This is a genomic window from Actinopolyspora sabaoui, from assembly GCF_051225635.1.
GTDB lineage: Bacteria > Actinomycetota > Actinomycetes > Mycobacteriales > Pseudonocardiaceae > Actinopolyspora.
In genome coordinates, this window is record NZ_JBMIHH010000015.1 from 1 (window position 1) to 57,671 (window position 57,671).

Here is a 57,671-nt window from a genome sequence, read left to right on the forward strand (position 1 = left end):
CCCCGAGGCGGCGCGTGTGGCGTACTCCGTCACACGCGCCGCTCGACTCGGTGCCCCCGGACCGAAGGCGCATGCGCGATCCTGGTGACCGACGAATCGAGCGAACCACACACCCGCTGCCCCGAACACACGACGAGAGCCAATGACCAGCGAAGACCACGACCATCGGCCCGCCCCCACCGAACTGGTGCTGCTCGACGTGGGCGGGCCGATCTACGACGACGCGATCTACCGCGACGCGCTGCTGCGGGCCACCCGCGAACTCGCCGGATCCGAGATCGACCGCGAGACGTTCCAACGGGTCTACGACGAACAGCGACAACGCCAGGCGGGTTCGCTGCGCACCGCGATCGCGGAACACTTCCTCACCCCGGACGACCGGAAACGACTGTCCGAGCTGGCCGAGAGCTACTGGGAATACCCTCCGAGTGCCCTCTACCCGGAAGTGCTGCCCACCGTGCGCACCCTCGCCGCCACGTACCGACTGGCCATAGTGGCCAATCAACGAGAACTGGTGGTGGAAGCACTGCGCCGCGACGGGATAGCCGAGCACATCGACGTCTGGGCGATCTCGGAGACGGTGGGCGCAGAGAAGCCGGACCCGGCGATCTTCCGGTACGCCATGGATCACGCCGGTGTCTCCGCCGCCGAGGCCGTACACGTCGGCAATCGACTGGACACCGACGTGCGCGGCGCGAAACGGGTGGGGCTGCGCAGCGTCTGGATCACACGCGGTGAGGCCCCTCCCCACCCGACCTCGGAGCAGCTGGCCGAACCGGACGCCGTGATCCGCTCACTCGACGAGCTGCCCGCGGCACTGGAACGGCTGTGAAGGACACGACCTTGAGCACCGAAACGGCAGTGCGCCACACCGGAGTCACCGAACCGCTGGTCGCGGGCGTGGACATCGCCACGGCCGAGGTGCGCGTCGAGATACGCGACGGCGGGGGCGAACTCGCGGCGACAGCCGCCACCGCCCTGCCACGGCCGGTGCACGGTGCCGACGGTTCCTCCGAACAGGACGCCCGGAGGTGGTGGCCCGCCGTGCGCGACACGCTGGCACGCTGCACCGCCGAACTCGGCGACCGGAGCCGCGCGATCACGGCCCTGGCCGTCTGCGCCACCTCGGGCACAGTCACGGCCGTGAACAGCGCGGCGGAACCTGTGACACCGGCGATCATGTATGACGACCGCCGCGGCGCCGAGCACGCCGCGCGGGCCCGGCGCGCCGGAGCCGGACGCTGGGACGACATCGGAATCACCCCGTCGGCCACCTCGGGACTCGCACACCTGGCGCTGCTGGCGGAACGCACCGAGGACACCGGGGCCAGGCTGCTGCACACCCCGGACCTGATAGCCGAACGGCTGGTGGGGCACCCGGTGGCCACCGACAGCAGCCACGCGCTCAAGAGCGGCTACGACCCGCTGCGCCGACAGTGGGTGCACGAGGCACTGGACTCGGTCGGCGTTGCGGCCGCGCGGCTGCCCGAGGTGGTGGCACCGGCCCGTCCACTGGGCGAGGTGTCCCGGCGAGCCGCCGCCGAAACCGGCCTACCGGCGGGTTGCGAGGTGCGCTCGGGGATGACGGACGGTTGTGCCGGGCAACTCGCCGCCGGGGCGGTGGACACCGGGCGGGTGGTCACCGTCCTCGGAACCACCCTGGTACTCAAGGCTGTCTCGGCGGAACTGGTGCACGACCCGACCGGCGTGGTCTACAGCCACCGGCACCCCGAGGGCGGCTGGCTGCCAGGAGGGGCGTCGAACACCGGAGGTGAGGCCCTGGCCGAGGTGACCGACGAGCTGGCCGAACTGGACCGCGCGGCCGCGGCACGCGGCCCGGCGGGCGTGCTGTGCTACCCGCTGCGCAGGCAGGGGGAGCGTTTCCCGTTCTCCGACGAGCGGGCACGGGGTTTCCTGTCGGGCGAGCCCGGCGACAGCGTGGAGCTGCACCGCGCGCGGCTGGAGGGGGTGGCGTTCTGCGAGAAACTGGCGCTGCGGCGGCTCGACTCGCTCGGCGCGCCCGTGACCGGACCGATCCGCACGGCCGGGGGTGGCGCCCGCAGCCTCACCTGGTGCCGGATCCGCGCCTCGGTGCTCGGCGAACCGGTGCTGCGGGTTCCCCGGGCCGGTACGCCGCTGGGAGCGGCGCTGCTCGCGGCCTCCGGAACGATCCACCCGAATCTGGGGAGCGCCGCCGCGGCCATGACCCCGGACGCGGAGTCGGTGGAACCGGTGCCGGGCGAGGTGACGCGGCTCGCCGAGAGTTACGAGGCGTTCCACGCCGAGCTGCGCGGCAGGGGATGGCTATCGTGACGACTTCCGCCCGGGGCCGCCCGGGCGGTGAATTCCTCGTGCGAGACTCGGGGCCGCTTCGCTTTCGGCGACACGGGTCACTTCGCTGAGGTTAACCTCAATTCGCCGAGCCTAACCTTTTCGAGGAAAGCCAAACTTTTCTGAGGCTGGCCGAACTTTTCTGAGGGCAGGCGAACTTTTTTGAGGAAACCCTGATAAAAACACCGCGAACCAAAAGGCGTACATTCGTGGTATGACTTTGAAGGCAGCCAAACCGGAAGAACACGAATCCAAGTTCCACGAACTGCTGCAGAAGCAGGTGCGCAGCGAGTTCAATGCCTCGCAACAGTACATCGCACTCGCGGTGTGGTTCGACAAAACCGATCTTCCCCGCCTCGCCGCGCACTTCTACAAGCAAGCACTGGAAGAGCGCAATCACGGCATGATGATCGTGCGGTTCCTGATGGACAACGACATTTCCGTGCACATTCCCGCGGTCGACGAGGTACGCAACGAGTTCAACGAGGCACGTGAACTCGTCGCTCTGGCGCTGGAACAGGAGCGCGAGGTCACTCGGGAGATCGAGCTGCTGGCCCGGACCGCGCGTGCCGAGGACGACTACATCGGCGAGCAGTTCATGCAGTGGTTCCTCAAGGAGCAGGTCGAGGAGGTCTCGCAGATGTCCACCCTGCTGACCGTGGTCGACCGCGCGAACGGCAACCTCTTCGAGGTGGAGAACTTCCTCGCCCGGGAACAGGTGGGCGACGACGGTGCGGACTCATCCGCGCCCGAGGCCGCCGGCGGCGCCCTCTGAGATCCCGCGAAGCATTGTGTCGGCTCGGTCGCCGTAGCTGGTCGTGTGGCGGAACCTCTCGCGGGCTCTCGCTGCTTCGCTGTAGCGGTCGCTTCCCGACGGCGGTCTCAGGGGTGTCGATTTCGCGCGAAATTGACACCCCCGAGCAGCGGGAAGGCCCGGACTCCGTCAATTTCCCGCGAAATCGCCGCGCCCTCGGCACGGTGTCGAGCTCCCACCACGCCCCGGGCCGAAGTCCCGACCGGACCGAAAAAACCGAGTTACGCCAAGCGGCGCCAGTCGCTTACGGTCGCCCTCGCCACCGGCACCGCTGCGGGTTCTCGCGTGCGGCTCTCGCGAGGAAGGCCCGACGTGGCGTAGGTGCCTACTCGATGTCGGGCCTCCCCGCAGCGAGAGCCGTGCGTGAGGTTCCGCCAAGCGACCACCCGAGCAAACCGGGCCACCCCGGCGGCACTAACGAATGGTGATCTGCCGCCCGCGAAGTCCGTCCCGTGCACGCCGCTCGGCCGCGTCCAAGCCCTGCTCCTCCAGCGAGGCCAGCGCTTCGTCCAACCGCTGCCCCAGCGCGGCCGCGGGTTCCTCCCACTCCCGGTGGTGCTTCTCGCGGTCCAGGTCCCACACCGGCACCAACAGGCCGTGTGCCCGGAACGAGCCCGCGTAGCGGCTGTCCTCGTCCAGCGCCAGCTCACCGCGCGCCGACAGCCGGGCCATCGCCGAGATCAGTTTCTCCTCGGGCTCGGGACGCACCCAGCGCAGATGGGCACGGTCGGTCGCGTCCACCCAGTAGGCGGCGTGCACGCCCTCGGTCTCCAACTCGCGGGTGGGCATGATCGCGGCGTTGGCCCGCTCCAGCGACATGGCGACCTCGCCCGAAGCCTCCACGCCTTCCGGCATCCACCACGAGAAGTCCTCGTGTATCCGCACGTCCAGCTGCGCCTCGGTGTCCATCAGGTCCTGCAGCCGGTTGGGAATCGTGCCCTCCGGTGCGTCCTCCGGCCCGATCGCGGACAGCGAGTTGCCGGGCTCGGCGGTCTCCGCCCACTCCACTGCCCGGGCCAGGTCCCTGCTGATGTCACCGGACTTGGTCTGCACCTGCAGCCCGACGAACGCCTTGCCGTCGGTACGCACCAGGGCGGCCGCGGCCATCGGCAACACCGTGGCCAGTTCGATCTCGCGCTCGCCGGAGGTGCGGGGCAGCACCGCCGTCGCCGAGGGCACGAACTCGCGCAGCGCGACCAGTTCACACTCGGCCGCGAGCCCCTCGAACGGCCTGGTGACCTTGATCTTGCTCTGTCCGCCGGACGCGCCGTGGCACGCCTTGTAGCGCTTGCCGGAACCGCACGGACACGGCTGCCTGCGACCGACCACCGGTATCTCGGCATCGGGACGTTGTTGTGCTTCGGTGCGTTCGCTCAAGTCTGTCTCCCGGTAGTGCTTGTCTGGACTTGCTGTGCTCGGGTACGCACTGTTTCACACTCCGATTCCCGCGCCACCGCACCGACACGTCCCGGCACCGCCGCGCGGGCCCGGAGGACGCGGCAGCAGGACCACCGAGTCACTCAGCGCACCGCGTGCGGGGGTCGGGGAGCGCGTGGGGGTTCCGGGGCGCCGGTCACCCGCCCCACCCGCATGGGCCGGGAGGTCGTCGGGTCCGGCGGCAGCAACAGCCGGTTGAACCGCTTGATCACCAGTATCGACAGCACCACCACTCCGGTCAGCGCCAGGTCGGATCCGGCGTGCAGCAGCACCCCGTCGGCCAGCGCCTGCGCGCTGTCCCGCAGCCCCCAGAGCAGGGTGGTCCAGCCCAGCAGCAGACTCAGGCACCAACCGCCCCACCACAGCTTCACCATCCGCGACGGAGCGGGACGCACCCGCCCGTCCGCCTCGCCGATGCCGCGCAGCGTGGCATGCTCCAGTTCGGCCAGCACCGATCCGGGCACGAACAGGTTGAGCCCGGGCACGAGGAAACCGGCCACCACCTGCCAGTCCGGTCGCGCAGGGCGCAGTGCGGCACGCCGATGCGCGTATTCCCGGGCCCGCAGTGCCCACAGCACCCCGAAGACCCCGCCAAGCACCCCGAACAACCAGGTCATGATCCCCGCGGTCGCCACGAGCGCATCCGAGACCGCCAGCACCGTCCCGTTCAGCGCACCGCTCGCGCTGCGCAGCAGCAGCACGTACCGCCAGAGCTCGGCGGCTGCCGCGGCGCTGCCCAGCACCGCCGTGATCCAGAGCGTGGCGACCGCGGTGACCGACAGCGAGGCGACCCGTTCGGCCGGATCGGCCCGCCCGTTCGTGGGAAGTGCCAGCGGCCAGCGCCACGCCAGCGGCGGGAAGCCCCAACGCGGCGGGGCCGGGTAGGACGGCGGGCCGGTGTAGGGCCGCCTGCGGTGCGGTCGGCGCGGCTGCCGGGGGCCGCCCGGTGGGGTGGCCGTCCATTCCATCGGTGGGCCGGATGCCGGTGGGTAGCTCCTCACAGCACGTATGGTTCCGTATTCGGCTCCTCGGACACCAGCGGGCGGCCGAGAGCGGACCAGCCGTTCATTCCCCGCTGGACGTTGACCGCGTCCCAGCCGCCTGCGTTCAGGTAGGCGGTGACCTTGGAGGAGCGCCCGCCCGAGCGGCAGATCACGTAGAGCTGGTCGGCCTCGGGAATCTCGTCCAGCCGCTGCGGGATCTCGTTCATCGGAATGTGCACCGCGTCCGGGGCGTGCCCGGCGGACCACTCGTCGTTCTCCCGCACATCCAGCAGCGCACCCTCGGGCAGCTGTGTCGGCAGTTCCTCGGGGGCCACCTCGGGGACGCGGCCGTGCATCGGTGTAGTCACACCCCGATACTGCCAGCTTTCCGGCCTCGTCGATAACGGGCCGGGCCTCACCAGGGCAATGGACCTTCGGCATCGAAGTAGCCGCCGGTCGGCCCGTCAGCACCGATCCGCGCCATGCGGACGATGATCTCGGCGCCCTGTTCGACGGTCAGGGTCCCCGTGTTGTGGTTCAGCTCGGTCGCGGTGTAACCGGGGTCGACCGCGTTGATCCGCATCTCCGGCAACTGCTTCGCGTACTGCACGGTGATCATGTTGACGGCGGTCTTCGAGGCGGGATAGGCGATGCCCGGATACGCGTGGGCCGGTGTGTCAGGGTTGGTCATCCGCTCCAAGGAGGCCAGCCCACTGCTGAGGTTGACCACCACGGGGGCGCCGGAACGGCGCAGCAACGGCAGGAACGCGTTGGTCACCCGCACGATGCCGAACACGTTGGTCTCGAACAGACCGCGCATCATCTCGGCGGTGACCTCCGCCGCGGGGATCACGTTCCCCTCCGGAGTGCGCCCCTCGACACCGGCGTTATTGATCAGCACGTCCAGCCCGCCGCCTGCCGCGACGGTCTTCGCCGCCGCCGCGACGGACTCGTCGTCGGTGACGTCGAGGACGAGTGGCCTGGCGCCCAGCCGCTCGGCGGCCGTCCGACCGCGCTCCGGATCCCTGCTGCCGAGGTAGACGGTGTGCCCGGCTTCCACCATCCGACGGGCGGTCTCGAACCCCAGCCCCTTGTTCGCTCCGGTGATCAGTGTCGTCATGGGGCCAGCTTGCCCACCGCGGGGAGAATCCGGCCAGGTTCCATCTGGTTGCCTGCCCCAGCGGAGCCTCGCGCTCAACGGCGACGACGCCTGCCGCGCCTGAGGCGGTGCCGACCGTTGGATCGGTTCGGGACGGTCGCTGGGCTGTGCTGCTCGGCGGCGTGGTGGTCAGCCGAGCGGTCCCGCGTGAAGCCGAGCCGGTCCGGGGTGTGCATGCGCAGCATGACGCGACCGGTGTTCTCGGGAACTCTTCGAGCGGTCAGCTTGCTCACCAGCACCGTAACCGCGAAGGCCAGCGGAACGGTGAACGCGGCGGGCTGCAGCAGCACAGCGGACCACCATCCGTAGCCGTCGCCCAGGAACGCACCGATGAGCACCGCCAGCAGCACGAGACCACCCCCCACGACCAGACCGCTCATCGCTCCGACCGCGGTGAGCCCGCGCCACCAGATACCGAGCACCAACAGCGGGAAGAACGTGGAAGCGGCCATGGCGAAAGCCAACCCGACACTCTGCGAGATGTCGCGGCCGATGGCGATCACGGCCAGCGCGGCGGGCAGAATGCACGAGCCCAGTGCCACGAGCCTGAAGTTGGAGAGCTTGCCCGGCAGCAGGTCGGTGAACAACACCCCGGACACACTCATCACCAGCCCGGAGGAAGTGGACAGGAAAGCCGCGAAGGCGCCCGCCGCGGTGATGGCTCCCACCAGCTCCCCCGGCCATCCCTGCAGCATCGCCGTCGGGAGCAACAGCACAGCGGCATCGGTCTCCCCGGTCACCAGCAGTTGCGGCACGTAGAACCGGGAAAGCACGCCCAGCACGGTCGGGAACAGGTAGAACAACCCCAGCAGGCCCAGCACCACCAGCGCGGTGCGCCGGGCGCTGTGCCCCGTGGGATTGGTGTAGAACCGCACCAGCACGTGGGGCAGGCCCATCGTCCCCAGGAAGGTCGACAGGATCAGCGAATAGGTCTCGAAGAGCTCGTAGGAGTCACCGTCCTGCGGCGACAGCCAGGCGCGGTTGTTCGGCTCCGCGTCGGCGACCACCGGAACCGCGCTGCCCGCGGGGAAACGCAGCTCGGAATCCGCGTTCACCGAGTGCATCCCGGGGGTGAGGTACACCGTCCCGCCACTCGGCTCGTCCTGCCGCACCGGCCCGCTGAGTCGTTCCGGGCCGGGACCGGAGAGCACCTTCACCCACACCGCACTGGTGACGCGCAACCGCACGTCCGTTTCGATGTGGACGGTGGTGGGCCGCTCGAACACCGGCGGAGTCGGTTCGTCCAACCCACGTCGGTGCTGCGCGTCGTCCCCGAGAAACACGAAGAACAGCACGAAGACGGGCACCGCTATCGCGAAGAGCTTGACGCCGTACTGGAACGCCTGCACCAGGGTCACCACGTGCATCCCGCCACTGAGGACCCCGGCGAGCACCACGATCGCCACCAACACGATGCCGCCCGCATAGGAGATACCGGTGACCGTGGACAGGGTCACGCCCGCCGCCTGCAGCTGCGGCACCAGGTACAGCCAACCGATGAGCACCACCAACACGGTGGCGAGGGTGCGCACCCGAGCTGAGTCCAACCTGACCTGCGCGAAGTCCGGCAAGGTGTAGGCACCGGAACGACGCAGCGGTGCGGCCACGAACAGGATCAGCAGCAGGAAGCCCGCCGTGTAGCCGATGGGGTACCAGAGCGCCTCGATGCCGTCCTTGAGCAGCAGCCCGGCGATTCCCAGGAACGACGCGGCGGAGAGATACTCACCCGCGATCGCGGCGGCGTTGCGCTCCACACCGACCATGCGTCTGGCCAGCAGGAAGTCCGAGGTGGTGCGGGCACCGCGCGAGCCCCATACCGCCAGTCCGAACGTGCCGACGGCGATCAGCACGACACCGCCGAGAGCCCATGGATTCACCGCTGCACCAACTCGGCGAACTCGCGTTCGTGCCGCTCCGCCGCACGAGTGGCCGTGTAACCGATCAGCAGGATGAACGGGAAGGGCAGCACCCCGAGGACGAGCCACGGCAGCGGGATGTTCCACAACCGGATCTCCGAGAGAACGGGAACCCAGCGCAACAGCACCGGAAGTCCACCGAGCACCAGCACGCTGATGCCGGCCAGCAGCAGCGAGGTACGCAGCTGGGCCCGCACCAACCCACGCACCATCGCCTCGCCCATGCTGCTCTGGTCCTCCAGATCGATGATCGTGCGGGGGACCCGGCGTTCGCCGCGCCGGTCCGCGAGCACGACCCGCTTACGACGTGGGGGACGCTGCTGCGAGGCGGATGTTCTGCTGGAAGTCACGTTCGTCGACCCTCTTCGAAGTGATGGCCCGCTGGGTCATTCCCGGGGTGGGCGGGGTGACCGCACCAGCCGGTCCTTGAGCTCCCTGGTGTGCCTGCGACTGACCGGCAGTTCACGAGTCTCGCGGTACTGACCTCCCGCGATCAACACCGAATATCCCGAGGAGGACATGCGCAGCTCGTTTATGAGGTTCAACGAGACCAGATAGGACCGGTGGATACGGACGAAGCCGGCGTCCGCCCACTTCTCCTCCAACTGCGCGAGCGGAATCCGCACCAGGTGGGAGCCCTCTTCGGTGTGCAGCCGCGCGTAGTCCCCCTGGGCCTCCACCCAGCGCACCTGGGAACGCTGCACCAGGCGAGTGGTACCGCCGAGCTCCACCGGGATAACCGAGTGGTCGTCCTGCCCGCCCGATTCGAGCGCCGCACCGGTCGATCCGGCGTTCAACGCCGCACGATCGCCGGAGGCCCCCTCCACGGGGGTGCTGATCCGCTGCACCTTGCGCAGCGCCCGTTCCATCCGTTCCGGGCTGGCCGGTTTCATGACGTAGTCGATAGCTCCCAGGTCGAACGCCTCCAGCGCGTTCTCCCCGTGGGCGGTTATGAACACCAGGGCGGGGGCGTTCTCGAACGAGAAGAGCACCCTGGCGAGGTCCATTCCGGTCAGTCCCGGCATCGCGACGTCGATGAAAACGGCGTCGACCAGCGGCGCGTCGGAGGGGCGATCGGCGAGATCCGGGTTGTCCTGCCGCAGCAGCCGCAGCGCCTCGGCGGCGTCGAAGGCGGTCAGCACCTTGCCGACCCGTGAATTGCCGTTGAGCATGTCACGGGTCGTAGTGATTCCCGGCTCCTCGTCGTCGACGACGAGCACGACGAGCCCACCGGCGTCCGAACCGCCGGTACCGGAACCGGCGCGTTCGACGCGACCACGGGAACCGTTGATGCGATATGGGGTACTCACGGCAACGCCCAATCCTCCCGAGCACACCGGGCACTGTCCACGGCCGACTCCAGTGAAGGTCGTGGAGTCCGCCCGCGGAACCGTCCGGAACGAACCGACCGCGGGTGAGTGTGCACACTCACCGCATTCAACCTAAGCCCCCGCATTCACATTTCGCCGGGTGGGTATGGCCGCATTCGCACGATCGTTGCAACACTTCGCCAATTTTCCCTCGTCAGAGGGAAACCACCGCGCGTGCCGCAACGGTCCGGTGCGTGCGTCGGAGCCTGGTTCGGGCGGTGTCAATTTCTCGCGAAATCGCCGCGCCGCTACGCCGCAGTGCCGAACTCCGATCACCCTCGCAGGGCGAGCCCCGACCACCCTCGCAGTCGGCACCGCCGCGGGTTCTCCCGTGCGGCTCTCGCGAGGACGGCCCCGACGTTGTGTAGGTCGCTACCCGAGGTCGGGGCACCCGTAACTGGTCCGAACCGGCACCGGCCCGGTATCGCAACCATGAGAAGCGCAGCGTCGTGTCCCCGGTGCGTGAGTCGGATGCATTGCAAGGCCGGGCCGCTCGCCGCGTAGGTCGCTACTCAAGAGCCGGCCCAACGCCGCAAGGCGCCGACTCACGTGCCGGCTAACCGGCCAGGCACGCAAGTACCGATGCACTGCCTCACAACCCGAAGCGGGACCACAGGGTCCTGTTCTCGGCGGTCTCGAACAACGCCTGCGCCATCCCGGCTGCCAACCCCTGCGTCCCACCGGCGGGCCCGGTCATTCCCAACCGTGCCAGCAGCGGTTTGCGCGGTTCCACGGACACCAGGTGCGCCTCGGGGAACCGCTGGGACACCACGTCACGCAGGTTGCCGAGTCCGTCCACCAAGCCCAGTTCCTTGGCTCGCCTTCCGGTCCAGACCTCCCCGGAGAACAGGTCCTCGGTGGACTCGTCCAACGAGTTCCCGCGACGCTGCCGCACCCAGTCCGCGAACTGGATGTGCAGTTCCTGCTGCATCCCCTGTAGCCACTGCACGTCCTCGGCGTTCTCGGGGCGGAACGGGTCGAGGCGAGTCTTGTGCTGGCCCGCGGCGTGCACCCGGCGTTCGACCCCGACCCGCCTGATGAGTTCCTCCAGCCCGAAGCCGGCGCTGACCACGCCGATGGAGCCAACCATCGAACTCGCGTGGGCGTAGACCTCGTCCCCGGCGCAGGCGAGCCAGTACCCCCCGGATGCGGCCACGTCCTCGCAGAAGGTCAGCACCGGCACCTCCTTCTTGGCGGCCAGACTCCGGATGCGTTCGGCCACCAGGGCGGACTGCGTGGCGGCACCGCCCGGTGAGTTGATGACGAGCGCCACGCCGGACAGCCGATCGAAGGAGAACGCACGGGTGAGTGCGGATTCCACGGTGTGCAGCGATATGGAGGGGCGGCTCACCGGTGACGGCGTGGGCGTGATCGGGCCGTGCAGTTTGACCACTGGCACCACCGGCCCCCGTTCGGCGCGTTCGGCCAGTTTTCCGGGCAGTTTCTCCGAAATCTTGTCCGAAAGCGTGGCGGTGAATTTCTGGGAGGACTTGTCGTTCATGCCCCCACGTTACTGCCGGTGGACGCACTGTTGACGACTCGACCGCGCGACGGACCGCGAACCGGGTGGCGGCACTCGCCCGCGCACCCGTTCATCGGACGTGGCGAGCAGGCGGTAGGGCCGACCACGCACCCCGGCCCGGTGGAACTCCGAGTGCCGCGGGCCGCTCGCGCGGGTCCGACCGAGGGAATCCGAGGACGCGCGAATGCGTCTCAGCCCGCCGAGGAGGACTCCGAGGAGATCACTTCCCGGACGGGCTCCTCCGTTTCGAAGTCCCCCGTCCCGAGTTCCTCGGTAGCCACGTGGTCGGCTTCGGCCCGCTCGTCCTCCTGCCGTGACTCGGGGGTGGGGTCGGGAGGAACCTCGGGACAGTCCATCTCCTCGAACGGCTCACGTGCGAGAGGGCGGACTCCGGGCGCGAACTTCGGCACCCGCATTATGACCTTCATCCCCGCGTCGCGTTCGGTTTCCACAACCAGCCCGTAGTCGTTGCCGAACGTCGCGCGCATCCGGTCGTTGACGTTGCCCAGCCCGACGTGCGACCCCTCGGTGTGGCTGCCTTCCAGCTCCAGTTCCAGCTCCCGGGGGTCCATGCCGACTCCGTTGTCGTCGACGCTGATGAGTGCTTCGTTGCCGTTGTCCTCGGCGGCCACCGAGAGCCTCCCGCCACCCGGTTTTTTCGCCAGACCGTGTCGCACCGCGTTCTCCACCAGCGGCTGCAACGCCAGGAAGGGCAGCACCACGGGAAGCACCTCGGGGGCGATTTTGAGCTGCACGTTCAACCGTTCCGGGCCGAATCTGGCGGATTCCAGCGTCAGGTAGCGGTCGATGTTGCGCATCTCGTCGGCCAGGGTCGTATACATCTCGTTCGACCGGAAGGAGTATCTGGTGAAGTCGGCGAACTCCTGGATCAGCTCCCTGGCGTGGTCCGGATCGGTGCGGATCAGCGCGGAGATCGTGTTCAGCGAGTTGTAGACGAAATGTGGCGAGATCTGCGCCCGCAACGCCCTGACCTCGGCCTCGGCCAGTTTCTGTCGGGACACCTGCAGTTCCGACAGCCACAGCTGCGAGGTGACGTGTTCGGCCACCTCGGTGGCGGCACGGATCAACCTGCTCCGCTCCCCCGCGGTGATCAGTACCAGCGCCCCTCGGCTGAGTCCCTCGACTTCGAGCGGCACGATCACGACGTGCCGCATCAGGCAGGGACGCTCGTCGCAGACGATGTCGGAGTGGTCCACGTACTCGCTCTTGCCGGTGCGCAGGGCCCGCTCGATGCTCTCGGTGATGTCGCGGTAGTGCTGGTTGGCACCACCGTCCCAGGCGAGCAGCGTCCCCTCCGGATCGACGATCCCCACCGCGAGGCAGGACAGCAAGGAGCGCAGGTGGGGGGCGGTCTCTTCGGCGGACTCCTGATCGAGTCCACGGCGCAGGTGGGGCGCGGCGCTGGTCACGCTGTGCAATGCCGCCAGCGTCGCGTCCTCCTTGGACGTGCTGACTCGGCGTGAACGGCACAACATCACGAACATGCCGAGCACGGCCAGCGCGGCGATCACGGTGAGCACTGTCCGCTCAGTCAACAGCTCGAGCACACTTCATATATTCACGGTCATCACGCGCGGAATCAAGGAAATCACGACCAGTGAGCCCGTTTCGTCGGTGAGCGGTTCGGCGTTGGACGTGCTGCCCCACACGGCGGCCGATCACTCCACCGGTTGCAGCGCTCCGTTCATGTCCGGCTCGGCGTAGAGCTCGATGTTGCGCGCCACCCGCGCGCTTTCCTGCCGCGCCGTTAAGGCACCGCGTACGACGCCGACCCATCGCTCCGGTGGGTGCTCGTCGGTGTCGCCGGGTGTGTCCGCGATGACCGTCCACGGCCTGCGCACCAACCACCGGACCGGGAAGAACAGCACCAGCACGAGCAGCGCCAGAATCACCCAGATGGGGACGATCACACCGGCCGGGGTCCAGAGGAGGAACGCCGCGATCATCACGAACACGATCGTTCCCATCACGACCCCGGGGGAACGACCACCGCTGACATCGAGCTCCCACTCGTCGACCTGGAGCGGATCACTCCACTCGATGTTGGTCTTGAGGGTCCATCTCCGACCGTCGGAACCACGTACCGCGCGGTTCATTACCGCCTCCACGCACTGGTCGGGCACGATCCGGGCCAGGGACGGCCCGTACCGGCTTGATCGGCAACCGTGATCCCACCGTACCGCGTGAGTTCCGCGGATGCGCCGAACACGACCGCGGTTTTACTCTTCCGGAGGAATCGAGGTGGGGTTGCCCGTCGGGAGTGATGCCGAACACCCTCGAAACCCGTGGCGAAAGCCGCGGTGCGGGCGCACCGTCACGGGGCCACTTCCGGGAGCGCCGGACCGGCTCTCGGGCAGCGACGACCGGGAGGTTCGATGGATTTGGACCGGGCACGCGGAATCGTGCGTGAACAGCACCACGCCGTGTTGGCCACCCGACGCTCGGACGGTGAACCACAGCTGAGTCCGATACTGGCCACTGTGGATTCCGGCGGTCGAATCACCGTCAGCACCAAGGCGAACACCGCCAAGGTCGCCAACATCGGCAGGGACCGGCGGGTCTGGTTGTGCGTGCTGCCGGACGAGTTCTTCGGCAGATGGATCCAGGTCGACGGCACAGCCGAGATCGTGCGGCTGCCCGAGGCGATGCCGCTACTCGAGGAGTACTACCGCGACATATCGGGCGAGCACGAGGACTGGGAGCAGTACCGCGCGGCCATGCGGTCCGAACAGCGGGTAGTACTGCGCATCGAACCGACGCGTGCGGGCCCGTCCTGATCGAGTGTTTCCGCCCTGTGACGGGCACCGCGCGGAACTCCCGGCACGCGTGAGGACGCGTGAGGCCCATGTCGGACCCCCCTTTTCCGGGTCCGTCCGGCATGGGTTAGAGTAGTTGTCACAGCGGCCGACGGGTCGGTGTGAGAGTTAAATACGGATCGTGCGGATGTAGCGCAGCGGTAGCGCATCACCTTGCCAAGGTGAGGGTCGCGGGTTCGAATCCCGTCATCCGCTCCACCACGAAAAACCCGCCGGGGCCTACCCGGCGGGTTTTTCGTTTCCTCGGTCCCGTACGGCGACTCCGCGCGGCACCACGAGCGGCGGTGAGCTCCGATGTGCTCCGAGACTCGTGAGGACCTGGCGGGGCCCGGCTCGGGCGGCGTCGATTTCTCGCGAAATCGCCGGAGCTACCCGCGGCATGCGGGACGGGCGGTGACTCACTCGCGAATGGCATCGTCCGGTTTCCCGGTCGGAGGTATCGACGATCTCCGTGCCCCGAGGAACGTTCTCCCTCGTCTCCGCGTGCTCGGGGCAGTCCCCCGGCGGCGCAAGAGACGAGCACTTTCCCCACCTGACAGAGTGACGCGCTACGCCATTCGGCCTATAGGTCTAGACCAGAACCTGTTATGAGGTCTGGACCAAAGTGATGGTGATCATCCGCCTCGAATTACGCGAAACGGAGCTGACGACGGCCCCGAGCTCATCCGTAGCTTTTCCGGTTACAACGAGCAACGAAGGGAGTACCCATGCTCACCAAACGGATCAAGCGGGCGCTCGGCATCACGGCCTTCGCGGTCGTACCGCTGGCGCTTCCCATGGTCACCTCGGGTGCCGCGGTCGGCCACGGCTACACGCAGAACCCGATGAGCAGGCAGGCTTACTGCGCCGACGGCACGGTCAGCAACTGCGGGTCCATCCAGTGGGAGCCGCAGAGCGTGGAAGGGCCGGGTAACTTCCCCTCGGGCGGTCCTTCCGACGGCCAGCTCTGCAGCGGCGGCAACGGCCGCTTCTCCGAACTCGACGAGCCGCGCAACGGCAACTGGCCCGCCACCGACGTGAGCGCGGGGCAGAGCCTGCAGTTCCGCTGGGAGCTCACCGCGGCGCACTCCACCGAGTCGTTCCGCTACTTCATCACGAAGGACAGCTACAACCCGAGCGAGCGGCTGACCCGCAGCGACCTGGAGTTGCAGCCCTTCTTCACGGTGGACTACAACGGTGCACAGCCCGACTTCACCGTTACCCACACCGGTCAGCTGCCCAGCGACAAGAGTGGCAAGCACCTGATCTTCGGAGTTTGGGAGGTCGCGGACACCGCGAACGCCTTCTACACCTGCTCGGACGTCAACTTCAGCTGACGTCGACGCGGCGCCCCCGCCGCGAACGGCCGGGTCTCGGGAGCACGACGTGACGGGAGCCCGACCGTGACCACCGAGAATCCGTCCCGGCGCCACCGTTGCGGCGCCGGGACGGCTCACGTCCGGCCGGATGGGTACCCGGCTTTCGGGGAGCGTCAATTTCCCACGAAATCGCCGCGCCAGGGGGTGGCACGGACGGGTGCGGGAAATGCCGCCCCGCGTGGCTTCGGAGTCGGAACGCCGGGGACTCAGACGGCCAGCCCGGTGGGGCAGGCGACCCCGGTCCCACCTATCCCGCAGTAGCCGTTCGGGTTCTTACCCTCCGAGAGGTACTGCTGGTGGTAGCCCTCCGCGTAGTAGAACTCACCGAGCGGCGCGATCTCGGTGGTGATGCCGCCGTGCCCGGCGTCGGTCAGCGCTCGCTGGAACCGATCCCGACTGGCCTCGGCCACCTCGCGCTGGCGCTCGTCGACGGTCAGGACGGCCGAGCGGTACTGCGGACCGACGTCGTTGCCCTGCCGCAGGCCCTGGGTTGGGTCGTGATTCTCCCAGAAGACCTTGAGCACACCGGCGTAGTCGATCACCTTCGGATCGAACACCACGAGCACGGCCTCGGTGTGCCCGGTCATACCGCTGCACACTTCCTCGTAGGTCGGATTGGGGGTGTGGCCACCGGCGTAACCCACGGCGGTGGTCCAGACGCCCTCGGTTCGCCAGAAGGTCCGCTCCGCACCCCAGAAGCACCCCATGCCGAGCACCGCTCGTTCGGTCCCCTCCGGGAAGGGACCGACAATGGTGCGATCCGGATACACGGCGTGCCGCTCGGGGACGTTCAGCGGAGTTGAGCGTCCCGGGAGTGCCTCGGCGGGCTCGATCATGCGGGTCTTGTTGCCGAACAGTGCCATACCCCGAGGTTACAGCGGTGAGCCGCCCGGGGAACGGTTGTGCGGACGAACGGCAGGAGGCGTTGCCCGCTTGGGGAGTGCCCGATCAGGGGACCGCCGCCCAGGGATCGCCGGTTGGAGAAGCGGACTCGCCCACCGCTCATCCGTCTTTCACGGAGCTGTCGGGTGGTTCGGGAGCCCCGCTCTCGCTGTCGGAGTCGTCGATGGTCGGTACCCGAGGCAGGGCAGGCGCGGTTCGCTCCTCCGCGCCCTCCACCGGAACCATCGGCAGGGTGCCGATCGGTTCGGTCGGTGGGCCCTCGCCTGCCATGGTCGCGGAGCCCGCCTCCCGAGCATCCCGGTGATCGGTGGCGCCCACCAGCGCGGCGCCCGCCTCCCCGACGGGCCTGCCGTCGGTGGGAACGGTGCTCGGTGCACGACGCGGCGCGATGTAGTGCCGCAGCCGCATGGTGGGTTCCTCGACGAACTTCCACGACAGCGTGCCGACCCCATAGGCGATCGGGGCGGCGAGGGCGAGCAGCACCCATTGGTTCCCGACCCCGGCCAGCACCAGGGTCTGCTGGATCGGAAAGGCCCAGACATAGACGCCGTAACTGCCGTTGACCCACACTCCGGGAACGCGTGCCCGGGCAGGCCAGTGGTGCCCGAACACGATCACCGCGTAGCTGACCGAGAGGGTCATCCAGAACGCGGTGGCCTCGCTCATCGGCATGCTCGCCAACGCGAGCAGTCCCGCCGTCGCGGCCAGCGGTGAGCGGGGGATCGGGTAGAGCCGCAGCACGACCCCGATGGCGAAGGCGACCAGGAAGGACAGCAACGGCTCCACGGGTACGCTCAGCAGCGATCCCGCGGACTCCGGCCCCGGGGCGTGCGCCATTCTGCGGTCCACGACGACCAGCACCACCAGGGCCAGCACCGCCAACCAGCGGCTGCGGCGGCGCGCCGCCCCCACCAGCAACAGCAGCCACAGTCCACCGTAGGCGATCAGTTCCATGGGAAGCGTCCACAGCGAGCCGTTCACGGAGCCGTCCCACGGATTGTTCGCGAACACCCCGGGCAGGTGGTGCCGCAACGTCACCATCCCCGTGTTGCCGACGACGTAGCCCCAGCTCTCCCGCGTGGCGAAGTAGTCGGCCAACGGCAAGGTGGTGACCAGTGGACCGAGCACGAGCGCGACGAAGAGCGAGACACTCAGCATGGGCGGCCAGAGGCGCAGCACTCGTTTCGCCGCGAACCGGGCGGGGTGCGGATCACCCACCCAGCTGCCGGTGATCTGGAAACCGCTCATGGCGAAGAACCCCATGAGCAGCCCGTGATCGGGCTGGACCGGCCATTCGGGGGGAAACATGTCGTTACCGCTGACCAGCGGATAACTGTGGCCGTAGATGACGACAAGCGCGCCGATCATCCGCAGCCAGGCGAACCCGTGGCTCGGCGGGGCGAACCGTTCGGGGGGCGTGCGTTCGGCGCGTGGCACGCGTTCACCCATCCCCGAACCTCACCATACGACTGCGGCGGCGCGGAGTAGCTTAGCGGATGCCCGGACTCGAGTGATCCGGTTGAGCGATGCCGGGGCGGGAGCACCGCACAGAGCGATTCCCGGAGAACGGTATCGGCGCGACGGCCCGCTCACACGGATCGTTTTCGGGTAGTGACCACAAAACCCGCGACCGAGTGGGAGAATGGAAATGGCCGCGATCGGGGCGCGGTGGCGTAATCCGGAAAGGGCTCAGCGGTGACCTGGCAAGACGAGCTGCAACAACTGGACGCGGAACTCACGGCGGGACGGATCTCCGCCGATGAGTACCGACAACGGCGCGATGCCGTGTTGGGCCGTGCCCAAGCGGAACAATCGGACAGTCCGTCCGGTGGTTTCCCCGCACAGCAGCCCGATTCGGGCGAGCAGCACTCCTGGCCGCAGCGCTCCGTCGACCCCGGTCAGAGCTCGGGTGGCTACGGGGTACAACCGGGAGCCCAGCAGAATCCGTTCCCGCCCGCCTTCAGTTGGCAGCAGTACGGCGGAGACGTCGGCGGACAGTCCGACAGCACCCAGGTGGTACGAAACACCGGAGCACAGCCCCCGAGCGGGCCACAGGACCACCAGCAGCCACCCAGTCCACCACACGGTTGGCCCAGCCAGGGGCAGTACCAGCAGGCGCGCCCCAGCGAGCAGTTCCAGTGGGGCCAGTACTCCTGGGGCGGCGGCAACGGAGGAAGCGGCACCCCCTGGGGCAACTCGGACTTTCCTCCCGAGCACGGTGATCCGAGCTGGATGCGACAGGGCCCCGAGGTCTTCGAGACGGTGGGCAAATCCTCCAAAAAGGGCAGGACCGTGGGGTTGTCCGTCGGCGGAGTGCTGGTGGTCGGTGTCGCCGTCGCGGTGCTGTTCTACTTCCTGTCGGGAGGCACGCCCCAGGCGACTCCCCCACAGGCCACGAGCAGCTCGACGCCCACCTCGACGACTCCGCCGCTGCCGGAGCCACCGGCTGCCAAACCCGCGCCCGGCAACGCGGAGGAGGTGCTGATTCCGGCACCCGAGGGGAAACCCCATCCCTTCAACGGGCCGTTGGGCAGGACGGCACTGTCCGGACCGCAATCGGGCGCTCTGATCGAACCGGTGCGCGAGTTCGCGCTCAACAACGGCATTGTCAACGGTCGCTACTCCGGAACCGACGCCAACGGCGTTCCGGTGCGTACGACGATGATCGCCATCAAGATGCCCGACGAGGCGACCGCGGGGGAGCTCACCCGGAAGTATCTCCAACAGCAGGGGGCACTTACGGTCATCGATGAGCTGTCCTACCAGGGCGTCGAGGTCTACTCCTCGGGCGATACGCTGCGCACCGCATACACCAGTCACAGCTGGACCGTGATCCTGGACGTGCAGGCGGTCAACGCCCCGGCCGGCGACGCCCGCGCGCTGTTCGAGAAACTGCTGACCGACCAGCTGGCGAAGACCCCACCGACGATCCGCGAGTGACTCCGCTCGCGTGACGGTCCCGGGCCGGGCGAGGCGCCCAGCCCGGGGAGGATCAACGAACTTCCAGCAGTTCCCGCAGCGTTTCCCGGCACACCTCCGGTCCGAACTGCTCGGCCACCGCGTTGCCGCCCACTTCGGACAACCGGCGCCATTCGGCGTCGTCGGTGAGCACCCGCACGAGGCGGGAGGCCAACCCGGCCGCGTCGTCGGCGACCGGAACATCGCGCTCCGAGGTGAGCCGGATGCCCTCCAGTGCCAGGGGGGTGCCGACCACCGGCACCCCGGCGGCCAGACTCTCACCGACCTTGCCCTTCACGCCCGCGCCGAACCGCAGCGGGGCCAACGTCACCCTGGTGCGGTCGTAGATCCCGGCGAGGTCGTCGACCCAGCCGTGCACCTCGACTCCCCCACCCCGTAGTGCGGTGACCTCAGGAGGGGGGTTGCTACCGACGATGTGCAGTCTGGTTCGCGGGCAGTGGTGCCACACCAGCGGCATGATCTCGCGGACCGCCCATTCCACCGCGTCGATGTTCGGCGGATGGTCGAAACCCCCGACGAACAGCACGTCGGTGCGCCCCGCGGGATCGTCGACACCGCGTCGCACTTCGTGCACATTGGACAGGATTCGCACGTCGACGTCGTCGACCAGCTCCGACAACGTCCGTTGCTCGTCCCCCGAAACGACCAGCGTGACATCACAACTGCGCACCAGGCCGATCTCGGACTGCCGGGAGGCGAAGGACCTGCGACGCAGGGCCGCCGCATCCTGGTCACGCCCATCGGACGCGGCCAGCTCCGCCTGCCGCCGCAGCCGGACGAAGTGCAGGTCCACGGTGTCGTAGGCGATCACCGCGCTCGGGGCCTCGACCCGCAGCCGCTCGACCAGGCTCCAGGCGACCTGGGGGCGGGACAGCAACGCCAACGTGATCTCGGAACCCACCTCGGTCAGGAAGGCGTGCTGGTGTTCCGGCCGGGCGAGCACGGTGACACCCATGCGCCGCAGTTCCTCGGTGTAAGGCCGCAGCTCGGCCTGGTTGTCGGGGAAGAACACCACGCGTGCACCGAGGGCGGTGAGCTGCTCCAGAATCCGCCACATGCGCAACGACCCGGAGTCGTAGTCCGGCCGCGGCACCTGGTGGTCCTTGACCAGCACCAGCGGGCCGAAGTGTCCTTCCGTGCCGCGCTCGCGCGCCAGCCAGAGGTTGCGGGTTCCGGCCTCCGGGAGGTGCTGCTCACGGAGGGTGTCCTGCCACTTCTCGACGAACACCCCGCGGTTGAGTTCCTGGTGCCGTTTGATGCCGGAACCGACCTCGGTGCCGTTGGAGACCCCCTCGTGGTGCACCACGACAGCCCGCGGTTGCACCACGGTGCGGAAACCGGCGGCACGAACGCCGAACGCGAGATCGGTGTCCTCGTAGTAGGCGGGCGAGTACCTGGTGTCGAACCCACCCAACGATTCGAAGAGCTCACGGCGCACCAGCAGTGCCGCGCCGGAGCAGTAGTCGACGTCGCGCAGCGCGGCGTACTCGGGCGCGTCGGGCTCCCCTAGCCTGCCGAGATTCCATCCGGTCCCGTCGGACCACACGGCACTGCCACACTCCTGCATCCGCCCGTCCGGGTAGAGCAGTTTGGTGCCGACCAGACCGATTCGCTCGTCGGAGTCGGCCGTGGCGACCAGCTCGTCCAGCCAGGCCTCGGTGACCTCGGTGTCGTTGTTCAGGAAGAACAGATAACGACCGCGAGCGTGTTCGGCGCCGAGGTTGCAGGCGCCGACGAAACCGAGATTGCGTTCGGTGCGCACCAGCCGCACGCCCGGACAGCGCCGCAACAGTTCGGCACTGTCGTCCGGGGAAGTATCGTCGACCACTATGACTTCGAAGGGGATACTCACCCGGTGCCCGGCCAGGCTGCGCAGGCACTGCCTGGTGTAGTCCCACTTGCCGTGCACCGGCACGATCACGCTGACCTCGGGCTGCTCCTCGTACGGCACAGCGACCGGGTCCCGCTCGACCGCCCCCTGGGTGTGGGAGGGGCCGCGGCCCATCGCGACCTCGTAGACGTCACGCCTGGTGGTACCGCGCGGCGCGACGCGTTCGACCACCTTTCGGTACTTCGTCACCGCGCGCTGCACCAGGGCGGAGTTCTGCTCGGCGAGCTCGGCCGCCCGGCGACGCGTACTGTCCAGTTCGGACTCCAGCTCGGTGACGGTCTCGCGCAACCACTCGTTACGCGTCGTCTCGCGCTCCTCGTGCAGCCGGGCCTGGTGCAGCTCGGCGCGCAAACCGTCGCGTTCCCGCTCGGCATCGACGGCCCGGGCCTCGGCCGTGCTCCGCGCCGACTCCAGCTCACCGATGGTGCGTTTGAACTCCGCTGCTTCTGCCCGGTTGGCGCGACACAGTTCGTTCAACCGGGCGACGTCAGCCACCGCGGCGTCACGCTGCTCGACGATCTCGCGGTTGTCCTCCCCGGAATCACCGCGGACGAGTTTGAGATCCGCGTCCAGCAGCACCGCCGCGGCGGGAAGCTGCGGCAGCTGCCGATCGGAGGCCAGCCCGAACAGATAGGTGTGCCCCACGCCCTGCCGCACTTGCCAGTCACCCGATTCGAGCTGACGCAGCGTCTGCAGCCGCACCCCGTCGGCGGCCATGTCGGGGTCCCCGGGGTCGGCCGGGGTGAGCAGCGAGCCCACGGCGACGTTCTGCTTGAGCATCGCCACGTGCCGGAAGGAGTCACGCAGCAGCGCCTCGAACTGCGGGGCGGCGAGTTCCTTGACGTGGAACGGATTGTCGTTGCCGTGCTCGTGGTGGTACACGGCGGTGTCGGGAGTGCTGATCAGCAGCAGTCCGCCGGAGGTGAGCCTGGCCCGAACGAGCCGGAGCACGGCGTCGTGCTCGGCCACGTGCTCGATCGCCTCGAAACACACCACGACATCGAAGTTTCCCGCCTCGGCCAGTGTCGCGGGATCGGTGATCGAGCCGGTCTGGAACGTCAGGTTCGGGGCGGTGTAGTTGCTCGCCGCGTGGCGCACCGCCTCGCTGTCGATGTCGACCCCCACGACCTCGGCCGCCTGGGTCGCGAGCATGGCGGCACCGAAACCCTCACCGCTGGCCAGGTCGAGCACGCGCTTGCCACGCGCGAGGCGTGCCGCCACCGCGTAGCGGTGGTAGTGCTCGTAGATCACCTGTGCGTCGTCGGCCCACGGAACGCACCGCTCCCCGGTCCACTCGATCAACCGTTGCGGACGCTCCGTTACCGAATCACCGTTGTCGCCCATTCGGCCCCCCTTCGACGCACGAGACATCGGTCCGAGTCCGCCGCTCACCCGACCGGTGCGAGCGCGTCCACCGGCAACCGTGTAGCCAATTCTGCCCCCGCCCGGCAAGCGATCCGGAGCGGGTCGGTCACGGGACGAGAACCCGTTGGTTCGTTCCCCGTGCCGTCACTCGGCCGCTGGTTCCCGTTCCTCGGACTCGACGGGCAGCAAGCCGAGCACCGCGGGAACGGCTCCCGGCGCCGTGCCGAACAGCTCGTCGGGATCCTCGTCCTCGGTCACTCGCTCCGGAGGTTCCTGCTCGGTGTCCTCGTCACGGTCCTGCGCGCTCGAACCGGGGAAACCGGGAAAGCCGCGTCCGCTGATCCCTCCGCGCCCAGTCACCCGCTCACCGAGCACACCACCACCGAGTACCGCACCGCCACTGGCGGCCAGCCCCACCGCACCGACGGCAAGGTGGGCGCCGGAGACCTCTCCCCCGAAACCGACGGGGGTGTCGCTTCCCCTCGTGCGGGCAGAGTCCGATTCGGACGGCTCGGTCGGTGCGGGGCCCGCGCCCCACGCGGGTTCGGTATCCCAGGCGGCCCCCGGTTGCGCGGCGGCGGCAGTACCCCGTGCGGCTGCCGAGCCCCACGAGGATTCGGCGAGCCGAGTTACCCCCTGGGTGTTCTCGGTGGTTTGCACACCGTAATTCCGCAGGGCGGTCTGGTTCGCGAGCCGGTTCTCACCCATCGCCGCCGAGTCGTCGACGACAGCACCGGGATCACCCCGCTCCGCGGCGGCCCCCACCGCGGGTGAGTGGCCGTTCACCTCGACCACCCGCTTCTTGGCCTCGTTGAAGCCGAAACTCTGCGCCCGCAGCGCTTCACCCGCACGCTCCGCGAACCCCGCCGAGTCGTCGGCCGCGACACGGGCGCGCATGCCTCGGTCCCGCACCGCCTCGGCCGCGGTACCGCTCCAGACGGCTCCGATCCTGTCGATCGCGGCATCGATGCGTTCGGCCGCCTCGCCGTGTTCGGCCGCGACCCTGCTCCAGCTCTCGGCCGCACGATCCATGCTGTCGGTGCCGGGCGCGTGATGGAACCATTCGTGGATCCTGCCGGGTTCCACGCCCTCGGGGCGGAGTTCCGAGTCCGGCACGTCCTCGACGTCCGCACCGGAGCGGTCCGCCCGAGCTCCACCATCGACCGACGTGCCGTCCGCTCGCTGAGCCACGCCTCACCGCCTTTCGTTCTCGGACAGCCCCCTGCCCGTCACATCGCCTGGCCCGTCACACGTACGGCCCCTCACGACCGACGATGCGAGATCCCCGTCGCCGCGCAGTCTGCCAGAACAACGATCGCCGTTCGGGTGGTTTCGGACGATCCGATGCCTTCCGGCTCCCGGCAGGACTGGCCCCGGCAAGAGGCACCTCCGGGGGAATTCCTCCGGGGGAGTTCCTCCGGAGGTCACTCCGAGGCGGTGCGCAATGCGTGAGTCGCCTCGTCCTCGTTAGCGTCGTATCGTCGCATCGCGTCCTCGAGATCGGTGATCATCGCGCGCAGTTCACGCTGGTCCCGCTCGTTGCCAGCCAGGTAGTCCGTCACCAGTCTCGGCCCCATTTCGTGCGCCGCGCGCCGACTGTAGGGATCGTGACCGGGGGCGAGCAGTGTCGCGTTACCACGCGCCTCGTCGGCGGCCCGTTCCAGGGCGTGCAGGGCACGGCGCAACTCGGCGACGGCTTCCGGGATGCGGTCCCGGTCCACCGAGTAACCGGATCCGGGGTCCGTCGCGGGATCTCCCCCGGCGCGCACCGGGTCGACGACTCGCCCGTCCTCGCTCCTCGAACTCGAAGAGTTCACCAGCAACAGCCTCTCCGTTCGGCACCGGGACAGCACGCGGGCTCGCGGCGGAACACCGGTCCGCCCGCTTCCGCAGTCTCGCAGACCGGACGGGGGCCGTGGGCCGAAGAACCGAACAGGCGCGGCAGCGTGGGCGTCAATTTCCCACGAAATCGCCGCGCCATCGACGCAGGTCGAACTCCAACCACCCTCGTAGGGCGAACCCCGACCACTGCCACAGTCGGCACCGCCGCGGGTTCTCTCGTGGTGCTCTCGCGAGGAAGGCCCGACGTTGTGTAGTGACTACCCGATGTCGGGCCTCCCCGGAACGAGAGCCCGCGAGAGGTTCCGCCAAGCGACCACCCGCGCGGACCGGGACGCCGGGAACCTCCACTACCCCTTCACGCAAACCACCTGCCGCAACCTGGCCACCACTTCCACCAGCGCGCTCTGCGCCTCGATGACGGAGTCGATGTCCTTGTAGGCACCCGGAATCTCGTCGAGCACCCCGTCGTCCTTGCGGCACTCCACTCCCGAGGTCTGCTCGCGCAGGTCGCGCGAACCGAACGTCTTCTTGGCCTTGTTCCTGCTCATCCGGCGACCGGCCCCGTGCGCCGCGGACTGGAACGAGTCGTCCGATCCCAGGCCGCGGACCACGTAGGAACCGGTGCCCATCGAGCCGGGAATGAGCCCCATGTCGCCCTTCCCCGCCCGGATCGCGCCCTTGCGGGTGACCAGCATGGGCTGACCGTCGATGGTCTCCTCCGCCACGTAGTTGTGGTGGCAGGAGATCGGTTCGTCGAACTCGATCCGTCGTCCGGTGAAGCACTCGCGCAATGCCCGCATCGTCAGGGCGAGCATGATCCGCCGGTTGACGCGCGCGTACTCCTGCGCCCAGAACAGGTCGTGCCGGTAGGCCGCCATCTGCGGGGTGTGGGAGACGAACACCGCGAGGTCGCGGTCGGGCAGATCCTGGTTGTGCGGTAGTTCGCGGGCCGCCGCGATGTGCTGTTCGGCGAGACGGTTGCCGATGTGCCGGGAACCGCTGTGCAGCATGAGCCAGACGGTGTCGTTCTCGTCCAGGCACACCTCGATGAAGTGGTTGCCACCGCCGAGCGTGCCGAGTTGTTTACCCGCCTTGCTCTCCAGCGAGCTCACTCCGCCGTGCAGCTCGCCGAAACGTTTCCAGAGGTCCTGCCACTCGGAGGTGTCCAGCCCCAGCCGCGCGGGATCGACGGCCTCGTCGTGCGCGCGGAAACCCACCGGCACGGCACGTTCGATGCTCGTGCGGATACCGCCGAGATCGGCGGGCAGGTCGTCGGCGTGCAGCGAGGTCTTGACGCCTTCCATGCCGCAGCCGATGTCCACACCCACGGCAGCGGGGGAAACGGCGTCTCGCATGGCGATGACCGAACCGACCGTGGCGCCCTTGCCCAGGTGAACATCCGGCATGACACGCACCCCGTGCACCCACGGCAGGGCCGCGATGTTGCGCAGCTGGTCCAGCACGGCGGACTCGACCTCGTGCTCGGCGGCCCACATGAACGTGGGAGCGCGGGTACCGGACAGCAGTACGGGGTATTCCTCCACGACACTTCACCCTTGTACGGACATCGGACGCTCTCCGGTGGCGATTCCGTGCGACGGCGATTTCGCGCGAAATCGCCGCGCCGTCGCGAACTCGGCCGGGAGCGGAAATCTGAGAACGGGACACAAGAACCGTAAGCCCGGCAGGGAAACGACGTCCAATGATTTCGTGCCCTCCGACGACGCCGGAAGGAACCCCTGGATCCAGGAGTCCTCCGCGTCGCGGCGGAGCAACGATCACCACCGGTACCGCGTCGATTTCTCGCGAAATCGTCGCGAACCGAAGGAATCGGAAACGCCACTATCGCCCCACGGCGTAGCCCTGCGCGCCGCGCGCGTTGGCGGCGCCCCGCAGCATCCCGGTCTCGGGGTCCCTGCCCACGGCGGAGAGCCTGCCCAGCGCCCAGGGGCCCGCGTCGGTCACCTCGTGGCCGCGCTGCCGCAGCCGCTCGAAGGTCGCCTCGCCGAGTCGCGACTCGGCGAGCACCCGGCGCGGTTGCCAGCCGCGCGGGTAGAACGAGGCCGGAAACGCGGTGGTGTGCCAGGCGGGCGCGTCGATGGCCGCCTGCAGGTCCAGCCCACCGTGCACATGGGCCAGCCAGAAGCACAGCTGCCACTGGTCCTGCTGATCACCGCCCGGCGTGCCGAAGGCCAGCACGGGCTCGTCGCCCCTGGTGAACAGTGAAGGGCTGAGCGTGCTGCGCGGCCTGCGGCCGGGAACCAACGAATTCGGCAGCCCTTCGCGCAGCCAGCACATCTGAGCACGGGTCCCCAGGCAGAACCCCAGTTCCTCGATCACGGGGGAGGACTGCAACCAACCTCCGGAAGGGGTGGCCGAGACCATGTTCCCCCAGCGGTCGACCACGTCGAGGTGCACGGTGTCGCCCTTGCTGTCCCCGTTCGGCGAGACCGTCGGTTCCCCCAATCCCACCCCGCTGGGATCGGGTGGGAGTCCCGCCCCTCGTGCCTCGGAGACGTACTCGGGCAATCGTGGTGCGTGGCCGCCGGGACTTCCCGGCCGCAGCGTTTCGGCCGCGTGCTCCCCGATCAGTTCGCGACGCGCGGCGGTGTACCCCGCGCCGAACAGTTCCGGCAGCACCCCGGGATCGGCCGAGTCGCCGTAGTGCGCCTCCCGGTCGGCGAAGGCGAGTTTGGCCGCCTCCACGGCGTGGTGCACGGTTTCCGCGGTGGCGACCCCGTCCCGGTACTCCACCGGCAGCTGCTCCAGCAGTCGCAGCTGCTGCAGCAGCACGGGTCCCTGGCACCACGCGCCGAACTTGGCCAACCGCCCGTCGTCGGAGGTCCGCAGCGTCACGGGCTTTTCGTAGGTGGCGCTGTACTCGGCCATGTCCTGCCCGGTGAGCACCCCCGCGTGCGAGCGTCCCGAACTGTCGGCGACCGGGCCGCGCGCGAACCTGTCCACCGCTTCGGCGACGAAACCCTGCGCCCAGGCCCGGCGGGCCGCGTCGATGCGGTCGCAGCGGTCACCTCCCGCGGCGTCGGACTCCCGCAGCAGTCGCTGCCACGTCCGGGCCAACACCGGGTTGCGCAGTAGCGTTCCCGCGGCGGGCGCGGCACCGTCGCGCAACCACAACCGTGCGGAGGACGGCCAGCGCACGCGAAACATCTCGCGCACCGTTGCGATGGTCTCCGCCAGCCTCGGGACCACGGGAAACCCGTCGCGGGCGTACCCGATCGCGAACCGCAGGACCTCGTCGAGCGACTTGGTGCCGTAGTCGCGCAGCAGCAGCAACCAGCCGTCCCAGGCACCGGGCACGGTGGCGGGAAGCAACCCGGACCCCGGGATCAGTTCGAGCCCCAGTTCGTCCCGGAAGTGTTCGACCGTGGCACCGGCGGGCACCGGCCCCTGGCCGCAGAGCGCGCGAACGGGGCCGCCCGGTGTGGCGAACAGGGCGGGAAGTTCGCCCCCGGGACCGTTGAGATGCGGTTCGACCACCTGCAGCACGAAGCCGGCCGCCACGGCGGCGTCGAAGGCGTTGCCGTCGTCCTCCAGCACCGCCATGCCAGCGGCGGAGGCGAGCCAGTGCGTCGAGGCGACCATGCCGTGCGTACCCGCGAGTTCGGGACGTGTGGGGCTGGCCATGCGATCACTCCGATCTGGGGAGGGTTCGTCGGCTCGGTCCGCCGGTGGCCGTGCTGTGTACCGGACGGTTCCGCACCTGAACCTATCGCCGCCTTCCCCACCCCCGCCGTCGCCTAAACCCGCCGACGCCCCGCACCCGCTACAAAACACGCCACATGAGACACACCCTTGCCGTCGAGCGGGTCAAAACGCCGCCCTGAAACGGACGATCGCTTCATCTCCGAGCGGGAACCGTCGATTTCTCGGCTCTGTCCAAAGTTCGTCGTCAACGGGTTCCTCTAGAGCGATGCCACTTCTAGGGTGTGGTGAATCTTTCGGCATCCCGCGTTTCGAAGGTGGGCTTCCCGATGTTGCGTACCCTCTCGCGACCGTTCGTGGCGATGGTCGAGCGATGGCTGCCGAACTCGTTCGTCTTCGCCGTCGTGCTCACGATCACCGTTGGCCTGATGGCGCTGGGCATGACCGACTCGGGCCCGGTCGAGGTGATCCGCGCCTGGGGAGACGGCCTGACCGGATTGCTCGAGTTCATGACCCAGATCGCTCTGGTGCTGCTGCTGGGATATCTCCTGGCGCACACCGGACCGGTGCACCGACTGCTCTTACGACTCGCACGGGTGCCCGGGACACCTCTGCGGGCGTACGGTTTCGTGACCTTGTGCGCCGGCGCCGCCTCCCTGCTCACCTGGGGGCTCGGCCTGGTCGTCGCGGCACTGCTCTCCGTCGAGGTCGCGCGGGTCGGTCGCGAACGCGGGATGCGCCTGCACTATCCCCTGCTGGTGGCCGCGGGATACTCCGGTTTCGTGGTGTGGCACATGGGCTATTCCGGCTCAGGGCCACTGGCCGCCGCCACCGAGGGAAGCTTCGCCCAGGATCAGCTCGGTGCTCCGCTGCCGATCACCGAGACGATCTTCTCCTGGTGGAACATCACCGCCGCCCTCGTGACGCTGCTCGTCGTCGTGGGCGCGATGATGCTGATGGCTCCGGGCTCCAACGAGCGGATCATCGAATTCCCGAAAGACGCCGAGACCACGGAGGAGCGGGAAAACGGTCTCATCGAGACCACAACCGGGGTCACACCGGCCGAACGAGTCGACAACGCCCGTGCGATCACCCTCGCGATGGGCGCCTTGCTACTGGCCTACCTGGTGATCTACTTCGCCCAGGAAGGGTTCTCCCTCACCCTGAACATCGTCAACTGGACGTTTCTCTGCCTGATTCTGCTGCTGATCGACTCACCCCGCGAACTGGGGCGACTCGGCGCCCAGGCCGCGAGAAACGTCGGCGACATCCTGCTGCAGTTCCCGCTGTACGCGGGCATCCTCGGGATCATGAGCGCCACCGGCCTCATCACGATCTTCTCCGACTTCTTCGTCTCGATCTCCAACGAGACCACGCTCGGCCTGTGGAGCTTCCTCGCCGGCGGCATCGTGAACTTCTTCGTTCCCTCCGGCGGTGGACAGTTCGCCGTGCAGGCCCCGGTCTTCCTGGAGGCAGGCTCCCGTCTCGGCGTCGATCCCGCGATCGTGACCATGGGCGTGGCCTACGGCGACCAGTGGACCAACATGATCCAACCGTTCTGGGCGCTTCCCCTGCTCGCGATGGCCCGGCTGCGCATCCGCGACATCCTGGGCTTCACCGCGGTCACACTCGTCGTCAGCGGTGTGGTCCTCGCCGGGACCATGCTCGTCGTCAGCATCTGACCGCTACGGCGGAGGAGCGCCGTCACACGTTTCCCGAACGCCCGCCCCCGAACGGGGAACCGGCTCGTGGGCTGACGCGACCGGGGGGCGCGGCGGGGAAACCCGTGACGCGACATCCCGCCGGGGCTAGAGTCGGATCTCGTGGAACAGCGACGTCTGGGCGATTCCGGTCTCGTGGTCAGTGCCGTCGGCCTGGGGTGCAACAACCTGGGCAGGCCGGGCACGACCACCGAATCCCCGCGCGGTGCGCAGCACGTGGTCAACCGCGCGTTGGATTCGGGCATCACATTCTTCGACGTGGCCGATGCGTACGGCTCACCGCGAGGACGCAGTGAGGAGCTGCTCGGCCAAGCGCTGCGGGGACATCGTGATCGGGCCGTCATCGCCACGAAGTTCGGGATGGACATGCAGGGCGGCAACGGCCCCGACTTCGAGGCACGCGGTTCCCGCCGCTACGTGCGCCGCGCGGTGGAGGCGTCACTGCGACGGCTGGACACCGAATGGATCGACCTGTACCAACTGCACCGCGCCGATCCGCTGACTCCGCTGGACGAGACGCTGTCCGTACTGGACGACCTGGTCCGGGAGGGCAAGATCCGGTACGTGGGGCACTGCAACCTCGCGGGGTGGCAGACCGTCGACGCGTCGTGGACCTCCACCCATCGGGGGATCACGGGCCCGGTTTCGGCCCAGATCCACTACTCGCTGCTGGAACGCGAGGCCGAGCGCGAGGTGATCCCGGCCTGCTCGAAGTTCGGGGTGGGACTCATCCCGTACTTCCCGCTGGCGAACGGGCTGCTCACCGGTAAGTACCAGCAGGGCCAGGAGCCGCCGGAGGGCAGCAGGCTGTCCGGTCGCGAGCGGCTGCTGGCCGACGCCCCCTGGGAACGGATAGAGCGGCTGCGGGAGTTCGCGGCGAAGCGCGAGATCTCCATGATCGCCACCGCCATCGGATGGCTGGCGGCGCAGCCCACTGTCGGTTCGGTGATCAGCGGTGCCACCTCGCCGGAGCAGGTCGAGTCGAACGCCTCGGCGGGCCAGTGGCGCCCCAGCCAGGCCGATCTCGACGAGATCGACACGATCTGCCCACCCGCCTACCGCTGACGAAGCCGGTCGTCGAGTATCCGGTTACAAAGGATGGAGATCCGTAACCTGCCCATCGAGTTCCGAAGTCCTCGAACCCGATTCCAGGACTTGAACGACTTCGAGCCGAGCGTGCAAGGTCCCTCTCCATCGGCGCGGCAGCGCCGAACGACCACCCACGCAGCCTGCACCGCCGCGGGTTCTCTCGTGGTGCTCTCGCGAGGAAGGCCCGACGTTGTGTAGTAACTACCCGAGGTCGGGCCTCCCCGGAGCGAGAGCCCGCGAGAGGTTCCGCCACCCGAGCCCCCTACAAGGCCGACCCACAAGTCCCAAACCAGGAGAGATGAGATGTTACTGAACGGTACTGCCGCCATCGTCACCGGCGGGGCGTCCGGACTGGGCGCCGCCACCGCACGCGAACTCGCCGCGAACGGGGCCCGCGTCTTCGCGGTCGACCTGCCGGACGCCGTGGCGAACGCGGCCGAGGTGGAAGGGGTGACCCACACCGCGGCCGACGTGACCGACGCGGACCAGGTGCAGGCGGCGGTGGATTCGGCCGCGGGCTCGGGTGTGCCGTTGCGCACCGTGGTCAACTGCGCGGGCATCGGGCCATCGGCGCGGGTCGCCGGGCGGAAGGGGCCGCACGACTTCGACCTGTTCCGCAAGGTGGTCGAGGTCAACCTGGTCGGCACGTTCAACATGCTCCGACTGGCCGCGGCCGCGATCGGCGAGACCGAGCCGGACGAGAACGGGCAGCGCGGCGTCGTCGTCAACACCGCCTCGATCGCGGCCTACGACGGACAGATCGGGCAGGCCGCCTACGCGGCCTCCAAGGGTGGCGTGGCCAGTCTGACGCTGCCCGCGGCGCGCGATCTCTCCTCGACCGGGATCCGCGTGATGACGATCGCACCGGGCATCGTGGACACGCCGATGCTGGCCACGGTCGGCGAGGAGATCCGCGACACCCTGGCCGAAGGAGTACCGTTCCCGAAGCGGTTGGGCACGCCCGAGGACTACGCCAGGCTGGCCCTGGACATCGTCGAGCACGACTACCTCAACGGCGAGGTCATCCGGATGGACGGCGGGCTGCGGATGGGGCCCAAGTAAGGCCCGTTCCTCGCGCGGCGCCAGGCACCGTCGACAGGTCGCGCTGTGGTTCGGCGTCGGGGTGGTTCGGCGTCGGGGTGTTCCGAGGGGAGCCGTCGGAGCGCCCCGTCATCCGCACGTCGCCGTAACGCTGCGGCGACTCCGCCGATGCCGCATGATGCGACCGGCAGCGGATGCGAAGGGATGTGGAATGGCGCACGCTATGAAAGCCGTTCAGTACCGCCGGGTCGGGGATCAACCGGAAGTGGTCGAGGTGGACATCCCCGAGCCCGGCCCCGGCCAGATTCTGCTCAAAGTGGACGCGGCCGGGATGTGCCACTCCGACATAGCCGTGATGAGCTGGCCCGAGGAGAGTTTTCCCTACTCGCTTCCCATGACGTTGGGGCACGAGGGAATCGGAACCGTCAGCGCGCTCGGCCCCGGCACCTACAGCTGCTCCGTGGGCGACCGGATGGCGGTCTACGGCCCGCAGGGCTGCGGCCTCTGCCACATGTGCTCCCAGGGCAAGGAGAACTACTGCGACTACGCGGAGCAGCTGGGCATCCGCCCGCCCGGCCTGGGCGCCCCGGGAGCGATGGCGGAATACATGCTGGTGGACCGGGAACGCCACCTGGTGCCGCTGGGCGATCTGGACCCGGTGGAAGCGGCCCCGCTGACCGACGCGGGCCTGACGCCCTACCACGCGATCAAGAAGTCGCTGCCGAAGCTCGTGGGCGGTTCCAGGGCCGTGGTGATCGGCACCGGCGGCCTCGGCCACGTTGCGGTGCAGCTGCTGCGTGCGCTATCGCCCGCCGAGGTGATCGCGGTGGACGTCAGCGAGCAGAAGCTGGAACTGGCCCACCGGATCGGCGCGCACCGCACCGTGGTCTCCGACGAGTCCGCACCGGACAGGATCCGCGAGCTCACGAACGGCTTCGGCGCCGAGGTGGTGCTCGATTTCGTCGGCAACTCGGCGACCACCGCCATCGCGGCGAAGTGCACCCGCGCCGAGAGCGACCTCACCATGGTCGGCATCGGGGGCGGGACGGTACCGGTCGGCTTCGGCACGACGCCGTTCGAGGTCTCGGTCTCCGCGACGTACTGGGGCAGCCGCTCGGAGCTGATCGAGGTGTTGGAGCTGGCCCGCTCCGGTGCGGTTCGGGTGCACGTGGACTCGTTCGGGCTGGACGAGACCCCCGAGATCTACGAGCGCTTCCATCGGGGTGAGATCCCCGGCAGGGCCGTGATCGTGCCCTGATCACCCGTGCTCGCTCCCTGCGAAAGTCCCCGCTGAAGGCCCCCACGGAAGTCCGGGTCGGACGGCCGCGCCCCGGCCTCGGTGCTCCGGCGAACCCGCTGCCCGAGCGGCGGGTCAGGGCCGGGTTCAGGGAGTCCCGAGCGGTTGCTCCAACGGGTGATCACCTGCCCGGGGGAGGCATGTCCCCGGTGTACGGGATTTCGCGCACCTGCCCCGAGGAGATCCAGCGCCGGATGGCCAGGGTCGCCCTGACGTCGTCCTCGTTGTACTCCAGCAGCCGGTCGCGCTGTTCCGGCTCGGGCGCACCGCCGTCGAAACCGACCGCGTCGCGGTACCAGCGCATCGAGTTCTCCCCACCCGCCTCGGAGTCGCGCCAGGCGAACCCGGCGCTGGGCGCGATGACTTTCAGACTCTTGCCGTTCGGACAGAGGAACTGGTCACGAACCACGGCGAACACGTCCACCCACTCGGAGGAGCCGACGAACTCCCGGACCTCCTCGACGGTCGGGATGCCCGGTTTGCCCGCGAACCGCTGCGCCGAACTCAGCATCCAACGGTTCTCGGCGAGCTCGTTGTAGCAGTAGGCGCGGAAGGTCAGGCCGTGCTCGTGGGCGGCGCGGCGCAACGCGGAGAACCAGGACCAGAACTCGGCGAACGACCTGGCCTCGTCGTCGGAGGGCAGCGGGTCCCAGGTGACGAACCCGCGATAGCCGGGCTCCACGCCGAGCAGTTCGGCCGTGGTGCGGGTCCCGTTGGCCTCGTCCCTCGGATAGGAGAGCAGCGTGCCCCACAGGTAGGCGCCGGAGTCGGCGTAGCTCTCCATGTCCACGTCGATCTCGACGTCGCCCCGGGAGACCTTCACCTCCGAGACCCGTCGAACCAGCGGGAGGTCGCGCAACCAGGCCCTGGCCAGCAGCACAGCGTCGCTCATCCGGTTGGGTGGCAGTGGTTGCTCCCTCGTTGCCCCCACCGGCAACTCCGCCAGCTGGTCCACGGTCGTGACCCCGACCGCACGAAGCCGCACGGCATCGTCGCCGCGCACCACCAGGCTCACGTCCCTGGCGGCACGCAGCTGCTGACCGCAGACCGGCCACCAGGGGCACCCCTTGCACTCCAACACACGCGTGGGCTGGGCCAGTGCCTCGCTTTCCGTCGCGGCGGCCTCGGCGACCGCGATCCGGTCGGCGAACCGCTCGTCGTACTCCGCGAGCACGCTGCGACCGCCCGACCAGCCACGGGATTCGAGATCGTGCCACAGCACGGTCTCGGTGTCGGAGCCGATCGCCCCGCCGAACTTCTTGCCGGTGGGCTGCATCCCGCACGCCTGCAACAGCCGCACCAGGTGAGCCAGCCGGAGTTGGTCCCTGGCCTGCGAACGAGGTTTGCGTCTCGGGTCCCTGGCCGCCGACTCGGGCCTGGGATCGGCCAGCGGGGAGGTCCGCGCACCCTTACCGGGGTCGGTCACCTTGTGGCGGACCACGAGTACGGGCACGTAACCGCCCCGGCTGCGCACCAGCAGATCTACCGAGCCCTGTCTGCCGCCCTCGTTGTCCGAGGGCAGCTGTGCGCCCGAGATGTATCCGACGCCGGAACGCATCGCGGCGAGGGTCGCTCGCTCCCTGTCGAGGACGCTCTCGTCGCCGGGGATCTCGATCCAGTCCGGTGCGAGCTCTCTGCCGAGCCGATCGGCGAGCTCGCGCCGGTGCTCGGCCGCGTCGGCGATTCGCTGTTCCGCGCCCGGGTCGAGCGGAGCGGTCGGCGAGTCGATCATGGTCGGATCGTGGTCGAGATGTACGCGGCGGCGACAGCGTGTCACCACATCGCCGTCCAGTAGCACCTCGGATCCCACGCTTGCAGGGTATGTCCTAACTCCGACGAGCGCGTCCATCACCCCGGTGAGAGATATGACAATCGCCCTTCCGAATTCCGAAAACCCCTGGCAAGCGGAACACACGGACGGCTCACGCGGCGAACGTCACGGCGAGGCGTTCCAACATCCGAAAACAGCGCTCAGCACGTTTTGTGTTCGAGCACTCGCCGCGCTGTAGCAACGAACGGCGGTACTGCCTAGACTGATCGGCGCAGTATCCGTTACGCCGGATCGGTCCGGAGGTGTTCGTCGGTATGACACGCGCACAGCGAACGCGGCACGAGGCCCCGGCAGCGCGTCGGCGCTCCGAGACCCCCAAACCACGACGTTCCCCGGAGGCGGATTCGGGGGGCCACTTCGAGGGGAAGAACCCCAAGACCGTCAAGCAGGAGGTCAAGCTCGCCAAACAGCGGTACAAGGCCGCGAGCAAGGGCGAGGCGGGACGGATCACGCCCGGCAACGCCAGAAAGGCGGTCGGGGTGGCCAGGGTGATCGGACCGGCGTTGGCGCCCTACGCGGCCCAGGCGGCCTCGGCGGCCCGGGAGACCTACGAACGGGCGAGAGCCCGCAGGCTCGGGGTGGCCGTGACGGAGGTGGACCGCTTTTCGGGGCGGGGCGCCGCACTGCACGCCCGGATCGCGGGGGACAGCACGGCCCTGCGGGACCTGCGCGAACGCGAGCAATCGGACCGGGGCGATACGGAGGTGACACGCTTCGTGGACTCGGCGCAGCAACGCCTGTCCGAACTGGCGAGCGCGGTACGCGCGGCGGAGCGGATGCCCGCCGGCAGGCGTCGCTCGGCGCACCGGGCCGTGCGGGGTGAGTTGGGCAGGATCGAGGACGATCTGCTGCGCCGCTTCCGGGTGGAAGGGTGAGTAGGTCTCTCGGTTTGCGTGACCTCGCCTGTGGCGGAACCTCGCGCACGGCGGCGCGGGCTGCGGGCGTGGTCGGAGTACGGCCTGCCGGAGTGATCGGAGTTCGGCGCCGCGTCGAAGGGGCGCGGCGATCTCGCGGGAAATTGACGGCCACGGGACCACATCGCCCCAGGTCGGCGTCAATTTCGCGGGAAATTTACGCTGCCCCTACGAACACAGCTAGCACTCGAAGCTCCTATGGGTCCCGATCGGCCGCGTCGGCTGAGGTGGCCGGGGATTCGGACGACTCGCCGTCCGACGGTTCGCCGTCGTCCTCCGAGATCTCCAGTTCGAAGTTCCCGTCGTGCTGCTCGTGCCCCTTGAGCACGGCCCGTTCCAGCACCTCGGTCCCCTTGTCGGCGCGGAGAGTGAGCGGATCCGCGCGCAGATCCTTCACCAGCGCCACGCACATCACCACCATCACCACGGTGAACGGCAACGCGCCGATGAAGGTCAGGTTCTGGATGCCGCTCAACGCGGTGTCGCCACCGTGCCCGATGACCAGCATCACGGCCGCGACCGCACCGGTGGCCGCACCCCAGAAGATCACGACCCAGCGCGCGGGCTCGATGGAACCGCGCTGCGACAGGGTGCCCATCACCACCGATCCCGCGTCCGCACCGGAGACGAAGAAGATGGCCACCAGGATCATCACCAGTACCGAGGTGATGGTCGACAGCGGGAGCTGCTCCAGCACGTTGAACGTCTGGGCCTCCGCACCGCCTTCCGCGACGGACACGCCGTCCCTGGACAGGCCGATGGCGGCGCCGCCGAATATCGCGAACCAGATCACGCTGACCACGCTGGGAACGAGCAGCACGCCACCCACGAACTGTCGGATGGTCCTCCCCCGACTGATGCGTGCGATGAACATCCCCACGAAGGGCGTCCAGGAGATCCACCAGGCCCAGTAGAAAACGGTCCAGGTGGACAGCCAACGCTGGGTCTCGTCGCCGCCGGTGGCACCGGAACGCGAGGCCATCAGGCCGAAGTCACCGAGGTAGGTACCCAGTGAGGTGGGGATCAGGTTCAGCATGAACACCGTCGGTCCCACCAGGAACACGAACACCGCCAGCAGCGCGGCGAGCACCATGTTGATGTTGGACAGGTACTGGATTCCCCTGGCGATGCCGGACACCGCCGACGCGATGAAGCAGACGGTCAGTACCACGATGATCAGCACCAGTACCGCGGTGCTCGCGCCGTCGATCCAACCCGCCTCGCTGAGGCCGGTGCGGATCTGCAGGGTTCCGATACCGAGTGAGGCGGCGGAGCCGAACAGGGTCGCGAACAGGGCGAGCACGTCGATGAGTTTGCCGAGCGGACCGGAGGCATTGCGTTCACCGAGCAGCGGGGCGAACACGGCGCTGATGAGTTGTTTCCGTCCTTTTCGGAACGCGCTGTAGGCGATGGCGAGACCGGCGACCGCGTAGATGGCCCAAGGGTGCAGCGTCCAGTGGAACAGCGACGTGGCCATGGCGGTTCGAACCGCCTCGTCGGTGGCGCCGGGGGCGACCACATCCGTACCGTCCGGTCCCGGCACGGTGGCCACGGCTCCGGGCGGGGGCGAGACGAAGTGCGAGAGCGGCTCACTGACGCCGTAGAACATCAGCCCGATCCCCATGCCCGCGCTGAACATCATCGCGATCCAGGAAACGGTACGGAACTCGGGTCCCTCGTCGTCGGCACCGAGCGGGATCCGCCCGAACCTGCTCACCGCCAGGTAAAGCGCGAACACGACGAACCCGGTGGATGCCAGTACCAGGCTCCAGCCGAAATTGCCGATCAGCCAGTTCAACGCGCCGCTGGACCAGTCGCCGAGCGATTTCGTGGCGAAGCCGCCCCAGGCCACCAGCGCGAACATGATCAGCGCCACGGTGCCGAACACGATCCGGTCGGTCCCGGATTTTTCGCCCGAGCCCGGTGGCGCGGGGTCGTGTTCGCTGGTTCGGGAGCTGTCCCCGGGACCCGGCTCCCCCGGGCCGAGCCCCTGCTTTTGGAGAGGTGTGTTCGTGGACACGGCGTTCCCCCTACGGTGCTTGTGGTGAGTGACGGAGCCCGTGCCGGCACGGGTGGTGCTCCGATCACGACGATCACTTCGGGTGGTTGCAACGTTTCGCTGCGACGCGACAGCGGACGAACCGGATCGCTCCACGGCGAAAATGTGACCACGAACACATTCGAAACTCCGAAGGGGACCGAGCGAGCGGGATCTCCCACCTCCGGAGCCGACACGCCCGGCGTGTCCGGGTGGCAGCACGAAGAACCGAGGGTTACGCTTCGCCCACGAACGACAACAGAATAGAGCGCGACCTGTCAGTGGAACCGAAATTCGACAAATCCGGACCAAATTTTCCACGATACGAAAAGAAGGTCATGTCGTCGAACGGTTGTTTTCCGTCGGTGAGTTGCCGGAGTTCGGCCGCGCCGATCAAATTCCGGGATCCGGCCGGGTGCGGCAGGCCGACTCGACCGCGAACCAACGGACACAAGAGCCCCGGTGCTCTCCCCGGAGACCGATACGGCACGAGTCGTGCCACCCACGTTCGGTCACGGCGTCCCGCGTCGGGTGGCCCGTTCAACGATAGGGCGACCAGCGCACCGTGAAATCGCGCTCACGCATCGAACGCAACCGACGATAGAACTCTTCCGCGACAGCAGGATTACCGCGAAGATTCGGAAGTACACTCACGGTTATTTTCAGTTCGCGCAGGTCTCGCAATACGGAGAAACCCGACCAGTCGGCGACGTCGAACCCGTAGGCGGCCACGAGCTGCCGATAAGCGAGCGGAGAACGCCCCAGTCGCAGATATCCCACCGCCATCGGCGTGAGATCCCATTCCGGAGGTCCCGCGCACAACGAGTCGAAATCGCACAGCACCGGACCGTTCGGGCCGACGATGACATTGCCGAGATGGGCGTCGCCGTGCACGGTACTGCGGGGGAGGACGAACTCCAGCTCGGAGAGCCGATGCTCGACGTCGTCGCAGTGACGTTTCAGGAAGTCCCGGTCACTGCGGTCGAGTTCGTGCTCGCCCTCGGCGAGGCGGCGTCGGGCATCGGCCATCGGTTGCCAGTGCGGTGCCGAAGGCGGCTCCCCCAGTGCGTGCAGCTCGCGCAGCAGGCTGCCCAGGTCGCCTCCCGTGGGGGCGACCCCGGAGTCGGCGACCTCCTCCCAAAGGGTGGCGATGTGGGATCCGGTCCGAACGGGCTGGGGAACTCCGCGGAACAGCCGCACCGAGTCGATGCCTTGTTCGGCCAACCAGCTCGCGGCCTCGACCACGTTGTCCGCGCGATAGGCCAGCGACGGCGACAGCACGATACGCACCACCACGGGGTGAGCACGCAGTAGGAAAACCCCGTTGTTGACGAACCGCAGCAGCCGCGCGCCGCGATGATCGAGCCCTGCCTCGGCACATATCTCGGCCAGTGCCGTTTCCAGTTCGGGCGGAACCCCGGCACCAGATGCCGAGTTCGGCGGGAAAGTCATGTTTGCCGATGTCATGTTGTGTCTTTTCGATGTGGTCGAACCGGCACCCGCACTCCGGCACCACCGGTGACCGGGATCAAACCGATCGCGCCTCGCGGAAGGTGCGGACCTGTTCGGCGAAATCGCGCGCGTCCGGGTTCATGGTGTGTTTGGCCGCTTCCAGCTGCAAGGGTCGCAGCCGGTCGGGCACCCGCGCGGACTTGACCAGCGAACCGAGTTCCAATGCCTGCCTGCCGACCTTGATGCCCTGCTGGACGTCGCCGGAGCGCATGTGGTTGGTCGCCTGCATTCCCAACATGAACACGTGGCTGCGCTGCATGTCGTCCCCGTACGACTGGTTGCTCTTGAGTGTCTCCGCGACGGCCAACGGTGCGTAGCGCTCCGGGGTGAACTCGGCCAACGCGTCGTAGACCGAACCCGTCATGCCGTGCAGGTCGTTCTGGTCGAAGAACTTCACCCAGTCCGGCTCCTGATTATGCTCGGCCCTGGCGAACTCGTCCTGGGTACGCCCCAACATCTTGCCGACCTGATCGGGGCGGTTGAGCATGCCGTAGGCCCAGCCCTCGTTGGCACACATCACGGCGACCGTCAACGAGGACCCGGAGTCCTGCGCGGCGATCTGTCCCAGCTGGAACAGCTTGAGTGCCTCGTTGGGCTGCTGGTAGTGCAGGTAGACCCGCCCCATGCGGTAAAGCACGTTGGCGGCCAGGCTGTCGTCGTTGGCCTGTTTCGCGAACTGCAGCGCCTTGCCGAAATGGCTCCTGGCGGGATCCATCAACCCCATGTCGAACGAGGTCCACCCCGCCAGGCTGTGCATGTCGGCCAGCGAGACGAACAACCGCTGTTTGACTTGTTCGGTGCAGTCGGCGTGCAGCAACTGCCTGGCCCAGTTCAGCTGGGCCACGACAGCGTCACGGCAAGTCCCCCCGCCGTGACGGTAGTCCAGATCGCGCAGTGCCTTGGTCGCTGCCTGAATCTGTTGAACGTCGGTCATGCCGATACGCGACGGTGCCGGAGTCTGGGCACTGGACATCAGCCAGTCACCCTCCTCCGCACCGAAGACAGAAGCCCCCATGGCAACCGCCGCGGCATGGGTAAGAAACTTCCGACGCTTCACCGTCTCGTCCTCCTCAGCCGGGGAGCCACCGGGTTCCTGTTCGGTGGCTCTCACTGCCTTCGCCCCGTCATAGGCGAGGCCCATGTACCCCCTCGGGACGCCGAGACCATCCGCGATTCGGGCCAGCACGTCATAGGCGATGACCTGCCTGCCCTTGAGGATCTCCGAAACCTCGGACTGCGACTGGCCGGTCGCGGCAGCGATCTGACGCTGCGAGACACCGTGCTTGCGCAACAGCTTGTAGATGTCGCTGATGTCACGATTGGCCAGCGCTTGGCGCATCTCTCGTCCTTCCCAGACCTCGGGTGTAACGAGAGAGCCGTTGGAACCGATGGTGTTCATTTGAAGACCCCTCTAAGCTTCTCGGGCGTCGATCGCAGATTAAGGCTCCGCCCAACAGACGGTGAAGTCGACATCGAAGTGTGGTGATCGGCCGGGCCGAAGTCCGCTGACCGCTCATCGCGCGGTATGTCCGGTCGTCGCCCACCGCCTAGCCAACCGGTGCCGGTTCGTTCCAATCTAGACACCGGCAAGCAACCGAGCACCGAAAGGACATCCGCGAAGTGGATTCCTCCCAGCAGTCCGGCGAACCGGAACCGGTGGGCCCCGTCCCCCGACCGGAACACCGCCACGAGGATTCCGGTGGGACCGCCGGGGCGAATCGACTGCGGGTGCAGTGCCGGGGCGTGGACCACACTCCCCGGACCCTCGAGGTGCTCCCCGATAGGGACAGGGTGGTTCTCGCCGGACCGCCCGGCGCAACCGCGGCGGTGTCGACCGAGCGGGTCGGCCAACTCAGCTCCGCGCTGCGGTTCGCCGCTGATCAGGCGAGAAAGTGACGGTGACGTACGGTGGACGCGATCCTGGGACAGGTTCTGCGCAACGCGGTATGGGAGCGACTCGATGTGCTTTCCGAGCTCGCGAACCGCGCTGATGCGGCGTCCCTGCTGTCCGTAGCGCGCTCCGAGATCCCGCGCCTCACCGCGGGGTGGCGGACGCTGCTGACCGCACACGAACCGGACGAACGAGGCAACTGCCCGGAGTGCTCGACCCGGTTGCGCCAGCGCAAGGCACCCTGTGCGGTGTGGCGCTCGGCCTACGAGCACTTGGTGGCCGGCGGCCTCGCACCCCGTCCCGCACGGCACCTGCGCCCGGCGCAGGCTCTGCGCCGAGCGGCGCCGGTGCCGTAGGACTCGGCGGACTCGGTCACCGGACACCACCTCCCCCGAACTGGTTTCGGACCGAGTCACCGCCGGTTGACCGGTGGTCGGCATGACGTGCCCCCCGACCACGGCTATGCCGACCACCGGTCTCCCCCGTTCCCCGACCGTGTTGTTTCCCGACTGTCCTGTTTAGCCGACAGGACTACGGCATCGGTGGGACGACGCCACGGGGAAAACTTCGGCTTACCCAACAACTCCACAATGCCTCAGAGCGTCACCAGGTGAGAACATGAACACCTTTTCGGGTTGACGATTTCACCGAAAAGATCGTGTTGCCTGCAGACTTCCGCGAGCCGGTACCGACGTTACTCCCCTCCCCCGAACCGGTATCGGCTCGCGGATTCCAACAGCTCCGTCGTTGAGATACTCCGCTGCTCAACATCATCAACGACGACGGAGTCGAACCGGGATTCCGGTACTCGTTTCCCCCCTGGCGAGTACCGGGATCCCGGTTTTCTATGGAGAGACGTGTTGCCCCGGTTTCATAGTCGCTCACTTGGCGGAACCTCTGGCACGGCTCTCGCTGCGGGTGCCCCGACATCGGGTAGCGACCTACACAACGTCGGGGCCGTCCTCGCGAGAGCCGCACCGGAGAACCCGCGGTCGGTACTGCTGCGGGAGTGGCTGGAGCTCGGCCTGCGGGCGTGGTCGGAGTTCGGCTTTGGGGGCACCCCCAGGGCGGCGATTTCGCGGGAAATTGACGGAGCTGGGGCCGGACCGCCCTGCCGAGGGCGGCGATTTCTCGCGAAATCGACGCGGGCGGGGCCGGGTCATTTGCGGCGCAGGCGGGCTCTGTCCCGCAGGGAGCCGTCCAGCAGGGCGCCCGGTGTACGTGTCCCGTGGGAAGGCAGCCGCGCGTACTGCGGTGGAACCATCATCAAGGGCTGGCTCGATCCCAGCAGTGGTGAGAAGGCGGGCACGAACCCCTGGTCGATCAACGAGACCGCGAAGTCCACGGCGACGTACCCCCTGCTGTCGAGCACGCCGGTCCCTTGCCAAGGAAGCAGCCCGGAGCCACCCAGATAAGTGAAACCGCAGCGTCCCTTGGTCACGGCGCTCACGGTGAGCCTCACGCGGGGATCCAACAGCTTCTCATAACCGAGCTCCTCGTCCACCTGCATGGTGGACAGATAACGGATCGCGTTGTGCCAGGCCCGCCGCAGCACCGCGACGCGCGCCTGTCGGAGCTGCGGCGAGAGTCGCGAGTCCTCGAGGTTGTAGACGTCGGCGTAGACCGTCCGGGCCCAACCGAACCGGTCCGTGCCCGTGGGAGTCGGCACGGGCACGGAGTAGACCATGGACATCACCATCTCGCGGAACAGGTAGAGCGAACGCGCCACACTCTCCGCGTCCGGCCCCAGCCGCGCATCCGCCAGATCCCGCACCCGGTCCAGGGTGCGCAGTGGCTGGTCGGTGATGTCGAGCCCGTGCAACGCGCGTTCCAGCGAACCTCGGAAACGTTCGTACATGGCGGGGCGAAGATCGGTCACCTCCCGCCCGAGTCGTTCGGTGGCCAGCGAGTCGATCTCGCGGATGGACACGCAACCGTCTAGCCCCACCATCGAGGCGTACTCGCGCAGTTTGCGGGTGTACGCGGCTGTCACCGAGACCGGTCTGGGGCGGAAGTGCCTGCCGTCGGTGAGGATGTTGAAACGCAGACCGGGCGGGTAGACCCCGCGTGCCGCTCGCTGCAACTCGCGCAGCCGGATCAGCCCACCCAACTCGGCGATGTCGGGTAACGGCCCGCACGCCTTCAGCCGATTCAGCGACTGCTTGATCGGGAAACCCAGCAGCATCACCTCGACCGGCTCGTGGCGCGCCACGAATAGATCCGCGTCGCGGTGCATGTCCGCCAACAGGTAGTTGGAGCGCGAGCCCTTGAGGAACTGCTTCCTGGTGAGCACGTGGTGCAGCGCCCCGACGGTGCGCCGGGTCCGTTCGGCCGGGTCGGCGACCGGCTCGTCGGCCGCGAACTTCACCGTCGCGCCAAGCGCGGTTCGATCCGCGGCACGATCGGCGTCATCGAGCACGGATTCCACCATGGACTCGGTTTCCGCGCGGGTCAGCCGGACCGCCCAGCGCCACGAGCTGCGATTCTCCCGCAACGAGGCTATCTGGAGTTCTTCCAGGGAATGCGTGTTGGAGAGCACGGGCTGGGACCACGCGGCATGCCGCCACGGGGAGGTCTCGAAACTGGAGATCACGGGCACGCCCCGGTCCGGCACGGTCAAGGGTTCGGCGGCACCGTTCTTCCGACCGTCGCGTTGCCTGGGCAGCTCTCCCCGCGGCGAGACCGCGACGGTCAACACTCCGGAGAGCTCGATCTCCTTGGCCGCGGCTTCGGTGTCGAAGATCGCCACGACGTCGGTGTCGCCGAGTTCACGCAACCGACGGACGGTCCATTCGGTCGCGGAACCGGGCTCGGTGAGTGGCACCCGGATCAGCTCGGCCTCGGGGACCCCGGCACGATCCAGTACGACTCGCGCGTGGTCGCAGTGCCGCTCGGATCCCGGGACGCAGAACACCACTCGCCCACCCGCGTCGCGGATGTCCCAGACGAACCTGGGCAGGCCCGCTCCGACCGTGCCGGTGATCGGTGTGTTCAACTCCGCGAGCTCGGCGGTGGGTGGATCCCACACGGATTCGGCGGCGCGGTGGGATTCCCGGCTGCGGAATCGCAGTCCGCCCGTCCCGCCGGGTTCGTCGAGGCCCGGCTCGGAGCGGCGGAGCTCGTACGGGTGATTCCCGGGGTGGGAACCTTCCGACGGGAAGCCTTCCGAGGGGGGACTTTCCGACGAAGCGTTCTCGGGGTGAGGGGGCTCGGTTCCGGCGTTCCCGGGGCGGGAGCGATTCGAGCTTTCCTCGCGCGGTAAGGGGGGCAGGAGCGTGTCGACGTTCGAGCGGTTCCGGAACGGTTCGCTCCCGGCCTGTCCCGGCGGGACCGCGCGCTCCGACACCAACCCGCAGGTTTCCAGATCTATCACCACGGCCGGTTGGCCGAGCTCGCGATTCCACCTGCGCAGCCGGGTGCGCTCCTGCACGGTGCGCAGTACCCGGCGAAGCAGCTCGTCCTGTTCGGCCGGGACGGTGTGCACGAAACCACGCAGCGGATGATTTCCGGAGAGCACATCGGCGCTGCCGGTTTCCAGGTCACGTAGCTCGGCCGAGATCACCTGCCGCATCGCGGCGCGGAACTCACCGCGCCCCGCCCGGTCCCCCTCACCGAACTGGGCCCGCTCGAACGTCGCGGACAGTTCCTGGAGCGTGCGGACCAGTTCGCGCACACCCTCGCGGACCTCGTTCGCTGTGACCTCCCGGGCTTCGCGCACCGCGGTCTCGGGGGTCACCACGAACCGGCCGGTGGCCTGCGTCTCGGGGGAGAGTTCCACGGCGAGGGTTTCCACGCGCGGGATGAGCAGCATTCCCGGTGAGTTCTCCAGTGCGAGCCGGAAGGCCCGCAGCGGCGGCCGGACGAAGTGTTCCAGGAAGTAGCGCGCCGCGCTCTCGCCGCGTTCGAAGCGGTTGCCCACCACCTCCCCCAGCAGGGAGTGCGGCAGCGCCGGACCGCTCCGCAGCAGGGTGGGCAACCGGACGGCTATGGTCCCACCCGGGAAGGCGGGGTGCGGGGGGCTCGGCTCACCCAGTGGAGGCGCAGCATCCTCGGGAGCGCGCGGTTCGGCCGTGGCGCAGTGCATCCGGATTACCGGCTCCTCGGCGAGCATCCCGGCGAACCGGGTCCATGTCGGGCCGGGACGAGAAGCGCCCCCCTCTCCGGAGCCCCCCTGCGGGAACGCTTCCCGGGGGAACGCCTCCCGCTGCTGATCGCCCCGCGTGGATCCGTCCCGCGAGAAGTCGAGGGGGAGGCTGTCGAGTACTTCGGTGAGCAGCGCCAGCCATGCCGGATCACGGCGTCCCCGGGTGAGGCGCAGCCGGATCAGCGTCCGGTAGAGCTCCCGCCAGGTCGGGGCGCTTCCCAGTGAGATCCCACTACCCGCCCGTTTTCCGACCAACCTGACCAGACCGTCGCGACGCGACAGACGCAATCCGTACTCGCCCGCGGCGAGCACGGAATCGGCCCGGGCCACGTCGAGCGGCCACGCCCCGAACGGCGGTACTGTGTTTTCCTCGGGGCCAATCCGGGACCGACCGTCCAACGGGTATCTCCTTGCTCTTCCTCCGGCTGCGGGCGGAGACACCGAGCTCCGCGGTTGGAACCATCCGGCCCGGGGTACCGGACGGAAATGCCGGGGTTGCGGACAGCGATTCGTCTCGGTCAGACAACACCATGCGCCACCCCGAGATCGCGATAGTCAACCATCGAGTAATCGTGCGGGGGGCGACCGACTGGCCGGGCGCCCCGTCTCACGCTTGTGAGCGATCTTTTTCGCCGCCTGTGTGACGAGGTGCATAATCGCGTAACGCGATCCGACTCGGGCGCTGGATCCCGCCGCCGTCGGCACGGTTCGCCGGGCCGGTGGCAGCGGCGATCGTGCGGACGAAGGATCACTGCTCACCCTATCGACTGACACTCTGAAGGACCGCTCAGGAAGCATGATCGCTGTAAGAGCGCGAGACTAGGCAAGCCGTGCCGCTTGTCTGGCCGTTGGCGCCTGCGGCGCGCCTCGGACTCGGTCCGGGAAAACCTGGAGTTCGGATACGATCAAGGAGTCACCTTGCCAACCGAAGTAGCCCCGCTGCGCCGCAAGCCCGTCCAGCAACGCAGCGCCCAACGCGTCGAGCGGATGCTGGAGTCCTGCGCACAGCTCATCGACGAGGTGGGGTACGACGGGCTGACCACGACACTGATAGCCGAACGTGCCGGTGTCGCCGTCGGTTCGCTGTACCAGTTCTTTCCGGACAAACGCGCGGTGGTGCAGGAACTGACACTGCGCAATCTGGATCGCTTCGTGCAGACGGTCTCCGAACGACTGGACCGGATAGAGCTCGTCCACTGGTGGGACGCCGTGGACACGGTCTTCGACGTCTACCTGGGGATGCACCGGGAGATACCCGCGTTCAGCAAGCTGCACTTCGGTGACGTGGTGGATCTGCGGCTGCTGCACGAGACCAAGGACAACAACGCGGTGATCGCGGAGAAGCTCACCAGCCTCATCTCGGATCGTTTCGGGATGCCACCCGGTGAGCTGGAACTGCCGCTGTCGGTCGCGGTGGAGGCAGCCGACGCGGTGCTGCACCTGGCGTTCCGCCGCGCTCCCGAGGGCGACCAGACACTGGTCAACGAGGCGAGGGAGCTGATTCGCGGTTATCTGTCCAGTCGAATCTCGGAGGATCAGCCGAAGGACTTGCCCGCGCCGCGGTAAGTGTCGACGGCACCGAGCCTGCGGTCCGCTCCGGAGTCGAGGGATTCGAGCAGGTGGTACTCGGGAAGCCGCTCGGCCAGCTCGCCTGCCTTGGCGTGCCGGAACCAAACTCGATCACCCGGCCGGAGTCGCCGTGCTCCCGGCCCCACGACGGGGGTTTGTACTTCCCCGGCGCCTTCGGTTCCGGTCAGTCGCAACCCACTGGGCAGGTAAGGGCTGGGAAGCCGGTCCGGCCCCGCGACCCCGGAAGCCGTATAACCACCGGAGAACAGGGTGGCACTACGACGGTCGGGGCGACGTACCACCGGCAGCGCGAACAGCACGGCGGGCAGCGGTTGGAACGCCTCATAGGCGTCGAACAGGGTCGGCCCTATCAGACCCGAGCCCGCCGCCACCTCGGTGACGGCTGATTCGGTGGTCGTCGTCTCCAGGCTGCCGGTTCCACCTCCGTTGACGAATTCCAGCGAGCAGAGCTCACCGACGGCCTCGGCAACCGCCGCACGACGGCGGCCGAGTTCCACGGCCGAGCCTCGCCGCACCCAACGGACGGCAGCCGCGCGTAGCGGCTGCCCGGGTGGGGCGTCACCTATTCCCGCTATCTGTCCTTCGTAGACCAGCATGCCGACGAGCCGGAAGGCTTCCCGGCGCAGGATCTCCCGCGTCAGCTCGCGTGCCTGTCGCGGCGAACGCACCGGCGAGCGCAACGGGCCGAGGTGCAGCCGCTCGACGAGCTTCGAACCGACCCCGGGAACGCGGGACACCGGCGAGCCTTCCAGGGGGCGCCAAGCAGCGTCGATCTCCATGCAGATCCGCACTCGCTCGACGGCGCCGGAGATCGCCCGCTCGATCAGGTCGAGCTGCTCGACGGAATCGACGGTGATCGTGACCGCTGCGGCGGCACCCGGATCGGCGGCCAGTTCCGCCAGGGCCGCGCGGTCGACCGTGGGGTAGGCGACCAGCAGGTCGTCGGAGATTCCCAGCCGGTACAGCCAGAGCGCCTCGGGCAGGGTGTAGCACATCAGCCCCGCGAAGCCCGGTGAGCGCAGCGCGCGGCGGATCAGCTCGGGGCAGCGCAGCGACTTCGTGGCCAGGCGGATCGGCTTGCCCGCGGCGCGTCTCGCGAGTTCGGCGGCATTGCGGTCGAACGCGTCCAGATCCGCCACGCCAAAGGGTGGTTCCAGCTCGGCGGTCACGGCGTCCAGCCGTGTCGCGGAGCCGGCGATGGTGGGTGCTGCCGACGGGGTCACGTATTTCAAGGTAAGCCCGCACCCCTTGTTACGCGAGAGATATTCACATAATTTTCCGGGAATCGGCGGCGGAAGGACGATGCGGTCATGACGATTACCCGAACCACGTGGTCGAACTGGGCGAGCACGGTGGTCGCGCCCGAGATCCGAACCGCCCGCCCACGCGACCGGGCCGACCTGGTCAACACCGTCACCGAGGCACGTGCCGCGGGCCACGGGGTCCGCCCCCTGGGGTCCGGCCACTCGTTCAGCGAAATCGCCGCGCCGCTGCCGCCCGGTGAGCGTACCGAGGTCGTGGCACTGGATCTGTCGGAATGGACCGGGATCACCGACGTGGCCCCCGATCGGAGGACGGTCACGGTTCGCGGCGGCACGCCGCTGCACCTGCTCAACGAACTGCTGGACCGGCTGGGACTGGCACTGCCCAACCTCGGCGACATCGACCGGCAGACCGTGGCGGGCGCGATATCCACCGGTACCCACGGCACCGGGGCGAACCTGGGCGGGCTGGCCACCCAGGTGGCGGCGCTGGAACTGGTGACCGCCGACGGCTCGACGCTGCGCTGCTCCCCCACCGAGAACCCCGAGGTGTTCGACGCCGCCCGAGTCGGTCTCGGCGCGCTGGGGATTATCAGCACGGTGACGCTGCGCTGCGTCCCGGCGTTCGCGCTGGCCGCCGAGGAGCACCCCCAACGGCTCGACGATGTGTTGGCCGAACTCGAGCGATACGCCGCCGAGAACGACCACGTCGAGTTCTACTGGTTCCCGCACAGCACGCACACCCTGGTCAAACGCAACAACAGGATGTCCGAGCACGAACGGCCCCGACCGTTGCACCCGGTGCGGTCCTGGCTGGAGTACCGCGTGTTGGAGAACGGGCTGTTCGGCCTCGCGTGCGAGCTCGGCAGGCGCCGCCCCGCCCTGGTGAAGCGGCTGAACCGGATCTGCGGCGCCACCTGGTCGGGGCGCTCCTACGGCGACACCTCGCACCGGGTGTTCGTGACCAGCCGGACCGTTCGGTTCGTGGAGTCGGAGTACGCGATCCCGCGCGAGCGGCTACCGGAGGTGATCGAGCGACTGCGGGGTGCCGTGGCGCGGCTGCGCCATCCGGTGATGTTCCCCGTCGAGGTGCGGGTGGCCGAGGCGGACGACATCTGGCTATCCACCGCACACGGGCGCGAGACCGCCTACGTCGCGATCCACCAGTACAAGGGGATGCCGTACCGCGAGTGGTTCGACGCCTTCGAGGGAATCGTGCGGGAGTTCGGCGGCAGGCCGCACTGGGGCAAGATGCACGGGCTCGGCGTCGAGGAGCTGCGCGGCAGCTATCCACGGTTCGACGACTTCCTGCGGGTGCGGGACCGGCTGGACCCGGACCGGCTGTTCGGCAACCCCTACCTGACCCGCGTCCTGGGCAGCTGACCGGACTTCCCCGGCCCGGCCGTCATCCGCAGCGTACCCGGGGCGGCGGCGCGGCCCCGTTGGCGTCAATTGCCCACGAAATCGCCGGGTAAGTGGGTTGGTGCGGGTCCCGGGTGCCGTCAATTTCCCACGAAATCGCCGGGTAAGTGGGTTGGTGCGGGTCCCGGGTGCCGTCAATTTCCCACGAAATCGCCGCCCCGCTGCAACGCAGGCCGCACTCCGACCACCCTCGCGGTCGGCACCGCCGCGGGTTCTCCCATGCGGCTCTCGCGAGGACGCCGGAGACGTTGGGTAGGTCGCTACCCGATGTCGGGCCTGTCCGGAGCGAGAGCCGTGCGAGAGGTTCCGCCAAGCGGCCACCCTGGCAACCGGACGAGGCTCAGGCTCTACGGAGGTGTTCGAGCATCTCCTCCAGTTTGGCGGTGACCTTGCGCGGGTCGGCGGGCGCCACGGTGAACCACTCGCGCCCGTCGCTTCCCGTGCTCTGCTGGGTCATGTAGCAGCCCTGCTCGGTGCGGAAGAGCTGCAGGCCGTTCGGCAGCTTGTGCGTCCGGTTGACCCTGCGGTCGTGGCGGCGGGCCGTGATGACCACCTCGGTGCTGCGCGGCGTGCTCATGACGTTGCCGAGTACCCGCGCGTCGTTCTGCCGAATGCCGACGGACGCGAGCGCGCTCATGGCGTTGCCGGAGGGGTCGGACTTCATCCGTTGGCCCACCTGTTTGAGCAGCTCGGTGGGCACGCTGGCCGAGCCGCCGGAGATCGGTTTCAGCTCGCCGAGCAGTTTGACGGCGTTACCGCCGAGTCCGCCGTACTCCTGCCGGTCGAGCAGGATGTTCTCCGCCGAGCCGGAGTCGGGTGCGTCGGCCTGGTAGGCGCGCAGCGTGCCGCGGTCCTGCTCTGCCAGCACCGCGTTGAAGCTCTCCCGGTCGTCGCGCACCGCCATGCCGAGCGCCAACGGCGGATAGGCGAGCAGGTGCCAGGCGTCATCGAGGAAGGGGTGTACCTCATCGGTCCGAATCAACCCCTGCCGTTGCAGCTCGGCGCGGCCCTCTTCCGGGATCCGTACCCGTTCATCCTCGTCGAGCCGCACCGACAACATGCCCACCCGCAGCAGCGGGTGGATCATCAGGTCGTAACGCTCACACAGGTAGATGGCGGCCGCTGGGCCGACAGAGATCTGGTTCCGCACCGTCATTTCCGTTGTTTCAGCCGAGCCACGCGTCGTGCGTCAGCGGGCACGTGGCGGAGGGAACTCGCGTGGCGACCGGCAGGGGTCCTGTGGCATGGCCGGTGGAACTTGTCCAGCGGGGCGTACCCGGTTGAGCGTGCCCGCCCCGGGCACCACGCGAGTGTTCGCCTCGGTACCGATTGGAGGGCCGCCCCGGTGTCGGTGTGGGACGGCCCGTTGTCTCGTTTCGGGGTTAGCCGGTCACCGGCCTTGTTCGTAGGGGGTTTCGCCCAGCACCGGCGGGGCCACCCGCTGCATGTCGTTGGTGAACACGTCCTCGTCCTCGACCAGCCAACTCGGACGATCGTGCTCCTCCTCGTCACCACCATCGCCCTGGCGGGCACCGACACCACCCATCGGTGCACCACGACCACCAGCGGCAGCGTTCGCCCCGTTCGCCCCCGACACGGTCGAGCCACCACCGCGCGGACCATAAGAACCCGTGCCGGAACGACCACCAGCAGCCGGTTCACCCGCACCGGTGCCACCCGCGTAACCACCACGGGCACCACCCAGGCCACCAGCACCACCGGCACGACCGCCGCCGAGACCACCCGCACCACCGCGAGCCCCCGACCCGGAACCGCCGGACACCCCGGGCGGGCCGTTCGGAGCAGGCGCCCACCGGCCGTTGTACGGATTCTGCCGCTGCCAACCGCCGTCCGGCCCCTGTCGGTAGACCGTGCCGTCCGACCCACGCACCGCCCCCGGCGGAAGCGAACCGCTACCCGCGGAACCACCTCCCGAGGGGTTCACCCACGCCGACCCCGAACCAGCGGGCTGCGAGATGGAGGAACCACCAGCCACACCGGAACCACCCGCAGGTGCGTAGGAACCACCACCGGCCGCACCCGTTCCGACCGAGCCGCCGGAGCCCGCGGTCCACGCCGACGATGAGGCGGCAGGCGCCGAGTAGCCCGACCCCCCACTGCCCACACTGTTGTCGAACGTGCTGCCCGCCATCGCGCCGCCCGCACTACCGCCGTAGCCGGCCTGCCGCGACGCGTCGGTATTGGAATCCTCCGGCGGCTTGAACTCCGGCAGGCCCTGCGTGGCGGCCGTGGTCTGCTCCGTGTACCGACCCATCACACTATTGGCCTCGGCATTGGTGGCCCGATAACGCTCCTGCTTCTCCTCGTAATCACTGGTCCACCCCATCAGCGGAAGATCACTCACTCCACTGTCATCCGCCCAATTCTTCTCAGGCGGTTCCATCTGGGCGGGACGGCCATCCGAGAGTTTGCCACCCTCAGCCGGAAGATCCTGGAAAGTCTTGCGCTGCGTGCCCGCCTGATCGTCCAACGATTTCTGGACGGTTTCGCAGAAACCGGCCGCGTTGTCGACGACCGGCTTGACCGCTGCCACCGAGGCCTTGGCGATCTCGGCCGCACGCCCCTCGTGAGCCTCTTCGGCCTTACCCAGCGCCGAGTTGACGGTTTGGATGATGCTCCGGAATTTCGAGGCAGCGATCTCCAGCGAACTCGCCCCCTGGCTCGTCGGTGAAGGGAGCTGGGTCGCGTCAGGTGTTCCGGCCATATTGGCCCGGATGTCCTTCGCCTGACTCGCGTAACACATTATCGGAACAGTAGGACTTGAAGACATTACCCCCACCTTCTCACTTCGCCGCAGGCCACGACGGCAACGACAGCTTCAAAGCCTTCCGCGACAAATCACACGGGTTCACCTTGCCGACATCATCAGGAGAAATATCTGTGGACGACATAACTACCTGATTTGCACTCGCGGCCATGTACATCGCGCAATCAGCACTATTATCTGGATCTTCGGTATTTGCCACAACGGCAGGATACCCAGAAACGTCCAGCTTCTCAAAATACCCGTAAGTCGACTTGTTGTCGTAGTACTGCTGAATAGATCGGTCCGAAAAAGCGGTCAAGGAAACCGTAGTAAAAGAGTTCTCGACATTTTCCCACCGACATATATCAGGGAGGCTCGGCTTGAGATCGTTCGGAATACTTTCTCCGTCAGCTTCCATGTCCAGTGTGGTCCTCGCGTCATTGGACAGTAATTCACATGGATCGAGAGCGATGGCATCCTTCGGATTATCTATCTCGATTCCGGACTGTGAAGCCGACGAAGTAACACTACCAGTAGTTGTTTCTGCCGAAGACCCATTCTGCCCCGTGGAGTCAGCAGAACATGCGGCGAGCACTGTAGTCAGCAGGAGACCACCCACAACCACAACGCCACGCCGTGCCCTAGCAATGAAGGTATCCACGATACTCAGCTCTGCCTCTCGGTATCCCGCTGCGCAACCGAAGCATTGTCTTCGGCCAAGCCGTACTCCCGCAGCAGGGCCTCGTAAGCGACTATCTTTTCGTCCAACTTCTTACGAATATCTTCGGCAGCGGCACGAAGCGAACCTTCTGGCCCATTCATACGCTTCTGGAACACCTCACGCGCGCTTCCGGTAGTGTCGTCGTAAGCGGTCAACTCACCGGGCTCAATCGACTCCGACTGATCAGAGATATTTTTTGCCTCGTCCCGCGCTTTTCGTAGCTCTTCGACTGCTGCTCGCAGCTTCTCGTAGTCGACGCCGAAGCCGTCCTGCTGACTCACGTCCGCTTCCCCCCTGGTCCCCTGGCCATGATCCGAAACCGAGCCACATCCTGCCGGACCAGCGCACGCCACGTCAGCAGAACAGACCCACTATCACTATGACGACCGACACTCTAACGTGTTCCGGAAAACACACTGCGATCACTCGAACGGCCCAGTCCACCCGCAGTGATCCCTCGTACGAGTAAGAGCTACCGCCACTACTCACCCACTCGCATGACCTTCGACCACGTTCCCACCCCAGCACCGGCTCACCGCCTAGCCCGCTGTAGAGTCAGCGGTAGCTCATCGATCGATTACGAGCAGCAACGAGTCTCATGCATTTCTGGTCGAATTCTCCTGGTCAGCAATCAGTTCGCGAAAGCAAACGGCAGACCAAGGCAGCATTCGAATACACTTCGTGACGGTTCACCGATACTGTCCACCACCAGTGGCGAGATCGACAAAAAGACCGTCCAAATCGCAAGCCGGCGGCTGCCCAACCTCCAGGGCGAGGCGAGGACGGCAGTTACCGAGGCGGCGCCTGTTTCGAAGACTTCCAGGGCAACATTCGGTCTTCGGACAAACCGTTACTGGAAAGTTACCCGAGGTTATTCTCTCGTCTCAGGTTTCACGGTTCGAGAAGAGCCACCTCGGCACTACCTGACAACAGCTACCGGCGACATCATTGCTCTCCCGAAAACCACCCCGCCACCATTTCTCCGAGAACCGAATTCAGTGAAATTCGAAGAAAGTGCGACCTCAGTTCTTTGCCGCGTCGCGCTCGGAATCCTCTACTCCCACCCCGGTTGTGTCGTCATCGGGCTCCCAGCGCAGTAGATCGCCAGGCTGGCAGGCAAGGGCTTCACACAGTGCCTCCAGCGTTGCCAACCGCACAGCCTTGGCACGACCGTTCTTGAGCACCGCCAAGTTGGCAGGCGTGATGCCGACGCGATCAGCGAGTTCCCCCACCGACATTTTTCGCTTCGCCAGCATCACATCGATATCGACCACGATCGGCACTCAGATCACCTCATTCAGCTCGGCCCGCAGCTGTGCCGCTTCGAAGTCGCGGGAGATAGCCTGCGCGAGCAGCATCCGCAACACCAGCACAATAAGGGCGACCCCCAGCAAAGCAACGACGATCCCGCACACGAGGAGCACGATTCCCGGTGCGACGGCGTCGCCCGATATGCGGTGGTTGGCCGTTGTCATGAGAGCCGCGAGCGCGAACACCAGGAAAGCAGCGGCGACGAACGCACCGATGATGGCGTGAACGTATCGGAACGCGGCACGGGAGAACACGGTCCCCCTTCGAGCCATCGTCACCAACCGCCACGTGCAGACGAGCACAGCCTGGACAGTGATAACTCCGAGGAGCAGGATCACGAGGACGGGCACACGCAGCAACGCCAGCCTCGGGTTCATCCCCTCCATGTCGATCGCCAGTAGCGGGATCAGCACTGCCTGAACGAACAGCGATCCAGCGAGCAGCACCGCGAGCACAGCACGCAGCGCGTGCACGGTCACATTCCCCATCATCACCCCTCTGATCGTGTAACGATGCAAATCTATCGAAAAACGATAGACATGGCAACGGAGGTCGCATCGGCCCCACCGCGGTGCGGGGCCGCTAGCCGGTGATCACTGCCCCAACCGCACTGGTCCTGGCTGACGTCTTCGTCTACCAACGCCCCGCCAGTGGTCTCGTGCGGTTGTGCCGAGGGGTGGCGTGTACCGCGCCGGAGCTTCGTGAATTTCTTGGGAAATTGACACCCCGGCCCGGCCACGGCGTGAGCGGCGTCCGCTCGGAGTCAGCCCCGGTCGTAGTTACCGGTCTTGAGGCGCTCCACGAACCCGGCCCAGGCTGCGGGGTGACGGTGAGAGTGCCGCCAGCACGGTCCTTGGTGTCGCGAATACCCACGGCGCGGCTGGATAAGGCGACTTCGACGCAGTTGGTCTTCTGATGCGAGCGACTGGACTTTCGCCAGGTTTCGTTGCTGGGAATCATTGGTAGCTCTCCATGTACGTGGCGTACTGCTCGATGATCTCTCGTGATCCGGCAGCGGGATGGGCCAGTTCGTCCAGGGCGGTAACGGCCTCTCGGTAGGTCGCGACATCACGCATACCGTAGAGAAAAGCGGCAGAACTGTAGTGCTCCAGATGGACGATCGGAGCCGCTTCGGGGAACTCATAAAGCACGAACGGCCCGGCATGTGCAGGATGGACGATCTGCTGTCGGTTCGGAAGCACTCGGCTCGTAATGTTCGGTTCGTCATCCATTTTGCGCAGATGACGAAGCTGCTCGGCCATGACCGGACGACCACCGGTGGGTTGCAGCAGAGCCTCCTCGGAGACGATGGCCGTCAGATGAGGTCCGTCCGCCCTTGTGATCGTGTCGCGCCTGCCGAGGCGCAGCATGACCCGCGAACGCGAGAAGGGCCGACACCGCACCCCGCGATGTCGGCCCTCGCCGATGTGTCAGTCAGTAACAGCGCGCGGCGGTCCTCGCTTCTCCCCGCCTCGAAACCGACACCGGGCCCGCGCCGGACTCCGCAAAAGAACCCGGGGCTGCTCGTATCGCGCGTGGATCCCCACGGGATCCCGCGAATCGCCTACGAGCGCCGGACGTCCGGCAAGCGATCTTCCAACCACGGTGTCGGATGGTTTCGACCGCGCACATTCGACAGCGCACTAGCCGAAACCGGTCGTCGGATCTCAGTTGTGCGAAGGCGCGGGAGTCTCGGAAGCCAGCAGCTGATCGTAGACCACTTCGTTGACCCAGCGGGAAACGGCGGTCTGCTCCGCGGGGGCGCTGTCCGCGAACGACCTGCCCTCCAGCTCCACGCGGATGCTGTTCTCGTCGGCGCTGAGCACCGCCACCCCGAACTGCCTGGCCCTGATCAGGCAGGTCGAGACGAAACCGTCGCGGTCGCTGACGCTGCGTGGGACCACGATCGCCGCGTTGGTGAAGCGCGCGAAGGGCACCACGGCGGTCAGCGCGGTACGCCAGTGCCGCGCCGGGGCGAGCACCCCGGACAGCCGCGCGGCGGCGGGCGGCACCCGGTCACTCATTTCCGGCCAGACCCAGGTGGCGATCTCCGTGCGGTCCAGCACCGGTGCACTGCCGACACAGACGCGCTCGGCGTGCGCGTCCGGAACCAGCTCGGCGACCGGGACGACACGCCGTCCCAGCAGTCGCAATGCGGGCAGCACGCTGCCCGTCCAGTCGAGGGGCCCGACGGCGAGATCGGCGAGCTCCTCCACGGAGCCCGGCAGGTCACGCGTGTCGGTGAGCCCGGTCGAACAGATTCGGATCCCGTTGTCCCCGCGATTGTCTCTCGCGGCGTATTCAGGCGTCGCGGTCAATTTTCCCGCCTCCAAGGGTGATTGCGCGAAACCAGTGGCCGAGGCGGGCGGAACCGTCGGAACGGCTCCGGCGCCGCGTGCTCGGCAGCTGCACGTGCACCCGACTAGAACAGCCACAAGGGGGGTCTATGCGCTCACCTCGGGTTCGCTGCGACAGACGGCCAGCAGACGTCGGTGACCGGTAGCTGAATGGTTCGGGAAATTCGGCCCGGCTTGACCGCCATTCGGGTGAGTAAGCGGTGAACCGCCACCCGACACCTCTCGCTGATTTTCACCAACCGGGTGAACGGCTGACATAATTCGGCCACAGCGGGGCGGATTCCCACAACCACCCGCACTCGAGAGACCTCAACTACCTCGGCGGCACCCAGCGGAGCCGGGGAGGCCCGACCTCGGGCCTCCCCGGAGCGAGAGCCGAGGGGATGTCCCGCC

46 protein-coding genes and 1 tRNA gene are annotated in these 57,671 nt (G+C 67.8%); 15 read left to right on the forward strand and 32 right to left on the reverse strand.

Going from position 1 to position 57,671, the window contains the following annotated elements; genetic code table 11:
• The first annotated feature begins 142 nt into the window (after positions 1–142).
• The 3 genes from ACOQFL_RS21700 to ACOQFL_RS21710 all read left to right on the forward strand — a co-directional run bounded on the left by ACOQFL_RS21700 (position 143) and on the right by ACOQFL_RS21710 (position 3,106).
• Positions 143–832: an HAD family hydrolase gene (locus ACOQFL_RS21700; protein ID WP_435546055.1), complete on the forward strand. Its 690-nt coding sequence runs from the start codon at positions 143–145 to the stop codon at positions 830–832.
• A gap of 11 nt (positions 833–843) precedes the next feature.
• Positions 844–2,313 carry an FGGY-family carbohydrate kinase gene (locus ACOQFL_RS21705; RefSeq protein ID WP_435546056.1) on the forward strand — a complete coding sequence of 490 codons (1,470 nt, stop codon included), beginning with the start codon at positions 844–846 and terminating at the stop codon, positions 2,311–2,313.
• 232 nt (positions 2,314–2,545) lie between these two features.
• Entirely contained in the window at positions 2,546–3,106 is a 561-nt protein-coding gene (locus tag ACOQFL_RS21710) for a ferritin (protein ID WP_435546057.1), read from the forward strand.
• Positions 3,107–3,559: 453 nt separating this feature from the next.
• Here ACOQFL_RS21710 and ACOQFL_RS21715 read toward each other — a convergent pair whose 3' ends face one another.
• The 10 genes from ACOQFL_RS21715 to ACOQFL_RS21760 all read right to left on the reverse strand — a co-directional run bounded on the left by ACOQFL_RS21715 (position 3,560) and on the right by ACOQFL_RS21760 (position 13,649).
• On the reverse strand, positions 3,560–4,522 hold the full coding sequence (locus ACOQFL_RS21715) for a DUF5926 family protein (protein WP_435546058.1): 963 nt from the start codon (positions 4,520–4,522) through the stop codon (positions 3,560–3,562).
• A gap of 143 nt (positions 4,523–4,665) precedes the next feature.
• On the reverse strand, positions 4,666–5,583 hold the full coding sequence (locus ACOQFL_RS21720; RefSeq protein WP_435546059.1) for a DUF4328 domain-containing protein: 918 nt from the start codon (positions 5,581–5,583) through the stop codon (positions 4,666–4,668).
• Positions 5,580–5,921: a rhodanese-like domain-containing protein gene (locus ACOQFL_RS21725; protein ID WP_435546148.1), complete on the reverse strand. Its 342-nt coding sequence runs from the start codon at positions 5,919–5,921 to the stop codon at positions 5,580–5,582. Before ACOQFL_RS21725 ends, ACOQFL_RS21720 begins: the two co-directional genes overlap by 4 nt.
• A 59-nt stretch (positions 5,922–5,980) precedes the next feature.
• Positions 5,981–6,685 (reverse strand): SDR family NAD(P)-dependent oxidoreductase, encoded by a 705-nt coding sequence (locus tag ACOQFL_RS21730; RefSeq protein WP_435546060.1) that lies wholly within the window; start codon positions 6,683–6,685, stop codon positions 5,981–5,983.
• A gap of 74 nt (positions 6,686–6,759) precedes the next feature.
• Entirely contained in the window at positions 6,760–8,601 is a 1,842-nt protein-coding gene (locus ACOQFL_RS21735; protein WP_435546061.1) for a sodium/solute symporter, read from the reverse strand.
• On the reverse strand, positions 8,598–8,990 hold the full coding sequence (locus tag ACOQFL_RS21740; RefSeq protein ID WP_435546062.1) for a hypothetical protein: 393 nt from the start codon (positions 8,988–8,990) through the stop codon (positions 8,598–8,600). Before ACOQFL_RS21740 ends, ACOQFL_RS21735 begins: the two co-directional genes overlap by 4 nt.
• Positions 8,991–9,026: 36 nt before the next feature.
• Positions 9,027–9,950, reverse strand: a complete 924-nt coding sequence (locus ACOQFL_RS21745) for a LytR/AlgR family response regulator transcription factor (protein WP_435546063.1) — start codon at positions 9,948–9,950, stop codon at positions 9,027–9,029.
• A 652-nt stretch (positions 9,951–10,602) separates the two neighbouring features.
• A complete protein-coding gene (locus ACOQFL_RS21750) occupies positions 10,603–11,511 on the reverse strand; it encodes a S49 family peptidase (protein WP_435546064.1) in 909 nt (302 codons plus the stop codon).
• A 212-nt stretch (positions 11,512–11,723) separates the two neighbouring features.
• Positions 11,724–13,100, reverse strand: a complete 1,377-nt coding sequence (locus ACOQFL_RS21755; RefSeq protein ID WP_435546065.1) for a sensor histidine kinase — start codon at positions 13,098–13,100, stop codon at positions 11,724–11,726.
• Between the two features lie 111 nt (positions 13,101–13,211).
• Positions 13,212–13,649 carry a DUF983 domain-containing protein gene (locus ACOQFL_RS21760; RefSeq protein WP_435546066.1) on the reverse strand — a complete coding sequence of 146 codons (438 nt, stop codon included), beginning with the start codon at positions 13,647–13,649 and terminating at the stop codon, positions 13,212–13,214.
• 279 nt (positions 13,650–13,928) lie between these two features.
• On the opposite strand from ACOQFL_RS21760, the gene ACOQFL_RS21765 reads away from it, so the two are divergent.
• From ACOQFL_RS21765 to ACOQFL_RS21775, 3 genes are all read left to right on the forward strand, one after another.
• On the forward strand, positions 13,929–14,330 hold the full coding sequence (locus tag ACOQFL_RS21765; RefSeq protein ID WP_435546067.1) for a PPOX class F420-dependent oxidoreductase: 402 nt from the start codon (positions 13,929–13,931) through the stop codon (positions 14,328–14,330).
• Between the two features lie 162 nt (positions 14,331–14,492).
• Positions 14,493–14,567 (forward strand) — tRNA-Gly (locus tag ACOQFL_RS21770).
• Between the two features lie 509 nt (positions 14,568–15,076).
• Positions 15,077–15,685, forward strand: a complete 609-nt coding sequence (locus ACOQFL_RS21775; protein ID WP_435546068.1) for a lytic polysaccharide monooxygenase auxiliary activity family 9 protein — start codon at positions 15,077–15,079, stop codon at positions 15,683–15,685.
• Positions 15,686–15,933: 248 nt separating this feature from the next.
• On the opposite strand, the gene msrA is transcribed toward ACOQFL_RS21775, so the two are convergent.
• Both msrA and ACOQFL_RS21785 read right to left on the reverse strand, forming a co-directional pair.
• Positions 15,934–16,590, reverse strand: a complete 657-nt coding sequence (msrA, locus tag ACOQFL_RS21780; protein ID WP_435546069.1) for a peptide-methionine (S)-S-oxide reductase MsrA — start codon at positions 16,588–16,590, stop codon at positions 15,934–15,936.
• Between the two features lie 139 nt (positions 16,591–16,729).
• The gene (locus ACOQFL_RS21785) at positions 16,730–18,079 is read right to left on the reverse strand and encodes an acyltransferase family protein (protein ID WP_435546070.1); all 1,350 of its coding nucleotides are present in this window, start codon (positions 18,077–18,079) and stop codon (positions 16,730–16,732) included.
• 246 nt (positions 18,080–18,325) lie between these two features.
• Between ACOQFL_RS21785 and ACOQFL_RS21790 the strand changes: the two genes are divergently transcribed.
• On the forward strand, positions 18,326–19,570 hold the full coding sequence (locus ACOQFL_RS21790; protein ID WP_435546071.1) for a hypothetical protein: 1,245 nt from the start codon (positions 18,326–18,328) through the stop codon (positions 19,568–19,570).
• Positions 19,571–19,622: 52 nt separating this feature from the next.
• Here the strand turns inward: ACOQFL_RS21790 and ACOQFL_RS21795 are convergent, their stop codons facing one another.
• The 5 genes from ACOQFL_RS21795 to ACOQFL_RS21815 form a co-directional block, all read right to left on the reverse strand.
• The gene (locus ACOQFL_RS21795) at positions 19,623–22,844 is read right to left on the reverse strand and encodes a glycosyltransferase (protein WP_435546072.1); all 3,222 of its coding nucleotides are present in this window, start codon (positions 22,842–22,844) and stop codon (positions 19,623–19,625) included.
• 165 nt (positions 22,845–23,009) lie between these two features.
• Positions 23,010–24,056: a WXG100 family type VII secretion target gene (locus ACOQFL_RS21800; RefSeq protein WP_435546073.1), complete on the reverse strand. Its 1,047-nt coding sequence runs from the start codon at positions 24,054–24,056 to the stop codon at positions 23,010–23,012.
• A gap of 233 nt (positions 24,057–24,289) precedes the next feature.
• Positions 24,290–24,682 (reverse strand): hypothetical protein, encoded by a 393-nt coding sequence (locus tag ACOQFL_RS21805; RefSeq protein WP_435546074.1) that lies wholly within the window; start codon positions 24,680–24,682, stop codon positions 24,290–24,292.
• A gap of 372 nt (positions 24,683–25,054) precedes the next feature.
• Positions 25,055–26,203, reverse strand: coding sequence for an RtcB family protein (locus ACOQFL_RS21810; RefSeq protein ID WP_435546149.1), 1,149 nt, complete (start codon positions 26,201–26,203; stop codon positions 25,055–25,057).
• A gap of 346 nt (positions 26,204–26,549) precedes the next feature.
• On the reverse strand, positions 26,550–28,352 hold the full coding sequence (locus tag ACOQFL_RS21815; protein WP_435546075.1) for a gamma-glutamyltransferase family protein: 1,803 nt from the start codon (positions 28,350–28,352) through the stop codon (positions 26,550–26,552).
• A gap of 347 nt (positions 28,353–28,699) precedes the next feature.
• On the opposite strand from ACOQFL_RS21815, the gene ACOQFL_RS21820 reads away from it, so the two are divergent.
• From ACOQFL_RS21820 to ACOQFL_RS21835, 4 genes are all read left to right on the forward strand, one after another.
• Complete coding sequence (locus ACOQFL_RS21820; protein ID WP_435546076.1) at positions 28,700–30,052, forward strand: short-chain fatty acid transporter; 1,353 nt, start codon at positions 28,700–28,702, stop codon at positions 30,050–30,052.
• A gap of 141 nt (positions 30,053–30,193) precedes the next feature.
• Entirely contained in the window at positions 30,194–31,156 is a 963-nt protein-coding gene (locus tag ACOQFL_RS21825; protein ID WP_435546077.1) for an aldo/keto reductase, read from the forward strand.
• Positions 31,157–31,483: 327 nt separating this feature from the next.
• Positions 31,484–32,242, forward strand: a complete 759-nt coding sequence (locus tag ACOQFL_RS21830) for an SDR family NAD(P)-dependent oxidoreductase (RefSeq protein ID WP_435546078.1) — start codon at positions 31,484–31,486, stop codon at positions 32,240–32,242.
• 202 nt (positions 32,243–32,444) lie between these two features.
• Complete coding sequence (locus tag ACOQFL_RS21835) at positions 32,445–33,479, forward strand: NAD(P)-dependent alcohol dehydrogenase (protein ID WP_435546150.1); 1,035 nt, start codon at positions 32,445–32,447, stop codon at positions 33,477–33,479.
• Between the two features lie 160 nt (positions 33,480–33,639).
• On the opposite strand, the gene ACOQFL_RS21840 is transcribed toward ACOQFL_RS21835, so the two are convergent.
• Complete coding sequence (locus tag ACOQFL_RS21840) at positions 33,640–35,328, reverse strand: TM0106 family RecB-like putative nuclease (RefSeq protein WP_435546079.1); 1,689 nt, start codon at positions 35,326–35,328, stop codon at positions 33,640–33,642.
• A gap of 275 nt (positions 35,329–35,603) precedes the next feature.
• Here ACOQFL_RS21840 and ACOQFL_RS21845 point away from each other — a divergent pair, with 275 nt between their 5' ends.
• Entirely contained in the window at positions 35,604–36,224 is a 621-nt protein-coding gene (locus ACOQFL_RS21845; protein WP_435546080.1) for a DUF6474 family protein, read from the forward strand.
• A 235-nt stretch (positions 36,225–36,459) separates the two neighbouring features.
• Here ACOQFL_RS21845 and ACOQFL_RS21850 read toward each other — a convergent pair whose 3' ends face one another.
• The 3 genes from ACOQFL_RS21850 to ACOQFL_RS21860 all read right to left on the reverse strand — a co-directional run bounded on the left by ACOQFL_RS21850 (position 36,460) and on the right by ACOQFL_RS21860 (position 41,212).
• Positions 36,460–38,151, reverse strand: a complete 1,692-nt coding sequence (locus ACOQFL_RS21850; protein WP_435546081.1) for a BCCT family transporter — start codon at positions 38,149–38,151, stop codon at positions 36,460–36,462.
• 690 nt (positions 38,152–38,841) lie between these two features.
• Positions 38,842–39,753, reverse strand: coding sequence for a phosphotransferase enzyme family protein (locus tag ACOQFL_RS21855; RefSeq protein WP_435546082.1), 912 nt, complete (start codon positions 39,751–39,753; stop codon positions 38,842–38,844).
• A gap of 76 nt (positions 39,754–39,829) precedes the next feature.
• The gene (locus ACOQFL_RS21860; protein WP_435546083.1) at positions 39,830–41,212 is read right to left on the reverse strand and encodes an NsdA family TPR-like regulatory protein; all 1,383 of its coding nucleotides are present in this window, start codon (positions 41,210–41,212) and stop codon (positions 39,830–39,832) included.
• Between the two features lie 509 nt (positions 41,213–41,721).
• Here ACOQFL_RS21860 and ACOQFL_RS21865 point away from each other — a divergent pair.
• A complete protein-coding gene (locus tag ACOQFL_RS21865; RefSeq protein WP_435546084.1) occupies positions 41,722–42,060 on the forward strand; it encodes a hypothetical protein in 339 nt (112 codons plus the stop codon).
• A gap of 803 nt (positions 42,061–42,863) precedes the next feature.
• On the opposite strand, the gene ACOQFL_RS21870 is transcribed toward ACOQFL_RS21865, so the two are convergent.
• Positions 42,864–46,247 (reverse strand): L-tyrosine/L-tryptophan isonitrile synthase family protein, encoded by a 3,384-nt coding sequence (locus ACOQFL_RS21870; RefSeq protein WP_435546085.1) that lies wholly within the window; start codon positions 46,245–46,247, stop codon positions 42,864–42,866.
• Positions 46,248–46,766: 519 nt separating this feature from the next.
• Here ACOQFL_RS21870 and ACOQFL_RS21875 point away from each other — a divergent pair.
• Entirely contained in the window at positions 46,767–47,414 is a 648-nt protein-coding gene (locus tag ACOQFL_RS21875) for a TetR/AcrR family transcriptional regulator (RefSeq protein WP_435546086.1), read from the forward strand.
• Here ACOQFL_RS21875 and ACOQFL_RS21880 read toward each other — a convergent pair.
• On the reverse strand, positions 47,384–48,661 hold the full coding sequence (locus tag ACOQFL_RS21880; RefSeq protein WP_435546087.1) for an alanine racemase: 1,278 nt from the start codon (positions 48,659–48,661) through the stop codon (positions 47,384–47,386). The genes ACOQFL_RS21875 and ACOQFL_RS21880 overlap by 31 nt on opposite strands.
• Before the next feature lie 87 nt (positions 48,662–48,748).
• Here ACOQFL_RS21880 and ACOQFL_RS21885 point away from each other — a divergent pair, with 87 nt between their 5' ends.
• The gene (locus ACOQFL_RS21885; protein ID WP_435546088.1) at positions 48,749–50,083 is read left to right on the forward strand and encodes a D-arabinono-1,4-lactone oxidase; all 1,335 of its coding nucleotides are present in this window, start codon (positions 48,749–48,751) and stop codon (positions 50,081–50,083) included.
• Between the two features lie 379 nt (positions 50,084–50,462).
• Here the strand turns inward: ACOQFL_RS21885 and ACOQFL_RS21890 are convergent, their stop codons facing one another.
• From ACOQFL_RS21890 to ACOQFL_RS21930, 9 genes are all read right to left on the reverse strand, one after another.
• Entirely contained in the window at positions 50,463–51,278 is an 816-nt protein-coding gene (locus ACOQFL_RS21890; RefSeq protein ID WP_435546089.1) for an ESX secretion-associated protein EspG, read from the reverse strand.
• Positions 51,279–51,512: 234 nt separating this feature from the next.
• Positions 51,513–52,886 carry a hypothetical protein gene (locus ACOQFL_RS21895; protein WP_435546090.1) on the reverse strand — a complete coding sequence of 458 codons (1,374 nt, stop codon included), beginning with the start codon at positions 52,884–52,886 and terminating at the stop codon, positions 51,513–51,515.
• 40 nt (positions 52,887–52,926) lie between these two features.
• Positions 52,927–53,550, reverse strand: coding sequence for a DUF3558 domain-containing protein (locus tag ACOQFL_RS21900; RefSeq protein WP_435546091.1), 624 nt, complete (start codon positions 53,548–53,550; stop codon positions 52,927–52,929).
• A 5-nt stretch (positions 53,551–53,555) separates the two neighbouring features.
• Positions 53,556–53,891, reverse strand: coding sequence for a hypothetical protein (locus tag ACOQFL_RS21905; protein WP_435546092.1), 336 nt, complete (start codon positions 53,889–53,891; stop codon positions 53,556–53,558).
• Between the two features lie 741 nt (positions 53,892–54,632).
• Positions 54,633–54,893, reverse strand: a complete 261-nt coding sequence (locus tag ACOQFL_RS21910; protein WP_435546093.1) for a helix-turn-helix domain-containing protein — start codon at positions 54,891–54,893, stop codon at positions 54,633–54,635.
• Positions 54,894–55,409, reverse strand: a complete 516-nt coding sequence (locus tag ACOQFL_RS21915) for a DUF2975 domain-containing protein (RefSeq protein WP_435546151.1) — start codon at positions 55,407–55,409, stop codon at positions 54,894–54,896.
• A gap of 145 nt (positions 55,410–55,554) precedes the next feature.
• Positions 55,555–55,881, reverse strand: coding sequence for a DUF397 domain-containing protein (locus tag ACOQFL_RS21920; RefSeq protein ID WP_435546094.1), 327 nt, complete (start codon positions 55,879–55,881; stop codon positions 55,555–55,557).
• The gene (locus ACOQFL_RS21925) at positions 55,878–56,324 is read right to left on the reverse strand and encodes a DUF5753 domain-containing protein (protein WP_435546095.1); all 447 of its coding nucleotides are present in this window, start codon (positions 56,322–56,324) and stop codon (positions 55,878–55,880) included. Before ACOQFL_RS21925 ends, ACOQFL_RS21920 begins: the two co-directional genes overlap by 4 nt.
• Positions 56,325–56,588: 264 nt before the next feature.
• Complete coding sequence (locus tag ACOQFL_RS21930; protein WP_435546096.1) at positions 56,589–57,239, reverse strand: hypothetical protein; 651 nt, start codon at positions 57,237–57,239, stop codon at positions 56,589–56,591.
• Positions 57,240–57,671: the final 432 nt, after the last annotated feature.

Coding starts and splice junctions, on each gene's coding strand:
- ACOQFL_RS21700 (WP_435546055.1), top strand. CDS start 143: ATGACCAGCGAAGACCACGACCATCGGCCCGCCCCCACCGAACTGGTG.
- ACOQFL_RS21710 (WP_435546057.1), top strand. CDS start 2,546: ATGACTTTGAAGGCAGCCAAACCGGAAGAACACGAATCCAAGTTCCAC.
- ACOQFL_RS21725 (WP_435546148.1), bottom strand. CDS start 5,921: ATGCACGGCCGCGTCCCCGAGGTGGCCCCCGAGGAACTGCCGACACAG.
- ACOQFL_RS21730 (WP_435546060.1), bottom strand. CDS start 6,685: ATGACGACACTGATCACCGGAGCGAACAAGGGGCTGGGGTTCGAGACC.
- ACOQFL_RS21750 (WP_435546064.1), bottom strand. CDS start 11,511: ATGAACGACAAGTCCTCCCAGAAATTCACCGCCACGCTTTCGGACAAG.
- ACOQFL_RS21760 (WP_435546066.1), bottom strand. CDS start 13,649: ATGAACCGCGCGGTACGTGGTTCCGACGGTCGGAGATGGACCCTCAAG.
- ACOQFL_RS21765 (WP_435546067.1), top strand. CDS start 13,929: ATGGATTTGGACCGGGCACGCGGAATCGTGCGTGAACAGCACCACGCC.
- ACOQFL_RS21775 (WP_435546068.1), top strand. CDS start 15,077: ATGCTCACCAAACGGATCAAGCGGGCGCTCGGCATCACGGCCTTCGCG.
- msrA (WP_435546069.1), bottom strand. CDS start 16,590: ATGGCACTGTTCGGCAACAAGACCCGCATGATCGAGCCCGCCGAGGCA.
- ACOQFL_RS21785 (WP_435546070.1), bottom strand. CDS start 18,079: ATGGGTGAACGCGTGCCACGCGCCGAACGCACGCCCCCCGAACGGTTC.
- ACOQFL_RS21795 (WP_435546072.1), bottom strand. CDS start 22,844: ATGGGCGACAACGGTGATTCGGTAACGGAGCGTCCGCAACGGTTGATC.
- ACOQFL_RS21810 (WP_435546149.1), bottom strand. CDS start 26,203: ATGTGGGCCGCCGAGCACGAGGTCGAGTCCGCCGTGCTGGACCAGCTG.
- ACOQFL_RS21815 (WP_435546075.1), bottom strand. CDS start 28,352: ATGGCCAGCCCCACACGTCCCGAACTCGCGGGTACGCACGGCATGGTC.
- ACOQFL_RS21820 (WP_435546076.1), top strand. CDS start 28,700: ATGTTGCGTACCCTCTCGCGACCGTTCGTGGCGATGGTCGAGCGATGG.
- ACOQFL_RS21830 (WP_435546078.1), top strand. CDS start 31,484: ATGTTACTGAACGGTACTGCCGCCATCGTCACCGGCGGGGCGTCCGGA.
- ACOQFL_RS21835 (WP_435546150.1), top strand. CDS start 32,445: ATGAAAGCCGTTCAGTACCGCCGGGTCGGGGATCAACCGGAAGTGGTC.
- ACOQFL_RS21845 (WP_435546080.1), top strand. CDS start 35,604: ATGACACGCGCACAGCGAACGCGGCACGAGGCCCCGGCAGCGCGTCGG.
- ACOQFL_RS21855 (WP_435546082.1), bottom strand. CDS start 39,753: ATGACTTTCCCGCCGAACTCGGCATCTGGTGCCGGGGTTCCGCCCGAA.
- ACOQFL_RS21860 (WP_435546083.1), bottom strand. CDS start 41,212: ATGAACACCATCGGTTCCAACGGCTCTCTCGTTACACCCGAGGTCTGG.
- ACOQFL_RS21885 (WP_435546088.1), top strand. CDS start 48,749: ATGACGATTACCCGAACCACGTGGTCGAACTGGGCGAGCACGGTGGTC.
- ACOQFL_RS21890 (WP_435546089.1), bottom strand. CDS start 51,278: ATGACGGTGCGGAACCAGATCTCTGTCGGCCCAGCGGCCGCCATCTAC.
- ACOQFL_RS21895 (WP_435546090.1), bottom strand. CDS start 52,886: ATGTGTTACGCGAGTCAGGCGAAGGACATCCGGGCCAATATGGCCGGA.
- ACOQFL_RS21915 (WP_435546151.1), bottom strand. CDS start 55,409: ATGGGGAATGTGACCGTGCACGCGCTGCGTGCTGTGCTCGCGGTGCTG.
- ACOQFL_RS21920 (WP_435546094.1), bottom strand. CDS start 55,881: ATGATTCCCAGCAACGAAACCTGGCGAAAGTCCAGTCGCTCGCATCAG.